50 protein-coding genes, 3 tRNA genes and 3 rRNA genes (2 of these 56 cut by a window edge) are annotated in these 57,671 nt (G+C 53.7%); 18 read left to right on the top strand and 38 right to left on the bottom strand.

Annotation, left to right across the window (positions count from 1 at the left end):
* The 3 genes from C8R31_RS09215 to rsmA all read left to right on the top strand — a co-directional run.
* On the top strand, positions 1-9 hold the final stretch of the coding sequence (locus C8R31_RS09215; RefSeq protein WP_107693770.1) for a peptidylprolyl isomerase. The gene continues 1,314 nt to the left of window position 1, outside the view; the window shows 9 of its 1,323 coding nt (coding positions 1,315-1,323); the start codon falls outside the window, past its left edge; it ends in the stop codon at positions 7-9.
* 22 nt (positions 10-31) lie between these two features.
* Positions 32-1,042, top strand: a complete 1,011-nt coding sequence (gene pdxA, locus C8R31_RS09210; protein WP_107693890.1) for a 4-hydroxythreonine-4-phosphate dehydrogenase PdxA — start codon at positions 32-34, stop codon at positions 1,040-1,042.
* 61 nt (positions 1,043-1,103) lie between these two features.
* The gene (gene rsmA / locus C8R31_RS09205; RefSeq protein WP_107693889.1) at positions 1,104-1,889 is read left to right on the top strand and encodes a 16S rRNA (adenine(1518)-N(6)/adenine(1519)-N(6))-dimethyltransferase RsmA; all 786 of its coding nucleotides are present in this window, start codon (positions 1,104-1,106) and stop codon (positions 1,887-1,889) included.
* Positions 1,890-1,930: 41 nt separating this feature from the next.
* On the opposite strand, the gene C8R31_RS09200 is transcribed toward rsmA, so the two are convergent.
* On the bottom strand, positions 1,931-2,200 hold the full coding sequence (locus C8R31_RS09200) for a hypothetical protein (protein WP_107693769.1): 270 nt from the start codon (positions 2,198-2,200) through the stop codon (positions 1,931-1,933).
* A gap of 182 nt (positions 2,201-2,382) precedes the next feature.
* Between C8R31_RS09200 and C8R31_RS09195 the strand changes: the two genes are divergently transcribed.
* Complete coding sequence (locus C8R31_RS09195; RefSeq protein ID WP_107693768.1) at positions 2,383-3,033, top strand: lytic transglycosylase domain-containing protein; 651 nt, start codon at positions 2,383-2,385, stop codon at positions 3,031-3,033.
* 241 nt (positions 3,034-3,274) lie between these two features.
* Complete coding sequence (locus C8R31_RS09190; RefSeq protein WP_107693767.1) at positions 3,275-3,532, top strand: hypothetical protein; 258 nt, start codon at positions 3,275-3,277, stop codon at positions 3,530-3,532.
* 384 nt (positions 3,533-3,916) lie between these two features.
* On the opposite strand, the gene C8R31_RS09185 is transcribed toward C8R31_RS09190, so the two are convergent.
* The 6 genes from C8R31_RS09185 to leuS all read right to left on the bottom strand — a co-directional run bounded on the left by C8R31_RS09185 (position 3,917) and on the right by leuS (position 12,551).
* Positions 3,917-4,771 carry a hypothetical protein gene (locus C8R31_RS09185; RefSeq protein WP_107693766.1) on the bottom strand — a complete coding sequence of 285 codons (855 nt, stop codon included), beginning with the start codon at positions 4,769-4,771 and terminating at the stop codon, positions 3,917-3,919.
* A 192-nt stretch (positions 4,772-4,963) separates the two neighbouring features.
* On the bottom strand, positions 4,964-6,802 hold the full coding sequence (lpdA, locus tag C8R31_RS09180) for a dihydrolipoyl dehydrogenase (RefSeq protein WP_107693765.1): 1,839 nt from the start codon (positions 6,800-6,802) through the stop codon (positions 4,964-4,966).
* A gap of 57 nt (positions 6,803-6,859) precedes the next feature.
* Positions 6,860-8,125: a glutamate-5-semialdehyde dehydrogenase gene (locus tag C8R31_RS09175; RefSeq protein WP_107693764.1), complete on the bottom strand. Its 1,266-nt coding sequence runs from the start codon at positions 8,123-8,125 to the stop codon at positions 6,860-6,862.
* A 260-nt stretch (positions 8,126-8,385) separates the two neighbouring features.
* A complete protein-coding gene (gene holA, locus C8R31_RS09170) occupies positions 8,386-9,402 on the bottom strand; it encodes a DNA polymerase III subunit delta (RefSeq protein ID WP_107693763.1) in 1,017 nt (338 codons plus the stop codon).
* A 35-nt stretch (positions 9,403-9,437) separates the two neighbouring features.
* Entirely contained in the window at positions 9,438-9,926 is a 489-nt protein-coding gene (lptE, locus tag C8R31_RS09165; protein ID WP_107693762.1) for an LPS assembly lipoprotein LptE, read from the bottom strand.
* A 27-nt stretch (positions 9,927-9,953) separates the two neighbouring features.
* On the bottom strand, positions 9,954-12,551 hold the full coding sequence (gene leuS / locus C8R31_RS09160; protein ID WP_107693761.1) for a leucine--tRNA ligase: 2,598 nt from the start codon (positions 12,549-12,551) through the stop codon (positions 9,954-9,956).
* Between the two features lie 107 nt (positions 12,552-12,658).
* Here leuS and C8R31_RS16040 point away from each other — a divergent pair, with 107 nt between their 5' ends.
* Complete coding sequence (locus tag C8R31_RS16040) at positions 12,659-12,805, top strand: hypothetical protein (protein ID WP_181320516.1); 147 nt, start codon at positions 12,659-12,661, stop codon at positions 12,803-12,805.
* A gap of 11 nt (positions 12,806-12,816) precedes the next feature.
* Here C8R31_RS16040 and C8R31_RS09155 read toward each other — a convergent pair whose 3' ends face one another.
* Entirely contained in the window at positions 12,817-14,184 is a 1,368-nt protein-coding gene (locus C8R31_RS09155) for a DegQ family serine endoprotease (protein ID WP_107693760.1), read from the bottom strand.
* 60 nt (positions 14,185-14,244) lie between these two features.
* Positions 14,245-15,138, bottom strand: coding sequence for a tRNA 2-thiocytidine(32) synthetase TtcA (ttcA, locus tag C8R31_RS09150; RefSeq protein ID WP_107693759.1), 894 nt, complete (start codon positions 15,136-15,138; stop codon positions 14,245-14,247).
* Positions 15,139-15,636: 498 nt separating this feature from the next.
* Here ttcA and C8R31_RS09145 point away from each other — a divergent pair, with 498 nt between their 5' ends.
* The 10 genes from C8R31_RS09145 (at position 15,637) to C8R31_RS09100 (ending at position 24,289) form a co-directional block, all read left to right on the top strand.
* Positions 15,637-16,416: a PEP-CTERM sorting domain-containing protein gene (locus C8R31_RS09145; protein WP_107693758.1), complete on the top strand. Its 780-nt coding sequence runs from the start codon at positions 15,637-15,639 to the stop codon at positions 16,414-16,416.
* Positions 16,417-16,531: 115 nt separating this feature from the next.
* The gene (locus C8R31_RS09140) at positions 16,532-16,828 is read left to right on the top strand and encodes a hypothetical protein (RefSeq protein ID WP_107693757.1); all 297 of its coding nucleotides are present in this window, start codon (positions 16,532-16,534) and stop codon (positions 16,826-16,828) included.
* 267 nt (positions 16,829-17,095) lie between these two features.
* A complete protein-coding gene (locus tag C8R31_RS09135; protein ID WP_107693756.1) occupies positions 17,096-17,317 on the top strand; it encodes a YezD family protein in 222 nt (73 codons plus the stop codon).
* Between the two features lie 157 nt (positions 17,318-17,474).
* The gene (locus tag C8R31_RS09130) at positions 17,475-19,121 is read left to right on the top strand and encodes an alginate export family protein (RefSeq protein ID WP_107693755.1); all 1,647 of its coding nucleotides are present in this window, start codon (positions 17,475-17,477) and stop codon (positions 19,119-19,121) included.
* A 45-nt stretch (positions 19,122-19,166) separates the two neighbouring features.
* Positions 19,167-20,162: a sulfate ABC transporter substrate-binding protein gene (locus tag C8R31_RS09125; RefSeq protein ID WP_107693754.1), complete on the top strand. Its 996-nt coding sequence runs from the start codon at positions 19,167-19,169 to the stop codon at positions 20,160-20,162.
* 43 nt (positions 20,163-20,205) lie between these two features.
* Positions 20,206-20,565: a DUF2325 domain-containing protein gene (locus tag C8R31_RS09120; RefSeq protein ID WP_107693753.1), complete on the top strand. Its 360-nt coding sequence runs from the start codon at positions 20,206-20,208 to the stop codon at positions 20,563-20,565.
* Between the two features lie 36 nt (positions 20,566-20,601).
* On the top strand, positions 20,602-21,459 hold the full coding sequence (locus tag C8R31_RS09115) for an EAL domain-containing protein (protein ID WP_107693752.1): 858 nt from the start codon (positions 20,602-20,604) through the stop codon (positions 21,457-21,459).
* Positions 21,456-22,289: a sulfate ABC transporter permease subunit CysT gene (gene cysT / locus C8R31_RS09110; RefSeq protein ID WP_107693751.1), complete on the top strand. Its 834-nt coding sequence runs from the start codon at positions 21,456-21,458 to the stop codon at positions 22,287-22,289. The genes C8R31_RS09115 and cysT overlap by 4 nt, the downstream gene beginning before the upstream one ends.
* Before the next feature lie 10 nt (positions 22,290-22,299).
* A complete protein-coding gene (gene cysW, locus C8R31_RS09105; RefSeq protein WP_219907488.1) occupies positions 22,300-23,199 on the top strand; it encodes a sulfate ABC transporter permease subunit CysW in 900 nt (299 codons plus the stop codon).
* Positions 23,180-24,289 (top strand): sulfate/molybdate ABC transporter ATP-binding protein, encoded by a 1,110-nt coding sequence (locus tag C8R31_RS09100; RefSeq protein WP_107693750.1) that lies wholly within the window; start codon positions 23,180-23,182, stop codon positions 24,287-24,289. The genes cysW and C8R31_RS09100 overlap by 20 nt, the downstream gene beginning before the upstream one ends.
* 326 nt (positions 24,290-24,615) lie before the next feature.
* Here the strand turns inward: C8R31_RS09100 and rrf are convergent.
* The 7 genes from rrf to C8R31_RS09060 form a co-directional block, all read right to left on the bottom strand.
* A 5S ribosomal RNA gene (gene rrf / locus C8R31_RS09090) occupies positions 24,616-24,728 on the bottom strand.
* A gap of 122 nt (positions 24,729-24,850) precedes the next feature.
* Positions 24,851-27,740, bottom strand: a 23S ribosomal RNA gene (locus C8R31_RS09085).
* Positions 27,741-28,115: 375 nt separating this feature from the next.
* Positions 28,116-28,191, bottom strand: a tRNA-Ala gene (locus C8R31_RS09080).
* Between the two features lie 6 nt (positions 28,192-28,197).
* A tRNA-Ile gene (locus C8R31_RS09075) sits at positions 28,198-28,274 on the bottom strand.
* Between the two features lie 120 nt (positions 28,275-28,394).
* Positions 28,395-29,930, bottom strand: a 16S ribosomal RNA gene (locus C8R31_RS09070).
* The 16S, 23S and 5S rRNA genes sit together here with 2 tRNA genes alongside, the layout of an rRNA operon.
* Positions 29,931-30,521: 591 nt before the next feature.
* The gene (tyrS, locus tag C8R31_RS09065; protein ID WP_107693748.1) at positions 30,522-31,742 is read right to left on the bottom strand and encodes a tyrosine--tRNA ligase; all 1,221 of its coding nucleotides are present in this window, start codon (positions 31,740-31,742) and stop codon (positions 30,522-30,524) included.
* 18 nt (positions 31,743-31,760) lie between these two features.
* Positions 31,761-32,372 (bottom strand): superoxide dismutase, encoded by a 612-nt coding sequence (locus tag C8R31_RS09060; protein WP_107693747.1) that lies wholly within the window; start codon positions 32,370-32,372, stop codon positions 31,761-31,763.
* Positions 32,373-32,735: 363 nt separating this feature from the next.
* Between C8R31_RS09060 and C8R31_RS09055 the strand changes: the two genes are divergently transcribed.
* On the top strand, positions 32,736-34,076 hold the full coding sequence (locus tag C8R31_RS09055; RefSeq protein WP_107693746.1) for a DUF2130 domain-containing protein: 1,341 nt from the start codon (positions 32,736-32,738) through the stop codon (positions 34,074-34,076).
* On the opposite strand, the gene C8R31_RS09050 is transcribed toward C8R31_RS09055, so the two are convergent.
* The 19 genes from C8R31_RS09050 to C8R31_RS08960 form a co-directional block, all read right to left on the bottom strand.
* Positions 34,073-34,498, bottom strand: a complete 426-nt coding sequence (locus tag C8R31_RS09050; RefSeq protein WP_107693745.1) for a group III truncated hemoglobin — start codon at positions 34,496-34,498, stop codon at positions 34,073-34,075. The genes C8R31_RS09055 and C8R31_RS09050 overlap by 4 nt on opposite strands.
* Before the next feature lie 303 nt (positions 34,499-34,801).
* Positions 34,802-35,755: an RNA polymerase sigma factor RpoS gene (rpoS, locus tag C8R31_RS09045; RefSeq protein WP_107693887.1), complete on the bottom strand. Its 954-nt coding sequence runs from the start codon at positions 35,753-35,755 to the stop codon at positions 34,802-34,804.
* 13 nt (positions 35,756-35,768) lie between these two features.
* Positions 35,769-36,644 carry a peptidoglycan DD-metalloendopeptidase family protein gene (locus C8R31_RS09040; RefSeq protein WP_107693744.1) on the bottom strand — a complete coding sequence of 292 codons (876 nt, stop codon included), beginning with the start codon at positions 36,642-36,644 and terminating at the stop codon, positions 35,769-35,771.
* Positions 36,645-36,843: 199 nt separating this feature from the next.
* On the bottom strand, positions 36,844-37,506 hold the full coding sequence (locus tag C8R31_RS09035; RefSeq protein WP_107693743.1) for a protein-L-isoaspartate(D-aspartate) O-methyltransferase: 663 nt from the start codon (positions 37,504-37,506) through the stop codon (positions 36,844-36,846).
* 58 nt (positions 37,507-37,564) lie between these two features.
* Positions 37,565-38,305 (bottom strand): 5'/3'-nucleotidase SurE, encoded by a 741-nt coding sequence (surE, locus tag C8R31_RS09030; RefSeq protein ID WP_107693742.1) that lies wholly within the window; start codon positions 38,303-38,305, stop codon positions 37,565-37,567.
* A 107-nt stretch (positions 38,306-38,412) separates the two neighbouring features.
* Positions 38,413-38,489 (bottom strand) — tRNA-Pro (locus C8R31_RS09025).
* A 163-nt stretch (positions 38,490-38,652) separates the two neighbouring features.
* Complete coding sequence (locus C8R31_RS09020; protein ID WP_107693741.1) at positions 38,653-39,027, bottom strand: MerR family transcriptional regulator; 375 nt, start codon at positions 39,025-39,027, stop codon at positions 38,653-38,655.
* Positions 39,008-39,313: an integration host factor subunit alpha gene (locus C8R31_RS09015; protein ID WP_107693740.1), complete on the bottom strand. Its 306-nt coding sequence runs from the start codon at positions 39,311-39,313 to the stop codon at positions 39,008-39,010. The genes C8R31_RS09020 and C8R31_RS09015 overlap by 20 nt, the downstream gene beginning before the upstream one ends.
* 39 nt (positions 39,314-39,352) lie before the next feature.
* Complete coding sequence (gene pheT, locus C8R31_RS09010; protein WP_107693739.1) at positions 39,353-41,734, bottom strand: phenylalanine--tRNA ligase subunit beta; 2,382 nt, start codon at positions 41,732-41,734, stop codon at positions 39,353-39,355.
* A gap of 66 nt (positions 41,735-41,800) precedes the next feature.
* Positions 41,801-42,823 (bottom strand): phenylalanine--tRNA ligase subunit alpha, encoded by a 1,023-nt coding sequence (pheS, locus tag C8R31_RS09005; protein ID WP_107693738.1) that lies wholly within the window; start codon positions 42,821-42,823, stop codon positions 41,801-41,803.
* Between the two features lie 98 nt (positions 42,824-42,921).
* Complete coding sequence (gene rplT, locus C8R31_RS09000; RefSeq protein WP_107693737.1) at positions 42,922-43,281, bottom strand: 50S ribosomal protein L20; 360 nt, start codon at positions 43,279-43,281, stop codon at positions 42,922-42,924.
* A gap of 12 nt (positions 43,282-43,293) precedes the next feature.
* The gene (gene rpmI / locus C8R31_RS08995; protein WP_090880347.1) at positions 43,294-43,491 is read right to left on the bottom strand and encodes a 50S ribosomal protein L35; all 198 of its coding nucleotides are present in this window, start codon (positions 43,489-43,491) and stop codon (positions 43,294-43,296) included.
* Positions 43,492-43,640: 149 nt separating this feature from the next.
* Complete coding sequence (gene infC / locus C8R31_RS08990; RefSeq protein WP_107693736.1) at positions 43,641-44,246, bottom strand: translation initiation factor IF-3; 606 nt, start codon at positions 44,244-44,246, stop codon at positions 43,641-43,643.
* A 25-nt stretch (positions 44,247-44,271) separates the two neighbouring features.
* On the bottom strand, positions 44,272-46,188 hold the full coding sequence (thrS, locus tag C8R31_RS08985; protein ID WP_107693886.1) for a threonine--tRNA ligase: 1,917 nt from the start codon (positions 46,186-46,188) through the stop codon (positions 44,272-44,274).
* Positions 46,189-46,582: 394 nt separating this feature from the next.
* A complete protein-coding gene (locus C8R31_RS08980; RefSeq protein ID WP_107693735.1) occupies positions 46,583-47,584 on the bottom strand; it encodes a PstS family phosphate ABC transporter substrate-binding protein in 1,002 nt (333 codons plus the stop codon).
* A gap of 219 nt (positions 47,585-47,803) precedes the next feature.
* Positions 47,804-49,183 carry a phosphoglucosamine mutase gene (glmM, locus tag C8R31_RS08975; RefSeq protein WP_107693885.1) on the bottom strand — a complete coding sequence of 460 codons (1,380 nt, stop codon included), beginning with the start codon at positions 49,181-49,183 and terminating at the stop codon, positions 47,804-47,806.
* A gap of 258 nt (positions 49,184-49,441) precedes the next feature.
* Positions 49,442-50,260: a dihydropteroate synthase gene (gene folP, locus C8R31_RS08970; protein ID WP_107693734.1), complete on the bottom strand. Its 819-nt coding sequence runs from the start codon at positions 50,258-50,260 to the stop codon at positions 49,442-49,444.
* 95 nt (positions 50,261-50,355) lie between these two features.
* Positions 50,356-52,251 (bottom strand): ATP-dependent zinc metalloprotease FtsH, encoded by a 1,896-nt coding sequence (gene ftsH / locus C8R31_RS08965; protein ID WP_107693733.1) that lies wholly within the window; start codon positions 52,249-52,251, stop codon positions 50,356-50,358.
* Positions 52,252-52,362: 111 nt separating this feature from the next.
* Positions 52,363-53,004, bottom strand: coding sequence for an RlmE family RNA methyltransferase (locus tag C8R31_RS08960; protein ID WP_107693732.1), 642 nt, complete (start codon positions 53,002-53,004; stop codon positions 52,363-52,365).
* Between the two features lie 29 nt (positions 53,005-53,033).
* Between C8R31_RS08960 and yhbY the strand changes: the two genes are divergently transcribed.
* Complete coding sequence (gene yhbY / locus C8R31_RS08955; protein WP_107693731.1) at positions 53,034-53,402, top strand: ribosome assembly RNA-binding protein YhbY; 369 nt, start codon at positions 53,034-53,036, stop codon at positions 53,400-53,402.
* Positions 53,403-53,432: 30 nt separating this feature from the next.
* Here yhbY and greA read toward each other — a convergent pair whose 3' ends face one another.
* From greA to carA, 3 genes are all read right to left on the bottom strand, one after another.
* Positions 53,433-53,909: a transcription elongation factor GreA gene (gene greA, locus C8R31_RS08950; RefSeq protein WP_107693730.1), complete on the bottom strand. Its 477-nt coding sequence runs from the start codon at positions 53,907-53,909 to the stop codon at positions 53,433-53,435.
* 64 nt (positions 53,910-53,973) lie between these two features.
* Positions 53,974-57,249, bottom strand: a complete 3,276-nt coding sequence (carB, locus tag C8R31_RS08945; RefSeq protein ID WP_258192646.1) for a carbamoyl-phosphate synthase large subunit — start codon at positions 57,247-57,249, stop codon at positions 53,974-53,976.
* Between the two features lie 358 nt (positions 57,250-57,607).
* Positions 57,608-57,671 carry the 3' portion of a glutamine-hydrolyzing carbamoyl-phosphate synthase small subunit gene (gene carA, locus C8R31_RS08940; protein WP_107693729.1) on the bottom strand. It continues 1,118 nt past the right edge of the window, so 64 of the gene's 1,182 nt are visible here — the last part of the coding sequence; its start codon lies beyond the right edge, outside the window — the gene reads right to left on this strand; the stop codon is at positions 57,608-57,610.

Here is a 57,671-nt window from a genome sequence, read left to right as displayed (position 1 = left end):
GAAGGTTAGGATTGAGCAAGCCGTGAATATCATGCCCGCGGGCGCGCCCGCCACAGGCAGAAGGCTGGCTCTTACGACGGGAGAGCCAGCGGGAATCGGTCCGGATCTATGCGTGCAAATCGCACAACTGGATTTGCCTTTCAATCTGGTTGTGCTCGCCGACCGCGAACTGTTGCGCGCACGTGCGCTTTTACTAAAGCTTCCGCTGAAAATCACCGACTACGTCCCCACTGCCGGACTCGCGCATAAGCCCGAGGATAAGCCAGGCACTTTGCGGGTGCTGCACGTCCCCCTGACGGAATCTTCGAACCCTGGTCAGCTTGATCCGGTCAACTCCCGTTATGTGCTGAACTTGCTGGATCGCGCCATTGAGGGATGCAGCAATGGGGAATTTTGCGCGATGGTGACCGCACCCGTACATAAGGGCATCATCAATAACGCGGGGATCCCCTTCACCGGGCATACCGAATACCTTGCCCAACGGACAAATAGTCAGGCAGTCATGATGCTTGTTGGCGGCGGCATGCGGGTAACGCTCGCAACCACCCACCTGCCGCTAAAGGATGTGCCGGCCGCGATCACCCAAGCCGCGCTGGAGAGGAAACTTCGGACGATTCACGACGACTTGATCCATCGTTTTGGCATTGGCCGGCCTTGTATCGCAGTGGCCGGGTTAAATCCTCATGCCGGTGAATCCGGACATCTTGGCAGGGAAGAGATAGAAATCATCATTCCCTCGCTCGACAAGCTGCGCGCCCAGGGAATGGACTTGAGCGGCCCGCTTCCGGCCGATACCCTTTTCAATCCGGCAAAGCTGAAGGACTTTGACTGCATCTTTGCCATGTACCATGACCAAGGCCTGCCGGTATTGAAGCACGCCAGTTTTGGCACGGCAGTCAACGTGACCTTGGGCTTGCCCATCATTCGTACTTCTGTCGATCACGGAACCGCCCTGGATCTGGCCGGAACCAGAAGTGCCGATCCAGGCAGCCTTATCGCGGCGATCGAAATGGCGGCGACCCTCGCCGGAAATCGGAAATAGCCTGCTGCATGGACCGCCCGCCGATTCCGCCGCATCCCGCTTTCATATCGCCTGCAACAAAGTGACGCGCCACATTCCCCGCAAGCGCTTTGGCCAAAATTTCCTGGTTGATGAGCGCGTGATTGCGGATATTGTCAGTGCCATTCGTCCGGGAAACGACGATCTTCTGGTGGAAATAGGGCCCGGCATGGGCGCACTCACGCGGCCCCTGTTGCGATCGGTCAGTCATCTGCATGTGGTGGAGATTGACCGGGATATCATCGAACGCCTGCGCCGCGAATTCTCCGGGGAAAAACTCACCATATACTCAGGTGATGCGCTGAAGTTCGACTTCTCCACGATTGGTAAACATCTGCGGGTAATTGGCAATCTGCCCTACAATATCTCCACACCTATCCTGTTTCATCTGAGCCGATACGCGAACGGCATCAGCGATATGCACTTCATGCTGCAAAAGGAGGTGGTGGAGCGCATGGTCGCCGTACCCTCGTCCCCCGCTTACGGGCGGCTCTCGGTTATGCTGCAATGCCGCTTTGAAATGGAGCAACTCTTCATCGTTCCCCCGGAATCCTTCCGCCCGGTACCGAAGGTCGAGTCGGCGGTCGTCCGCATGCTCCCCCTCCGGCAACCGCCGATTGACAGCAGCAATGACAGTTTATTCACCGATATCGTCTCCGCCGCTTTCTCGCAGCGTCGCAAGACCCTACGCAATACGCTGCATGGATATCTGAAATCGGAAGACTATGCTGTGCTGGAAATCGATCCGGGACTGCGGGCGGAGAACCTGGCCGTCGCGCAGTTTGTAGCAATCGCTGACCACTTGAGCAAAAGGCTGGTTCTGTCGTAAACACATGCCCGGCAGAAGAATGCTACCAGATGAGCGAGTATTTACTTTTTCTGGAGCACGGTCACTTTATCGATCCGATCGTTCTCGTCGTAGCTGACATCGAACGCCATTTCTTCCCCTTGAAAAACAAGTTCGGTCGGCGTGCCGACCACCTCCCACAAACCCAGGGTAAAAACGTCAGCAACACCGTGAAAAACCGCCCTACCGGCTCTTGTCGCGGTACTGTAACCTTGCTTGAATGTGAAAATCTCGCGTCTCCTGCCGTCTTTCGTTTCGCTTACGGAAGGTGTGCCAAACTCTGCAAGGAGCATGTCTCTGGGAGTCCCCACCGAGAACAAGCTAATGTTTTTCTTGGGGGGCTGCTGAGCTAACGATGCCACGATGCAATCGAACTAATAATCACTTTAAATTCTGTCAAGTGCATGAGTATAATCGGGGCTCACGCTGAATAAAATCAAGCAAAGCCCCGAGGATCGCCCCCGCCAGACAGATCATGAGACCTATTGCCCCTCGCAGACTCCCACTCCTATTGGCAGCTTTTATTGCATTTGGTCTAGCGACTCCGGCGGGTGCGGAAATTTACTCGTTTACCGACGAAAATGGCGTCATGCATTTCAGCAACGTGCCGACGGATGAGCGTTACGTTCCGCTTACTGGGCCCAATGCCGGCGTCAAGAGAGCTATTACAGGTTCGAGCAACACCGCAGTCGAACCGCGTACCAAGGCTAAATATGGTGGCATCATAGAAGAGATCGCTCGAGCTTACGGATTGGAAAGCGCGCTGATACATGCGGTGGTGTCTGTTGAATCAGCCTACAGGGTCACAGCTGTTTCGAAGAAAGGCGCGGGTGGCCTCATGCAACTCATGCCTGAAACTGCGCAGCGGTACGGTGTCACCGACCGGTTCGACCCTGTGCAGAATCTTCACGGGGGGGCCAGATATCTGAGCGACTTGCTGAAGATGTTTAACGGCGACATGAGGCTAACGCTGGCGGCTTACAACGCCGGCGAAAATAACGTTCTCAAATACGGAAACCAGATTCCGCCGTTCCAGGAAACCCGAGCTTACGTGCCGAAGGTGATGGAGCTCTATCGCAAGTATCAGGCGAGCCCGAAGGCTATTCAACCGCGGCGTGGAGTATGAAAAGCTTCTTAGAAGAGAGTGAATCAGTGGACGTTTAGCTAACCCGGCTTTCGCGACACACAATTAGGACCGGTCAATAGCGGCAGAAACTAACACTAGCACTCTTGGCTCAGCCTGTCCCCATCATTGCCGCCTGCTTAATTCAGAACAGTCTGACCTTCTAGTCGCTTGTCCACATCGTAGTTGAGACCATTTTTCAAAATTCTGGATATGAGGAAATCATAATCCGGAAAAGGAAGCTATGAAAGAAAAGCTACTGTATTTTGTGAAACGTGGAAAGAACGCTGGAATTGTATTAACTCCTCATCTATACGAAGACGGGTTCTTTCGTGCATACAAAACCAACTCACGAAATGATCCAAACGGGAAAGAAGGAACACGGGTGACAAACGAATCCGACCTGATTTCGTTGGTTCGCTCGGGTTACCATGTCCGAATGAGCAATCCAATGAAAGGGCATGCTCCATCGACTGTAAAACCGGAGATTATTACCGAATAACGAGACTTAACAACTTCTAGCTATAGCCTCTGCCCACAGCGAAAAATTCAAGTCTAGCATCGAGCAATATTTTCCCTTCGCGCATTATTGTTCCAGCATATAAATAAGGTTATCCACTTTCCGCGATTTTGGAAATAAGGATTCGTTTCCGCTAACGTCCGGTGCAATTAGATGTCATCTATATTCGCTCCTATTTCGAGCCCCAGCGAGGCTGATCCTATTAATGTCCCGCTATTTTGGTATCAGCCGATGAATAGGATCAGCGCGGTTAGTTAGTTAAGGCGCCTCCTTAGGATGCCTGGTTGGGATGCTAGCCGAAATAGATCGCGCACGCATCGGGCTATCTTTCGATATTATTTCCGTACATGCCACTGGATTGTGGAGCTAAAAAGGAATCTCATCAACTGCCACATCCAAGGGAAATTCATAATCAAAGTTTCCCTCGGTCGTTACGAGTCGTACAAGAGTTCGCCCGGTCAGTCGATAAGAATCTTTGAATTCTTCACCTTCCGTCGCAAAAGCCAAGACTCGCTTTGCGGAAAACTTTAGCTGTGCCCAAGATTTCTTGTTAAGACGACGGACAGGAGGCGCAAGAAAATGACGAACCGGGAAATCAGGTACATCAGAATCTGTCATCGGGCAGTCTTTTCCATCTTGATACAACGTCCAACCCTTTTTAGAGTAAAAGTAGATGGCATCTATTTCAGCCGATGTATTTGTCGTTTCGTTATGTAAGTCAACCTTGAATTCCACAGTGCCCCACGCAACAAATTTCGACTTCTCGAGAAGTCCAGACGTTTCCTTAAAGCTAACCTTAATTCGACTCGACCGAATCGTGTCGATTTGAGCCTTGGCCCATGCCATTTCTTCCGTTAGGAGTGTCCGTAGTAAGCCAATAGACGAGCCGTAGACAATATGTCTGTGATGCTTTAGGTCAAATGGTATGTCTTCCGTACTTTGAGTGAGAAGCACACAGAGCTTACCCTTGGCATGAGCATAACCGACCTCGTAGAAAACATTTGGGTTTTGACCTGTCATATCTGCCACAACAAGATCGGCCAATTCAATCTGACGATAAATTCTTTCCAGGATTCCCTCCTGAAACATCTGCTCATCGACTCTCTCAGCTAAAATCCCAAGCGTGGTTGCTGGTTCCTTTATTCCCAACTTATATATATCGTTAAACGCCGTGTCAAAAGGCATTAGAACAAATGCAAATATCTGGTCATTAGAGTCCATTGTTATTTTTACCGTTACCTGACATTACGTGGAAAGCGAGCGTGTTAGATAGATTATCCTCGAGCTTCGGCTGGTCAATGAAGGTACGCCAAGCTAAGGATTTCCATGCTGAAGACGAGTTGAGGTATGCAAAAAACCAGATCAGTGCCTATCGTTCACATGGGGCTTCGTCAAAATCGGCCAGTTTGCCGGTCATTTTTTTGGCATATACAGATCCGTGATCGACCCTTCCGCGATTTCGGCGGCAAAAAAGATGGTTTCGGATAATGTCGGGTGCGCGTGAATGGAGAGGCCGATGTCTTCCATGTCCGCCCCCATTTCAAGCCCCAGCACGGTTTCGGCAATCAACTCACCAGCATTCACACCGACCACGCCTGCGCCGAGGATGCGCCGCGTTTTTTTGTCCAGCAGCAGCTTGGTCATGCCTTCCTCACGCGCCATGGCTAGTGCCCGACCGCTTGCGGCCCAAGGAAACACCGCCTTTTCGAATTCGATTCCCTGTTTTGCCGCATCGGTTTCGGTCAGGCCCATCCAGGCAATCTCGGGATCTGTATACGCCACGGAGGGAATAGTGCGCGCGTCAAACGCCACTTTATGCCCGGCGATCACTTCGGCGGCAGTCTTGCCTTCGTGCGAGGCCTTGTGCGCGAGCATGGGCTCGCTTGCAATATCGCCGATGGCGAAGATATGCGGCACGTTGGTGTGCAATTGCTTATCCACGGGGATGTATCCGCGCTCATTCACGTTAACACCCGCTTGTTCCGCTCCAATATCGCGACCGTTGGGGCGGCGTCCGACCGCCATCAGGATCCGGTCGTAAATTTGCGGCTCCGGTGCTTTGCCGTTTGGCCCGCCTTCAAAGGTGACTTTCAGCCCATCTGCAAGGGCCTCGATCGCCGTGACTTTGGTTTTGAGGTAGATGGCTTCGTAGCGTTTTTGTATGCGGCGGTGCAGCGGCCTGACAAGGTCAGGATCAGCGCCGGGGATCAACTGATCCATTAATTCCACTACTGTAATCCTGCTGCCGAGGGCATCGTATACTGTCGCCATTTCCAGTCCAATGATACCTCCACCAATGATAAGCATACGCTTGGGGATATCCTCCAGCTTCAGAGCTCCGGTAGAATCCATCATGCGGGGATCGTCGTAGGGGAAGCCGGGTATGCGCGCCACGCTTGAGCCTGCGGCAATAACGCAATGCTCGAACGATACAGTCTTCAAGCCACCGGGAGTCTCAACCTCGATCATATTCGGCGACGTAAACCTACCCGTCCCTTGCACAAGTTCCACCTTGCGCTGTTTTGCCAACTGCGTCAGCCCCTTGGTCAGCTTGCCGATAACGGACTCCTTCCAGGCGCGAAGCTTGTCTATTTCGATGCGCGGCTCACCGAAAACGATGCCCTGAAGCGCTGTTTCCTCCGCATCGCTAATAACCTTCGCCACGTGCAACAGGGCCTTGGAAGGAATGCAGCCCACGTTAAGGCAGACACCACCGAGCTTGGAATAGCGCTCGATCAATGCCACTTTCTTACCCAGATCCGCGGCGCGGAACGCCGCGGTGTAACCTCCCGGCCCGCCACCCAACACGACCAAATCCGCGTGGATGTCACCTCGCCTAACCGAAGGGGCGGGATGGGGCGCAGCTGATTCAGGGGTCGCCACGATTGCTGAAGCTTCCGTTTGCGGTTTTTCGGGTGCAAACTCGGCGCCAACCGCGGCTTGTTCTTTTGGCTCAGGCGCTACGGGTGTCTGAGCCGCCTGAGCAGACTGAGCCGCCCCCTCGGAGGCGGCTACCGGTTCGAGCATAAGGAGAAGCGACCCTTCCGAGACGGTATCGCCCACCTTGACGTGGATATCCTTCACTACCCCTGGTTGCGGAGAGGGAATCTCCATGGTCGCCTTGTCGGTTTCAAGCGTGACGAGAGACGTTTCCTTTTCCACGCTATCGCCCGGCTTTACCAATAGCTCGATGACAACCACATCCTTGAAATCACCGATATCAGGAACTTTTATTTCGATAAGCTGAGCCATGACAACCTTAAGTTAAAAAACAGAACCCGTTTCAATGCTGATGGCCCCGGTTACGCTTTATTGCCTGACGTGTCCGTCGCCTAGCACGATAAATTTCTGGCTGGTCAATCCTTCCAATCCCACCGGTCCGCGGGCGTGAAGCTTGTCTGTCGAGATGCCGATTTCAGCGCCCAGTCCATACTCGAACCCGTCGGCGAACCGGGTTGACGCGTTCACCATTACCGAACTAGAATCGACTTCACGCAGGAAACGGCGAGCACGGCTGTAGTCCTCAGTAATGATGGAGTCGGTGTGTTGCGATCCGTATATGGTGATGTGCTCGATCGCCTGATCAAGCCCGCTTACCACCCGCACGCTCAGAATCGGTGCAAGATACTCGGCGCCCCAATCTTCTTCCGTGGCTTCCTTCATTTGCGGAACGATGGCTCGCGACGCGGTATCCCCGCGCAGCTCCACGCCCTTGTCGAAATAGATTTTGCACAACGGAGGCAGCACTTTCTCGGCGATAGCCTGGTGCACGAGCAGTGTCTCCATGGTGTTGCACGTTCCATAGCGCTGGGTTTTAGCGTTGTCGGCAATGCGCAGCGCCTTGTCCAGGTCCGCCTGATCGTCAATGTAGACGTGGCAAACGCCATCCAGATGCTTGATGACCGGAATGCGCGCTTCACTGGCGATGCGCTCGATCAACCCCTTGCCGCCGCGCGGCACGATGACATCCACAAATTCTTTCATCGTGATGAGTTCACCTACGGCTTGGCGATCAGTGGTTTCTACCACCTGGATCGCCGTTTCCGGCAGCCCTGCCACTTTCAGCCCCTCCTTCACGCACGCCGCAATCGCACGGTTGCTGTTGATGGCCTCGGATCCGCCGCGCAGTATCGCGGCATTCCCCGCCTTGAGGCATAACCCGGCGGCATCAGCCGTAACGTTGGGCCGTGCTTCGTAGATGATTCCAATGACACCAAGCGGCACGCGCATCCTGCCCACCTGTATACCGGACGGACGGTACTTCAAATCATTGATTTCACCGACCGGATCAGCCAGTGCCGCGATCTGCAGCAACCCTTCCGCCATAGCTGCGATGCCCTTCGGCGTAAGCGTCAGCCGATCGATCATGGCCGAGTCCAAGCCGCGTTTACGGGCGCTTTCAACATCCATCGCATTCGCGGCCAGCAGCATTTGCTCATCACGCTTGATGGCCGCGGCCATTTGCGTGAGCGACCGGTTTTTTGCGGCAGTCTCCGCCCTTGCAACCAGACGCGATGCCGCGCGGGCTTCACGCCCGATTGATTGCATGTAAGTCTTGACGTCGATCATATCCATGTCACGGTTCCATTAAGACAGCGAATTATCAATCTGCGACTTAAGCGCGATTACGAGCTAGCGTTATCATACAAGCGCGGACAGCAGGGCAAAGCGAGTACCGACCTTCTATCGGGCGAGGCATAGGCACAGGCACAGCCACCAACCCATACCGCCGCAGCCCCAACCCATCCATTGCTGCCCCAACCGCTCTGAATAACGCGCCGGTCACGAAATCCACATTTTTGGATAACTTGCAGGAAGACGGCCGAGCAAGCGCATCATTGCTTGCGGCCCGCTATCGCTAAACGCAATCCCAGTTGCAGCAATTCATCCCAGGCATCGCCCTTCGCCGCACCCTTGCTGATCCTGTCTATCTTCGACATATGCAGCAGAGCCTGCAATAACTGTTTGAGCGTAAGGCGTCTTGCCGTGCTTTCCACTAATTTCTGCTGATCTACCCTGGCCCTGATCTGGTTCATCAAGTGGCTAACCGGACTCCCCGCATCAAGCCCCTTGCGAACCGCTATCACCGCGCGGATTTGCCCGGAAAGCGTAAACACGATGAGGGGCAACGCCGTACCCTCGCCCCGCAACCCTTCAAGTACGCGAGTATATCGTGCGGCTTCGCCTTCCATCATCGCGGCCGACAGTTTGTACACATCATAACGCGCCACATCCAGCACCGCATCTTTTACCTGCTCGAAGGACAATGGGCCCGCAGGATACAGCAAGGCCAGTTTCTTCAGTTCCTGATAGGCGGCAAGAAGATTGCCCTCTACCTTGTCGGCGAGAAACAGCAGTGTGTCGTTATCGGCACTTTGCTTTTGCATGCCCAGGCGCTGGCCGATCCAGACGGGTAAGCTGGCGCGTTCGACTGCATAGACTGGAATCGTGACCCCCGCGCCCTCAAGCGCCTTGAACCATTTTGTCGCCGTGCCTTGCCTGTCAAGTCTCGGCAGCGTGACGAGTGTGAGCGTATCCGGCGGCAGTGCCTTGCAATAATCCTCTATTGCAGCGCTGCCCTGGACTCCGGGCTTGCCTGATGGAATTCGGATGTCCATGACACGCCGTTCACCGAATAGCGACAAGCTGCTGCTGCACCGTTGCAGTTCAGACCAGTCGAAATGATGGTCTACGGTGAAAATCTCCCGTTCACTGTAGCCTTCACGCCGTGCCTTGGTCCGAATTGCATCAGCGGCCTCGATGCAAAGCAGTAGTTCGTCGCCAAACACGGTGTAGAGCGACGCCAGCGGTTTCTGCAGATGTCGAGGAAGATGCTCGGGGGTAACACGCATGATGTGCTTAAGATGTAAGCCTGGGCAACCGGTTCTCAGCCTTCGGCCGTACCAACCGCCTCAAGCCGCCGCAGGATCTGCGCTGCGGCATCGCTCTGCATTTCCCTGACGAGCATTGCCTCCTCCCCCTCTTTCGCCACCACTTGGGCGTCGGTAAAAGGAATAATGCGTCGCAGGGCAATCTCGTTGGCGGGGATGAGCTCCACCCCTTTAGCGTCTACTAGACGAAAGGAAACCCGATAGCGTAATTCGAATTCCCGTACCCGGCCGCCGCCGGAGACCGACATAATCTGTTTCTCGTTCACTGCGCTGATAACTTCCAAGGTGGCTTCAGCATTTTGGGGGTTATCCACGAGACGGGTACTGGTGCCAGCCTTGACGAAACGCCGCAGATCGGTACCAATAGGATTGCCTACAGGGAACGAGATAAAAAGGGTCTCAAATGGGAGTGTAGCCTGACCGCGTAGCTGAAAACCACAGGCGGCAAGGAAGAAACAGAACACGACGAGTACAATTTTTTTCATAAGAGCGTCCTCATGGGTCTAATATCTTTAGACAACGATATTTACCAATCTGCCCGGCACGATTACAACCTTTTTCACCGGCTGGTTCCCGATGAACTTTAGCGCCTGATCGTTTTCCAGTGCGAGTCGCTCGATAACCTGGGGCTGCGTATCTCTCGCTACGCATATCCTGCCGCGCAGTTTCCCGTTTACCTGAACGATCAATTCGATTTCATCCCGCACGAGGGCAGTGCTGTCGGCTTGCGGCCAAGCCTGGTCGAGAAGCTCTGTTCCCGGTTTAAGTTCGCGCCATAGCGCACGGCAAATGTGAGGAACGACCGGCGACAGAAGCAATACGATGCTTTCCATTGCTTCCTGCATTACGCTGCGCGCAGCGGGGCTGGAGTCCTGCAATTTGCCGAGGGCGTTCATGAGTTCCATGACCGCGGCAATGGCGGTATTGAACGTATGTCGCCTGCCGAAATCATCGCCCACCTTGGCAATAGTCTGGTGCAGTTGAAAACGCAGCGCCTTAAGCTCGGGGCCCAGTTCCGCCGGCCGCACTGGAGCAGCCACTGTGCCCGCCTGCACGTGTTCGTAAACCTGCTTCCATAACCGTTTGAGGAAGCGGAACGCGCCCTCTACTCCGGCATCCGCCCACTCAAGCGTCTGTTCCGGAGGACTGGCAAACATCATGAACAATCTTGCGGTATCGGCCCCATATTTTTCGACGAGCAATTGCGGATCGACCCCATTATTTTTGGATTTGGACATTGTCCCAATCCCGCCCAATTCAACCGGCTGGCCGTCCGCCCGCAGCACCGCGCCGATAGTCCTGCTCTGCTCGTCGGTTTGAATGTCCACATCTGCGGGATTGAAATAAACGATGCGCCCGGTTTCGGTTTTCCGGAACATGATCTCGTTCAGCACCATGCCCTGGGTCAGGAGATTTGCGAACGGCTCGTCAAACTTCACCAGCCCGAAATCACGCATGACCTTGCTCCAGAAGCGGGAGTAAAGAAGGTGCAGAATCGCATGTTCGATTCCGCCGACGTACTGATCCACCGGCAGCCAGTAGTCTACGCGCTCATCGGTCATGCGCGCGTTCTGATCCGCGCACGCGTAGCGGATGTAGTACCATGACGAATCCACGAAGGTATCCATCGTGTCTGTTTCCCGTCGCGCCGGCTGGCCGCAACTGGGACAGAGACACTCGTAAAACGATGGCGTTTTTGCCAGAGGATTGCCCGAACCGTCCGGCACAAGATCGTCCGGCAGCACTACCGGAAGCTGGTCATCCGGCACGGGCACGACTCCGCATGCGCTGCAATAAATCAGCGGAATGGGGCAGCCCCAATAACGTTGACGCGAAATGCCCCAGTCGCGCAGGCGGTAGTGGACCCGTTTCTCCCCCAATCCTTTCTCTTCCAGCGCCGCCGCGATTGCATCCACCGCCGCCTGAAATTCAAGCCGCGAAAATTCGCCCGAGTTAAACGTCAAGCCGTGCTCAACGTATGCCTGCGTGAGCGGAACGCTTAAATCGGAATCGGCTGGCCTGATGACGGGTTTAACCGGCAGCCCGTATTTTTTCGCGAACTCGAAATCGCGTTCATCATGCGCGGGGACGGCCATTACCGCACCCTCACCGTATCCCATCAGCACATAGTTGGCCACCCATACCGGAAGTTTTTCCCCGGTCAGGGGATGGATGACAAACAATCCCGTATCCATGCCTCTTTTTTCCTGAGTTGCAAGTTCCGCTTCCATCGTGGCTCCGAGATGGCACGCACTGATGAATTCACCCAGATCAGGATTGGTCTCTGCCGCTTGCAGCGCAACTGGATGTTCAGCCGCCACCGCAACGTATGTAACGCCAAGAAGCGTATCCGCACGAGTGGTGAAAACTTTCAACGCTTGCGGCATGCCGGACCCTGCATCCGCCGGGAACGTTACGTCAACGCCGGGGCTCTTGCCGATCCAGTTTGCCTGCATTGTTTTTACCCGCTCGGGCCACCCGGTTAACGTGTTCAACGACTCCAGCAACTCGTCGGCATACGCGGTGATTCTCAAGTAATACATCGGAATCTCGCGCTTCTCGACCAACGCTCCTGTGCGCCACCCGCGTCCGTCTAATACTTGCTCATTGGCCAAAACCGTCTGGTCGATAGGGTCCCAATTAACGATGCCGGTGGTTCGATACGCCAAACCTTTTTCCAGCATCCGCAAAAACAGCCACTGATTCCATCGGTAGTAGTCCGGACTGCAAGTTGCCAGTTCCCGGCTCCAGTCGATGGCAAGCCCCAGGCTCTGCAATTGTTTGCGCATGTACGCGATGTTGTCGTAGGTCCACCGGGCGGGTGGCACACCGTTTTGCATAGCCGCGTTCTCCGCAGGCAACCCGAACGCATCCCAGCCCATTGGCTGAAAGACGTTGTAACCCAGCATACGGCGGTAGCGCGAGAGCACATCGCCTATTGTGTAATTGCGTACGTGACCCATGTGCAGCTTGCCGGAGGGGTACGGAAACATGGACAGGCAATAATACTTTTGCTTGGCGAGAGTTTCATCGGCCTTGAACGCGGCGGTTTTTTCCCAGTACTGCTGCGCTTCCGATTCGATTTCCTCTGGATGATATTTTTCCTGCATAACTTCTCAGCTTTCCCGCCATAAAACCGAGAATTATACCGCGAACCAAAACACCGGACGGCATCCGTTTGTTTCGTTATCGATTTTGCCTGCGCCGGAAAAACCCCATGGATGAGATGACAGGCAAGGAGCTCGACCCGGATAGCGTTTGCAGCGTTCGAATTCCGAATGCCAATTGCGACGACTGGCAGAAAATTCGGCTTGGAACCGCGTTTACGGTAACTCGGGCTGAGCCGCCTACTGTTTACTGGTAATTGCTTATTGCTTATCGGATGACGATGGCCAGCTTGAAGTCGCCTCGCAGCAGATTGAGGATGATCCGGCCATCGCTTGACTGGAGGACCGAGAGGAATTCCTGTACCGAGCGTACTTTTTTGCGATTGACCCCGAAAATGATGTCGCCGGGCCTGATACCATGGAGCCAGGCCGGGCTATTCGCATCCACCTGGGTGACGATCACGCCTTCAATTTTTCCGCGCGCCCCGGTCTTGAAGTTTGCCACGGTTGCACCTGCAAGCTGGGGTACCGTCTCCGCCTCCGTGCCCGGAACCTCAAGCGGCGTCGCGATCTTGATCTTGGTAGTCAGGGTCTTGCCATTCCGCAGGATAGTCAGATTCACTGTTTCCCCGATCGGCATCATCCCGATCTTATTGCGCAGATCGATCGAACGTCTAACCGGGCGCCCATTCACTGCCGTTATCACGTCGCCGGGCTTAAGGCCAGCTTGTTCGGCTGGCGATTTGGACTCAACGGTACTGATAATCGCGCCTTCGGTAGAAGCGAGCCCCAGAGAGCGGGCCAGGTCGTGTGTAATATCTTCGCTACTCGCCCCCAGCCGCCCCCTTCGCACTTCACCAAAACGTACGATCTGATCCAGCACTGCCTTGACCATGGCGCTGGGCACCGCGAACCCAATACCAACGTTGGCGCCTGAAGGACCGATAATAGCCGTGTTAATACCGACCATCTCTCCCTTGAGATTGATCAGCGCGCCCCCAGAATTCCCCGGATTGATGGACGCATCGGTCTGTATGAAATCTTCATAACCCTCAAGATCCAGCCCGCTCCTGCCAAGCGCACTGACGATGCCGGAGGTAACGGTCTGCCCTAGCCCGAACGGATTGCCGATCGCGACCACGAAATCGCCCACATTAAGCAGATCCGAATCGCCGAGGCGCAATGCCTGCAAATTTTTTGCCTCGATTTTAAGCAATGCGATATCGGTGCCTGGGTCGCTTCCCACCAGCTTTGCCACGAACTGACGCATGTCCTTGAGCGTGACCGTGACCTGCTGGGCATCCTTGATAACATGATAGTTGGTTACGACATAACCGCTGGCGGCGTCGACAATCACCCCCGATCCCGCACTCTGCTCCTGTCGGGCGGCTTGATCGGGGATATTGAAAAATCGGCGGAAAAACGGATCGCGGAATAGAGGGTTATCCTCGATGGCCGAACGCGACTGCACCGAAATATTCACTACCGCCGGTGTCACCTCCTGCAGTAGCGGAGCCAGGGTCGGCACACCGTTTTTGCTGTTCGCAAAGGGTAAACCCGCGTGCGCGGGAAAGACCATGGCCAGCAAAATAACAAAGCTGACCTGTAACAAAACAACTCGGGACGCTTTTCTCATGTATTCACTCGGTAAAGCCTGCTTGGGGCACCCAATCAGCTGAAGCAGAAAGTCTGAGGGTCAGGCATTGAGACCCTTGCCCAAATTCAGTATTTCCTCCATCCCAGGCTCGAACGGTTCGGGGTCGAAAGCTCTATCGCCGTCCGGGAAAGGCTTGTTACCCGCCTTGAGCTCATTGAAATTGTAAAGTCTGGGATCGGCAAGATGAGACGGCTGGATATTCTGCAACGCGGTAAACATTGTCTCGAGCCGGCCCGGAAACTTTTTGTCCCATTGTTGAAGCATTTCCTTAACCGCCTGGCGTTGCAAATTTTTTTGCGACCCGCATAGGTTGCACGGAATGATGGGGAAATTTTCCATCTCGGCATAAGCCGCCAGATCCTTCTCCTTGCAGTAAGCCAGGGGGCGGATCACGATATTTTTCCCGTCATCGCTCACCAGCTTTGGCGGCATGGTTTTTAGCTTGCCGCCGTAAAACAGGTTGAGAAACAAGGTTTCAAGGATGTCATCGCGGTGATGCCCCAGCGCGATTTTGGTGGCGCCCAGTTCTCCCGCAACGCGGTACAGGATGCCACGGCGTAGACGCGAGCAGAGACTGCAGGTCGTCTTGCCCTCCGCGATTACACGTTTTACAACGCTATATGTATCTTGTTCGACAATGCGAAACGGCATGCCAATCGCCGAGAGGTATCGCGGCAGCACCTCTTCAGGGAAACCGGGCTGCTTCTGATCCAGATTTACTGCAACCAGTTCGAACTGCGTTTGCGCATGCGCTTGCAGGTTGCTCAGAATGTCGAGCAATGCGTAGCTATCCTTGCCCCCGGAAAGACACACCATCACCCGGTCGCCATCCTCGATCATGTTGAAATCGGCAATAGCCGAACCGACGAGCCGTCTTAAGCGCTTGTGCAGCTTGTTGACGTTATGCTGCTCTTTCCTGGACACGATTTCCATATTTGGCCTTATTGTCTGAGCCGTTGTTTACCTAGTTATCATAGATGCAAGACGTCCGTCAGGTCCAGCACCCCCACGCCGGTTCAGCTTGGGCTAAATTTTAAGGAAAATTTCCCCGATAGCAACCGTTTGTTCCAAGAACACTCCCGCATGTAGATGATCCGTTTACGGCATCCCGCTCCGCACAGCCTGTTAAGAAAACCGCATTAGCCGCCGAGCCATAAGTCTTTTCGCCTTAGATCTCGCGGCGGCGTCACGTTCGCAGAAATGGTAATGACTAAAAGTCAATTCATTACCATTATTTATTCTTTTTACATTTCCTGATTCCTGTCTATCCTTTCGGAAAAATCCTTCCGGCGTTTTTTGCGGCGAGTTCGTTAATTCATGAAATCAATTCATTTCCTAATGCAAATATGTCGTTTTCATTAGCGAGAATTTGCCCCCAGGATGCGAGTGCAGTTCGGTTACTTCGTTCAATTGAAATCAAGGAGTGTTTTAATGAAATTACATAAAATCAAATATCTCGCGGCCGCGGTGGCTCTCATCACCTCAAGTACTGCACTCGCCGCATTCGATGGCTCTGCAGGAAACAGTTCGGTATTGTTTAACGCTTATGAATCCGTAAGTGGTTATTCTTTTGCACTGGATACCGGGTTGCGCAAGGATGACTTCACCCCGTCTTTTACCGGCCTCTCGGTTAATCTCGCCAACGATGCAAATTGGAACTCTTTCCTGACGCATGTCGGCAGCGCACATTTGGCCGATATCAAATGGAACATCATTGCCGCGGATACCAATGCAGGATCAGTGGATCACGATCCTGTCAGCTATCTGACCACCGGACCCGCTGTTGGCGTTCCCGATGGTACGCGCAATGCCCAGCTTAATTCCTGGGGCGGCAATTTTAATTCCTTTGTCACCGCAAGCGGCAATTTTGGTGCCACGGGATTCGCAAGGGGAAATTCGACGGTTCATCTCAAAGAAGGTCCTGCTGATTATGCTTCGTACGAAGTCGCGCATGGATCCAGTTGGAATACGAAATCGAATTTCGATACGACCGCCGGATTGGGCGGCACGCTGAGTTTTTATGAGCTTACCAAAAATGGCGCGCCGGTCACCAACGTGGTGAATTCCCATCAACTGGGCACGGTAACGTTAAGCGAAGCCGGGGCGCTGGCGATTTCACCCATCCCCGAAGCTGACAGCTGGGCCATGCTGTTAGCTGGCCTGGCTCTGGTGGGATCAATTGCCCGGCGCCGTTCCCTCCGAGCGTCCTAAAACTCACTCTTTTCTCATTTAAAGAACCCGGCAGGTTTTGGCCGGGTCAGGGATGGCTTCGCCTGATAAATGAATAACATTAAGCAATCAATTTACTCTTAAAGGATACGCCATAATGAAAAACAAACTAAAATTCGCGGCCGCCTCTTTCGCGCTGGCTGTTGCCGGCCAGGCAAACGCGGTCGGCCCCACCGTTACGCCGGACCTAACTCTTTATGTAGGCGGGGGGGCGGAACAAAACAATGTCTTTGAAACCATCGCGAAGTCATTGTTCACGCCTGGCACCATAGACTATTACACCGACCAGGCAGATAACTCCAAGGGTAAGGCGTTCCGCGCCGTATACGGCAAGTTCTGCCATGCATGCTTCGCCGCTGCATCGGATGCGCACCGGGCTAGCCTGCGCAATTAAGGCTTTCTGCAGCTCAGGGAGTTTCAATTTTTCTGAATCAGAGCGCATCGTGCACGTTACCCGTAATCCCAGGTTCGCATCCAGGAACAACATGCAAACCGCTCCACATTATTTCGATCTCACTTTCTATATCAGAAAAAGCGATAAACAAATCGAATCTTATTAGTTCCCGTCATAAATGGGGACTGGTAACGTTCACCCTGGCCTCGCTTATAACGACAACTGGTAACTTTGCACTTGGGTTTATTGCTCTCTTTTGAGGGAAAAATGATTGCTATTACAAACATTGTTGAACTGGAAGATAAACATGAAGCGTTGGACTATGTTGGTAAACGCATTCCCGTGGAGATAAGGCAGCAAATACTGCGCGCGATTGCCAGCATTGAATACGGCTCGGTAGAAGTAATTCTGCATGACGGTAAAGTAATGCAGATAGAGAGCCGTGAAAAGATTCGTGTCAGCCATAAAGAGCCTGCTGTCAGGAAATGACTTATGAACTCATGTACCTCCAGTCACTGGCGTTTGCTTAAGTGGTGATCTAATGACGACAAAAACCCACCATGCAATTGGAGGTTAAATACGACAGGACAATATTGCGTCTGACCAGGAAGCGGAGGGGGCGATTAAGAATGATTCAGGAGCTACGATGAAAGTTTTTTGGCAAGTCACCCTTGCGTCCACACTCAGCATGTTAGCCGTCAGCTCGCTCCATGCAAATGACAGCGGCGATGAAAAAGAGAAGTCTCAGGTGACACCCTACGGCGCGCAGCAAATTTCTAACACCCGAGTGGCATCTTCCGGGAATCGATCGGTCGGGAGTTCGAGCGAAAACTTTAAATGGGCGATCCCGTCCGCTGAAAAACCTGCTTCAATGAATACCTCTGCTTCTAAAGAGGACGCAGGCAAAAAGTCTACAAGCTACTTCAGGCCGTCAAGCAGCTATAGCACACAGCCCGAATCTGATCCGCCCAGATATGTCCGGAATCTGAGCAAGACCGGCATTGAGGCTTTCAAGGACATCACATGGCTGGACGTGGGCCTGGATCACCGGACCCGCTATGAATTCCGCAGCAACGACATTAGGCGGACCGATCTCGTTCTCGATCAGCCTTTCCTGCTCCGTTCCAGGGCGTATTTAGGCATCAAGGAGATCTTGGACCCACTAAGAGGTGCAGTCGAGTTCCAGGACTCACGGCGTTATAACGGCACATTTCCTCACGACGATCGCGACTTTAACGATCATGAATTGATTCAGGCCTACGGCGAACTTTATTTTAAAGGCGCGCTAGGCGCGGATGACAGGAAGCAACAACGCCCACTTCGATTCCGGGCGGGCCGCATGGCATACGAGGCACTTGACCGGCGTTTTATTGGTCGCAACGAATGGCGCAACACCACAAATACCTTTGAAGGGTTCCGCCTGAACCTTGGTCAGGAAGTCAATGACTGGGAAGTCGATCTGTGGGCCTACCAACCCGTCAAACGCCTGCTGAGCGACTTTGACCAGCGTATCGAAAACCATTGGTTTTACGGCTCGATCGGCCACTGGCGCAAGTGGTCGGATGTCATTACGCTCCAGCCGTATTACATGAGTCTCATGCAGGATGGTAGCAAAGCGCCAGGTCAGATAGATCGCGAGATTCATTCGCCCGGCCTGCGTGGCTACGGGAAGATAGGGAACACCAACCTGGACTATGACTTTAACCTGACTTATCAGTTTGGAAGAAACGGTACGGAGCAACATGACGCGCATGGTTATACCCTTGAAACAGGGTATACCTTCAAGCACGACTGGAAACCACGGCTCAGCGCCTTTTATGGCTATGCGACCGGAGACCGTAATCCCAACGACAACGTGAACAATCGCTTTGAACGGTTCTTTGGTTTCGCGCGGCCATGGTCAGCAGACGACTACATCGTGTTCGAGAATATCAAGGCTCCAAAAATCAAGCTCGAGTTTCAGCCGGTCAAGGACTTGCGTATCGATGGCGGCTACGGCTGGTATTGGCTTGCGAGCAGCACGGACCGCTTTAATAACCTGCTCGACGGCAACACCAGCGCGAGGCGTAACCCCGGGTTTAATCGCGATGTGACGGGCAGAAGCGGCGACTTCATTGGCCACAATTTCGACATACGGGCGCGTTATAAGCTGACTGAGCGCATCGATACCACCATCGGGTACTCGCATTTTGTCAGCGGCAACTTCACGCGCCACAGGCAAGTGGCTGCGCTGGGGCGTAGCCCCCGAGGCTCGGATTTCCTCTACGTCGAAGTCGTCATCAGCGCCTTTTAAGTGAATCATTAGTTTGTTCCCAATTAATCTATCAAGGATAAAAAAATGAGATTGAAGACAGGCCTTTCGGGGGCCCTGCTGGTACTGAGTTTTATCACGCTCAACGCATTCGCGGAGAAACAGCTCTTAAACGTTTCCTATGATCCCACCCGGGAGCTTTATCATGAATTCAACGCCGCATTCGTGAAACACTGGGATGCCAAAACCGGGGAAAAGGTATCCATCAAGCAGTCCCACGGTGGCTCGGGCAAGCAGGCGCGATCTGTAATTGATGGCTTGGAGGCCGACGTCGTCACGCTTGCATTGGCAAATGACATTAACGCAATTGCTGAGAAAGCAAAGCTGCTCCCGGAAGGGTGGCAGAAACGCTTGCCGCAGAACAGTACGCCTTATACGTCCACGATCGTTTTCTTGGTGCGAAAAGGGAATCCGAAGGGCATAAAGGACTGGAACGATCTTGCCAGGCCCGGTGTCGCGGTCATTACGCCAAATCCTAAGACCTCTGGCGGCGCCCAATGGAATTACCTTGCAGCCTGGGAATTTGGCAAGCGGCACTTCGGCGAAGCCAAGGCGAAGGAATTTGTAGCGGATATCTATAAGAACGTGCCGGTACTTGACTCCGGTGCTCGCGGCTCCACAACCACCTTCGTTGAACGCGGTGTGGGCGATGTGTTTATCTCCTGGGAAAATGAGGCTTTTCTAGCGATCAAGGAATTGGGCCCCGGCAAATTCGAGATTGTGGTGCCGTCATTGAGCATTCTCGCCGAACCCCCGGTTGCAGTGGTAGACAAGGTGGTTGATAAGAAGGGTACCCGAGCGGTTGCTGAAGCCTATCTACAGTATCTGTATTCTGATGAAGGGCAGGAAATAGCGGCAAAAAATTTCTACCGTCCCAGCAATTCCGCCATTGCCGCAAAATATGCCAGCCAGTTCCCCGCAATCAAGCTGTTCAGGATCGACGACGCATTTGGCGGTTGGAAAAACGCTCACAAGATCCATTTCTCGGATGGCGGTACCTTTGATCAGATTTATCAGAAGTAGCACGAGCTATACGGAATACCGACTCATATGATCCGGAGGTAAGATGACTGCATTGGTAGTAGGTGGAGATTATATCGAGACACTGAGGCGAGAACTGCTCGCGCACGGATTGAAGCGTGTCGAACACTGGGATGGGCGCCGTCCCAGGTTTACCAAACGTGCAATTCCCCGCAGCGCGAGACTCGTGGTGATACTGTACGATTATGTGAGCCACAGCGTATCGAATGCGCTGAAACAACAGGCCACCAAGAATGGTATCCCGTTGGTGTATTGCCGCAGTTCCAGCCATGAATTGCGCCGGAAGCTGGAGGGACTGACGCTCAGCACCGTTCCCTGTCGCTGCCGCGACAAGATCAATGATGTGAGGAACTTCGTTAGGCATTGGTTCCGCGGGAATCATTGAGATCATCTTTACACTGGCAAGGGAAATATCCTAGATATGAAAGCAAGAAGCGCGGAGGGCGAATTGGTGCGCGTCCAGGCAACCACCGATTATCGGCTGCAGCGTTTGGAAGATGAGTGGGTAGTGGCCCACTTCGCTGAGAATCGGCTGTCAAGCGTGTTCCAGCCGGTGGTTTCAAGTGCATTACAGGTTATTGGGCATGCAGCTTTTATTCGATGCGAGCCCGACAATAAAAATATCGTTTCACCTTGGGATATTTTTTCGCTGGCAACAGAGGACTCAGCGCTCGTCAGGCTGGATCGGTTGTGCCGGACCGTGCATGCGCTGAATTACTTTGGCGCTGCTTCGGGGCCGGGGAATCTTTTTGTCAGCGTGCAGCCCCGTCTGCTTGAGAGTGTCAAGGATGATCATGGTAACGCGTTTGCAAAGGTGCTTGATCTCATCGGAATACCGGCTTCTCGCGTTGTCATCGAGATCCCCGGGGAAGTGAATCGCAACTGGAAGCTGCTGGCGCATGTAATCGGCAACTACCGTTCGCGCGGTTATCGGATTGCAGCCAATCATAGCGGCACAAGTGACAACTGGATGGCAGAATTGGGAAGCTTGTATCCGGATATTGTGAGGCTCGAGGCTTGGACGTTAGCAGGCCGTTACGGGACGAAAGCACTGCTCGACTCGATACATCATTTCGGTGCGTCAGTGCTAGTACATGAAATTGAAACAGTACAGCATAAGGATACCGCCCTTCAGGAAGGAGCGGATCTATTGCAGGGACGCGCCCTCGGGATGCCAGTGCGGGGGATTGAGGCGGCTATACCAGGTCTCCGGCGGACACAATACCTTGAATCGCCGGGAGATCATCGTCGGCCGTCGTTTAGAGGGACCCTGGATTGAGTAAATTTAAACAACACAGCGTTCTGCCGGGCTTCAATCTGGCGCTTGGGTTCACGCTGCTTTATCTTAGCCTTATCGTGTTAATTCCGTTATCAGCAGCATTTATCCGCACGTCAGCGCTCACATGGCCTGAGTTTTGGAATGTGGTGACGACTCCACGGGTAGTGGCGTCCTACAGGCTGACATTTGGCGCTTCTTTTGCCGCCGCGGCGGTAAATGCTGTATTTGGGCTGTTGGTGGCTTGGGTTCTGGTGCGCTATCGCTTCCCGGGCAAAAAACTGGTCGATGCGCTGGTGGATCTGCCATTCGCCTTGCCGACGGCCGTCGCGGGAATCGCCTTGACCGCGCTCTATGCAGGCAACGGTTGGATCGGGCAGTTTTTTGAACCCCTCGCGGTAAAGATTGCGTTTACTCCGCTTGGTATTTTTGTGGCGCTGACGTTTATCGGACTGCCCTTTGTGGTGCGTACTGTACAACCGGTGCTGGAAGACATCGAGTCTGAATTGGAGGAAGCGGCTGCCACACTCGGGGCAAACCGGGCGCAAACGTTTTCGAGGATCATTTTTCCCACGCTTTTCCCAGCGTTGACAACCGGCTTCGCGCTTGCCTTCGCTCGCGCCATCGGGGAATACGGGTCGGTGATTTTCATTGCAGGCAATATGCCTCTTGTCTCCGAGATTACGCCGCTCCTGATCATCACCAAGCTGGAGCAATATGACTATGCCGGCGCCACCGCGCTCGCGGTTGTGATGCTGGTGATATCGTTTGTCATGTTGCTCATCATCAACCTGCTTCAATGGTGGAGCCGTCGGCGGAGCGTATTGACGTGAGCACACTCTGATGAACGCCACTACGATCCCTGTACAACACGCTCCCCGGCCCACGGTGAGACCCGCCCAGGCAATTGAAGAGCCTGCGTGGGTCCGCTGGAGTTTGATCGGCATCGCGCTGGCCTTTCTCACGCTTTTCCTTTTCGTACCCCTGATCTCAGTGTTTTACGAGGCGCTTAAGAAGGGGCTGGACGTATACTTCGCCGCCATCACGGAGCCGGATGCGCTATCTGCCATTCAGCTTACCCTCACCGCTGCGGCAATCGCAGTACCGCTCAACCTGATATTCGGCGTCGCCGCTGCATGGGCTGTAGCAAAGTTCGAATTCCGCGGTAAGAATTTGCTGATCACCTTCATTGATTTGCCTTTTTCGGTCTCGCCCGTAGTTTCAGGATTGATCTACGTGCTCATCTTCGGGTTGCAGGGGTGGCTGGGGCCGTGGCTGGCCGAACACGACATCAAGATTATTTTTGCGGTTCCGGGCATCGTGCTCGCTACCATATTCGTGACCGTTCCCTTCATTGCACGTGAACTGATCCCCCTCATGCAGGCCCAGGGTACCGAGGAGGAGGAGGCCGCCGTGGTCCTTGGCGCTAATGGGTGGCAAATTTTCTTCCGCGTGACGCTACCAAACATAAAGTGGGGTCTGCTCTATGGCACGATCCTGTGCAACGCCCGCGCAATGGGAGAATTTGGCGCGGTATCGGTCGTCTCCGGCCATATCCGGGGGAGTACCAACACGCTGCCGCTTCATGTCGAGATACTCTACAACGAATACAATTTTGCGGCGGCGTTCGCCGTGGCATCGCTGCTGGCGCTGCTCGCGCTGGTTACGCTGGCACTAAAAAGCCTAGTCGAATCCAAAAAACATAATGACAAGGAAAATGGGAATGAGCATAGAGGTGCGTAATCTTTCCAAGAACTTCGGGAGTTTTTCTGCGCTTCGCGACGTTAGCCTCGAGGTCCGTTCAGGGGAGCTACTGGCGCTGCTCGGACCTTCCGGCTCTGGAAAAACTACCCTATTGCGCGTAATCGCCGGACTGGAAACTGCGGATGCCGGCCAGGTCTTGTTTCAGGGAGAGGACGCTACCGACCAGCATGTGCGCGAGCGGCAAGTCGGCTTTGTATTCCAGCACTATGCCCTATTCAGGAATATGACCATAATGGAAAACGTAGCGTTCGGTCTACGCGTGCGTCCCAAGAAATTCCGCCCCAAGGACGTAGAAATTCGCGAACGCGTGCATCAGTTGCTGAAGCTGGTGCAACTGGACTGGCTGGCAGATCGCTATCCTCATCAGCTTTCGGGCGGGCAGCGTCAACGGATTGCTCTCGCGCGGGCCCTGGCCGTTGAGCCGAAGGTATTATTGCTGGATGAACCTTTTGGCGCACTGGATGCTAGGGTACGGAAAGAGCTGCGTGCCTGGTTAAGAAGGCTGCATGACGACATGCATATCACCAGCGTGTTCGTCACGCATGACCAGGAAGAGGCGCTCGAAGTGGCCGACAGGGTAGTGGTTATGAATGAAGGGCGTATTGAGCAGATCGGGACACCGGATGAAGTGTATGAACATCCCGCGAGTCCTTTCGTTTACGAATTCCTCGGCAAGGTAAATTTGTTTCATGGCCGACTTCACCGCGGACGTGCCTGGATTGGAGGAGTAGAAATCGATGCGCCTGAGCATACGGAAGCGGAAGAGCTCGAGGCAATAGCGTACGTGAGGCCGCACGATATTGAAATCGAGCGGGTTTCCGCCCTCAGCCCGGGAGACGGCGAGGCAGATACGGGATTGAGGCTGGCCGCGGAGGTAAGCCATGTTCTTGCGATCGGCCCCGTCGTGCGTCTTGAATTGATGCGCGACGCCGGCACGGATATCGAACAGAAGGAGTTGATAGAGGTTGAAATCACAAAGGAACGTTTCAGGGAACTGAAATTGGTGCGCGGGGATCAGGTTTTAATAAAACCCTCCCGCGTCGATCTTTTTCCGCGCCAGATACACTAGGGAACCTCCGGACCAGATCCGCCAGACGCGGCAGACGACTGCCTTAGCGGGATGGGAGGCGCGAGAGGCGGGACGTAAATGGCTGATCGCTTCGCCAAGAACAGACAAAGCACACTCCCCAATGCGCCGCGCAGAGGACTTCTTCAGAGGTACTTTAAGATCCGCTCTGCGCCCTTGGCAAGGGACGTGCAGAGCGATCGACAAACCAGCCTCAGCTTGGGGCTGGGTGCCTTCATCGAACCCGGGGAGGCCCGGTCAGCGTAGCGGGAGCGATAGGCAATAAAAAAGCCCCGACTCTAACGAGCGGGGCTTTTTTATTGTAAGGTGCCTGGCAGTGACCTACTTTCGCATACGAATGCATACTATCATCGGCGCGACTTCGTTTCACGGCCCTGTTCGGGATGGGAAGGGGTGGGTCCAAAGCGCTATGACCGCCAAGCGTAACTCTTATCGTACCACAACCGAAACGGACCATTAGCCCGACGCTCGGTTATAAGCAACGATCTGGAAGAAGTAAATTGGGTTGATTGTATCTGGCAAACACCACTTTCTTAAGGTTATAGGATCAAGCCGCACGGTCAATTAGTATCGGTTAGCTTAACGCATTACTGCGCTTCCACACCCGACCTATCAACGTCGTGGTCTTCGACGAACCTTTAGGGGGGTTAAACCCCCGGGAAGTCTCATCTTGAGGCGAGTTTCCCGCTTAGATGCTTTCAGCGGTTATCTCTTCCGCACTTAGCTACCCGGCGATACGACTGGCGTCATAACCGGTACACCAGAGGTGCGTCCACTCCGGTCCTCTCGTACTAGGAGCAGGTCCCCTCAAACTTCCAACGCCCACGGCAGATAGGGACCAAACTGTCTCACGACGTTTTAAACCCAGCTCACGTACCACTTTAAATGGCGAACAGCCATACCCTTGGGACCGGCTACAGCCCCAGGATGTGATGAGCCGACATCGAGGTGCCAAACTCCCCCGTCGATATGAACTCTTGGGAGGAATCAGCCTGTTATCCCCGGCGTACCTTTTATCCGTTGAGCGATGGCCCTTCCATACAGAACCACCGGATCACTATGACCTGCTTTCGCATCTGCTCGACTTGTCAGTCTCGCAGTCAAGCACGCTTTTGCCATTGCACTATCAGCACGATTTCCGACCGTACCTAGCGTACCTTCGTACTCCTCCGTTACACTTTGGGAGGAGACCGCCCCAGTCAAACTGCCTACCATACACGGTCCCCGATCCAGATAATGGACCTAGGTTAGAACCTCAACAACATCAGGGTGGTATTTCAACGTCGGCTCCATGAGCTCTAGCGAGCCCACTTCAACGCCTCCCACCTATCCTACACAGACATTGTCAAAGTCCAATGTAAAGCTACAGTAAAGGTGCACGGGGTCTTTCCGTCTAGCCGCGGGGAGATTGCATCTTCACAAACATTTCAACTTCGCTGAGTCCCAGGAGGAGACAGTGTGGCCATCGTTACGCCATTCGTGCAGGTCGGAACTTACCCGACAAGGAATTTCGCTACCTTAGGACCGTTATAGTTACGGCCGCCGTTTACCGGGGCTTCGATCAAGAGCTTGCACCCCATCACTTAACCTTCCGGCACCGGGCAGGCGTCACACTCTATACGTCCACTTTCGTGTTTGCAGAGTGCTGTGTTTTTATTAAACAGTCGCAGCCACCATTTCTTTGCAACCCCCATCCGCTTCGCACGCGAGGTGCTACACGTACCGGGGGCACACCTTATCCCGAAGTTACGGTGTCAATTTGCCGAGTTCCTTCTCCTGAGTTCTCTCAAGCGCCTTGGAATTTTCATCCCGCCCACCTGTGTCGGTTTGCGGTACGGTCTTCATTCAACTGAAGCTTAGTGGCTTTTCCTGGAAGCAGGGTATCACTCACTTGGCGCCCCGAAGGGCGTTTCGTTATCACGCCTCAACTAAGCCGCCCGGATTTGCCTAGGCGGCACGTCTACACGCTTCAACCGGGACATCCAACACCCGGCCGAGCTAACCTTCTCCGTCCCCACATCGCATTGAACAAAGGTACTGGAATATTAACCAGTTTCCCATCAGCTACGCATTTCTGCCTCACCTTAGGGGCCGACTCACCCTGCGCCGATGAACGTTGCGCAGGAAACCTTGGGCTTACGGCGAGGGAGCCTTTCACTCCCTTTATCGCTACTCATGTCAGCATTCGCACTTCCGATACCTCCAGCAGCCTTCTCAAGCTACCTTCGCAGGCCTACGGAACGCTCTCCTACCATCTACACTTGCGTGTAAATCCCTAGCTTCGGTGCACAGTTTGAGCCCCGTTACATCTTCCGCGCAGGACGACTCGATCAGTGAGCTATTACGCTTTCTTTAAAGGATGGCTGCTTCTAAGCCAACCTCCTGACTGTTTTAGCCTTCCCACTTCGTTTACCACTTAACTGTGTCTTTGGGACCTTAGCTGAGGGTCTGGGTTGTTTCCCTTTCGACACCGGACGTTAGCACCCGATGTCTGTCTCCCACGCTCGCACTCTTCGGTATTCGGAGTTTGCCATGGTTTGGTAGGCCTAAATGGCCCCCTAGCCATAACAGTGCTCTACCCCCGAAGGTGATACGTGAGGCACTACCTAAATAGTTTTCGGAGAGAACCAGCTATTTCCAGATTTGTTTAGCCTTTCACCCCTACCCACAGCTCATCCCCTAATTTTTCAACATTAGTGGGTTCGGACCTCCACGAGGTGTTACCCCCGCTTCATCCTGGCCATGAGTAGATCATCTGGTTTCGGGTCTACACCCAGCAACTAAACGCCCTATTAAGACTCGCTTTCGCTGCGCTTCCCCTATTCGGTTAAGCTTGCTACTGAATGTAAGTCGCTGACCCATTATACAAAAGGTACGCAGTCACGGAACAAGTCCGCTCCCACTGTTTGTATGCATGCGGTTTCAGGGTCTATTTCACTCCCCTCCCGGGGTTCTTTTCGCCTTTCCCTCACGGTACTGGTTCACTATCGGTCGATTACGAGTATTTAGCCTTGGAGGATGGTCCCCCCATGTTCAGACAGGATTTCACGTGTCCCGCCCTACTTGTTCCAATCCTAGTTCCACACTCAAACTTTCGCCTACGGGGCTATCACCCACTATGGCCCGACTTTCCAGACGGCTCGGCTGGTTCGAGTGCTAAAAATTGGAGGCTGCTCCCATTTCGCTCGCCACTACTCTGGGAATCTCGGTTGATTTCTTTTCCTCTGGCTACTTAGATGTTTCAGTTCACCAGGTTCGCCACGCTTGGCCTATGTATTCAGCCAAGGTTGACCCTTGCGGGCCGGGTTTCCCCATTCGGACATCTCCGGATCAAAGCTTGTTTGCCAGCTCCCCGGAGCTTTTCGCAGGCTACCACGCCCTTCATCGCCTGTAATCGCCAAGGCATCCACCACATGCACTTATTCGCTTGATCCTATAACCTTAAGGGCTCGGAGTCAGAAACGGAACTATCAACACTGCCGTTTCCTCATCCAAACACCGTTAATGTTACAGGTGTTTGCTTGCATCGCATCCGACTAAAAATGCGATGCATCGATACAATCTAACCCGGTATTCCATTTTCTGAAGACGCAAGCTGATCAAAAGATCGTTACATCCCGTCGAGAACGGAATACTTTACTTCTTCCAAATTTTTAAAGATCGTCGGTGACAGACGGAATATGCTGAGAGTTTGACGCCCCCAATATTTTCCGCTTATTTCCGAAATACAGCCGCTGGCTAAAAACCAGAAGTAAACGCTTTCCGTTTACTTCTATTTTCTAAATTCTTACATCACTGCGTTCCAAATTGGTGGAGGTGAACGGGATCGAACCGATGACCCCCTGCTTGCAAAGCAGGTGCTCTCCCATCTGAGCTACACCCCCGTTAGCTGGTGGGTCTGGGTGGACTTGAACCACCGACCCCACGCTTATCAAGCGTGTGCTCTAACCAACTGAGCTACAGACCCGGAACAGAGCCTAGACGCGATGAATGGGCTTCTTTGCTTCGCCAGCCTCTATTCCCCAGCCCCTAGCCTTGCTTTATAAACAACCGATAGGTTGTGGGCGCTTGACGGGAATATCTCTAGAAAGGAGGTGATCCAGCCGCAGGTTCCCCTACGGCTACCTTGTTACGACTTCACCCCAGTCATGAATCTCACCGTGGCAGGCGCCCTCCTTGCGGTTAGACTACCTGCTTCTGGTGAAACCCACTCCCATGGTGTGACGGGCGGTGTGTACAAGACCCGGGAACGTATTCACCGCGACATGCTGATCCGCGATTACTAGCGATTCCGACTTCACGGAGTCGAGTTGCAGACTCCGATCCGGACTACGACGCGCTTTCTGAGATTAGCTCCCCCTCGCGGGTTGGCAACCCTCTGTACGCGCCATTGTATTACGTGTGAAGCCCTACCCATAAGGGCCATGAGGACTTGACGTCATCCCCACCTTCCTCCGGTTTGTCACCGGCAGTTTCATTAAAGTGCCCAACTGAATGATGGCAATTAATGACAAGGGTTGCGCTCGTTGCGGGACTTAACCCAACATCTCACGACACGAGCTGACGACAGCCATGCAGCACCTGTGTTACCGCTCCCTTTCGGGCACGCCCACCTCTCAGCGGGCTTCGGTACATGTCAAGGGTAGGTAAGGTTTTTCGCGTTGCATCGAATTAATCCACATAATCCACCGCTTGTGCGGGTCCCCGTCAATTCCTTTGAGTTTTAATCTTGCGACCGTACTCCCCAGGCGGTCAACTTCACGCGTTAGCTGCGTTACCAAGTCCGTTAAGACCCGACAACTAGTTGACATCGTTTAGGGCGTGGACTACCAGGGTATCTAATCCTGTTTGCTCCCCACGCTTTCGTGCCTGAGCGTCAGTGTTAACCCAGGGGGCTGCCTTCGCCATCGGTGTTCCTCCACATCTCTACGCATTTCACTGCTACACGTGGAATTCCACCCCCCTCTGCCACACTCTAGCCTTGTAGTTTCAAACGCAGTTCCCAGGTTAAGCCCGGGGATTTCACATCTGACTTACAAAACCGCCTGCGCACGCTTTACGCCCAGTAATTCCGATTAACGCTCGCACCCTACGTATTACCGCGGCTGCTGGCACGTAGTTAGCCGGTGCTTCTTCTTCCGGTACCGTCAGTTGTCACGGATATTAGCCGTGACCGTTTCGTTCCGGCTGAAAGAGCTTTACAACCCGAAGGCCTTCTTCACTCACGCGGCATGGCTGGATCAGGGTTTCCCCCATTGTCCAAAATTCCCCACTGCTGCCTCCCGTAGGAGTCTGGGCCGTGTCTCAGTCCCAGTGTGGCTGGTCGTCCTCTCAGACCAGCTACTGATCGACGCCTTGGTAAGCCTTTACCTCACCAACTAGCTAATCAGACATCGGCCGCTCCAAAAGCGCAAGGTCTTGCGATCCCCTGCTTTTCTCCAGAGAGATTATGCGGTATTAGCACACCTTTCGGTGCGTTATCCCCCACTTAAGGACACGTTCCGATGCATTACTCACCCGTTCGCCACTCGCCACCAGGGTTGCCCCCGTGCTGCCGTTCGACTTGCATGTGTAAAGCATGCCGCCAGCGTTCAATCTGAGCCAGGATCAAACTCTTCAGTTTAATACTGGTAAAACTCTCGCATGACGTATTCAGTTCTGGCGCTTATCTCGAGTGATCGAGAAAAAAACCAGAACCTTGTTACATTGTGCGAGCACATCGACTTTTGATTACCGGATATTTTCGACTCCGAAGAGTTGAATTTACCCGGCTGTCCCGGTCAAGTGCCCACACCTATCGGCTGTAAATTTTTAAAGAGCAGTGCTGGCAAACAACTTAAGCCAACAACGGGAAAGGCGGAATTATACAGATACTAGAAGGGCGGTCAAGAGTTTTTGTAATTCTTTCTTCCTGTCAGGTGACCGTCGCCTTCGGGAACTTCACTCTACCTACTGCTTCGACCCCAACGAAACTTACTCGACTTCGTCGGCGATCGCCAACTTCTATTCTATGTTTCTATTTTGACCGTAACACGACTTAAAAGTTTCGCCGCGACCGCCAACTTCGATTGCTCTCTTGACTGTGATTTAACTTAATACTTTAATCGCCAGCCAACGTCCTTCCATAAGTTGCATTCTACAGTACCTTTGGGTAACGCGCAGTTCTTTCGCGCCACTTATCGTACACGTTCCGGAAAAATTAGCTTCAACGTGTTCATATCTCGCTTAGGAGACGTTCGGAGACGGTCACCTTCGCGAATTTTCGCTTGCCCACCTGTACGATGACGGTTTGACCACTACTTAATTTGATAGTTTTATCGCAGACCTTTTCCCCATTCAATTTTACGCCGCCTTGTTCGATCAAGCGTAGCGCTTCTGTCGTGCTGGCTGTAAGCCCGGCCTGCTTGAGCAACTGGGCAATCGGTAATCCGCCCTTTTCGGCGTATAACAGTTTTTCGAGCATGTGATCGGGTAATGCCCCACGCTTGAACCGCGCCTCGAAATCCGCCAGCGCGGCTTCAGCATCGCGTTCGCTGTGAAACCGCGCCACAATCTCTTGCGCAAATATCACCTTGATATCACGAGGGTTTCGGCCCTGCTTCACCTCCCCTTGCCATTGTTGGACAACCCTGATGGGCTCAAATGAAAGCAACTCGATATAACGCCACATCAGATCGTCCGATGTCGACATTAGCTTGCCGAACATCTCAACGGGACTTTCGGTAATTCCGATATAGTTACCGGCTGACTTCGACATTTTATTGATGCCGTCGAGCCCCTCAAGCAAAGGCATGGTGATCACACATTGCGGCGGTTGGTTGAAATGCTTCTGCAACTCCCTTCCCATGAGCAAATTGAATTTCTGGTCGGTACCCCCAAGCTCGATATCGGCTTTCAGGGCCACGGAGTCGTAGCCCTGAATCAACGGGTACAGGAATTCGTGAATAGCGATGGGCTTGTTGCCTCGATAACGCTTGCCAAAATCGTCCCGCTCCAGCATGCGTGCAACCGTATGCGTGGCCGCCAGCTTGATCAGGTCGGCAGCCCCGAGTTTGTCCATCCAGGTGGAATTGAATACCACCTCGGTCTGCTCAGGCTTGAGGATGCGAAAGACCTGGTTCTGGTACGATTTCGCATTCTCGATCACCTGCTCGCGTGAAAGGGCTGGGCGAGTCGCATTTTTACCGCTCGGATCACCGATCATGCCGGTAAAATCGCCAATCAGGAACAGGGCATGGTGCCCCAAATCCTGAAAGTGGCGCATCTTATTTAGCAGAACCGTGTGACCGAGGTGCAGGTCGGGCGCGGTAGGATCAAATCCTGCCTTGATTCTGAGGGGGCGGCTTAAAGCCAGCTGTCGCTCCAGCTCGTCTTCCAGCAAAAGCTCACTGCAACCGCGCCTTATGATCTCCAGCTGTTCTGTAATGGGCTTCACTGAGGCGAGTCGCGCATGCTACCGGTCATTGTCTGCCGCAAAACCCCAGTTAATCAGTTTGTCCAGCACGGCATTCACATAATCCGGGCGGCGGTTCTGATAATCGAGGTAGTAGGCGTGTTCCCAGACGTCAATGGTCAACAGCGGCTTCAGCCCTTTCGTTAACGGGAGATCCGCGTTGCTGGTCTTAATTACCTGGAGCTTGTCCCCATCTTTCACCAGCCATGCCCAGCCGCTACCGAACTGAGTTGTCGCGGCGGTGGCCAGCTCTTTTTTGCACGCGTCAACGCTGTCAAAGGACGCCTCGATCTTTTGCTTCAGCGCCGCGGGGGGCTCGCCGCCGCCACTGGGGGAGAGACTGCTCCAATAGAATGTGTGATTCCAGACCTGCGCCGCATTGTTGAAAACCCCAACCTTGTCCGCCTTACCGGCCGTCGCGGCGATCACCTCCTCGAGAGACAAATCCGCGAGATCGGTACCGGCTACTAGCTTGTTGAGGTTGTCGACATATGTTTTGTGATGCTTGCCATAATGAAATCCCAACGTATTTGCCGAAATAACAGGATCCAGCGCGTCATCTCCATAAGGCAGAGGTGGCAGAATATGACTTCCAGGCTTTTGATTGCTCATCGTTTCGCTCCTTTGTGGTGACAATAAATCTGACCCGTTCAATTATTCATTCATGTGCAGGAAGAAATAGAACGATCGGATAGGGATGAGGGTATAACCATGCTTTGCTGGCACTCGCCCTGTTTCAGCTCCCGGAATCGGAAACGACATGAGCTAGTGACTGCTAATACAATAAATGCTGATTTGATTTAAAACCCAATCAGAGATCATGGAACAAGTATATCCGAAAACACCGGCTTCGATATATGGCACCGACAGCGGCATTCCAAGCACGCTTGCGTTACCAACAGTCGGTCTGGTTTGAACTGTGCTCCATGATCCAACTCCATCCATAATCTGGAATACTCATCGCAGGATCAGACCATGACGGAACCCATCATTACGTGTCCCCACTGTAAAGCCACGATCCGGCTTACCGAATCCTTGGCGGCGCCGTTGATCGCCGCTACCCGCAAACAGTTCGAACAGCAGCTTTTGCAGAAAGACGAGGAGGTCGGCCGACGGGAACAGGGAATCCGGGAAAAGGAAAGAGAAATTGCGGAGACCAGGCGCACATTGGAAGATCGGATAACCAACCAGGTCGCGGCACAACTGACAACTGAACGGAGCCGCATTATTGCCGAGGAATCCCGAAAAGCTAAGCTTCTCAATGCAAGCGAACTGGACAATAAAATACGCGAAATTTCGGACCTTCACGAGGTTCTTAAAAGCCGCGACGAAAAACTTGCCGTAGCTCAAAAAATTCAAGCAGATCTCACCAGAAAACAGCGAGAACTCGATGATGCCAGGCGTGAATTGGAACTCACGGTTGAGCGGCGCGTCCATAATGCGCTAACTGAGGTACGTGCCCGGGCTAAACAGGAGGCAGAAGATGGGCTCAAGCTCAAGGTGATGGAAAAGGACCAAACCATCGCATCCATGCAGCAAAAAATCGAAGAACTGATGCGCAGGGCCGAGCAGGGTTCGCAACAGTTGCAGGGGGAGGTTCAGGAACTGGCGCTTGAGCATTTACTCCGCTCCAGGTTCCCGCTTGATGAGATTCAGCCAGTGCCTAAAGGCGAATTCGGTGGAGATGTGCTGCACCGGGTTGTCGGCGGTGGAGGAAAAACGGGCGGCACGATTTTATGGGAGACAAAGCGCACCAGAAACTGGAGCGATATGTGGCTAGTCAAGTTGCGGGAGGATCAACGTGCCGCGAAAGCGGAAATCGCCGTCATCGTGTCTCAGACTTTACCAAAGGGGGTGGCGACCTTCGAAATGCTTGACGGGGTGTGGGTAACTCATCCCAGCGCTGCCCTGCCGGTCGCACTCATACTCCGCCATTCATTGCTGGAGCTCGCGCTCGCCCGGCAATCGTCCGAAGGCCTGCAAACGAAAACAGAGATGATCTACCAGTACCTTACAGGTCCGCGTTTTCGTCAGCGGGTAGAGGCAATCGTCGAAGCGTTTACCACCATGCAGGACGATCTTGATAAAGAACGCAAGGTGATAATGAAACAATGGGCCAAACGGGAAGAACAGATCATGCGCGTCATGAGCGCGACAGTCGGGATGTACGGCGACCTGCAAGGAATCGCGGGTAGATCCTTGCAGGAGATAGAAGGGCTCGAACTAAAAAGCCTGGACCTGACCGAAGACGAAGAAAATGGTGGGGACCCTGTCTTGGGAACGCTTCCCTTCTCACACACAAACGAAAAAAACTAGGTTTCGCAGAGTTCGACCATTTGCCTATCAGGATAGCGCTCCAACTGATATCTTTGCCACAACCGTGTTCCGATATGAAATGCGAGCATATCCGCGTTAAATTGCAACACTGGGTTACCCATCTCGCTGGTAGTCTGCCTAAAAAGGCGCAGCCATGTTTCAAACAATTCAGCCGTGAGCGCCGGCAGGGCAACGTGCTTTGGCATGGGCATACCGCGGAAGCGGTTCGTTCCACGCAGTTTCATTGACCAAAAATTGATCATCTGCACGAAATGCGCGTCCCAATCGGTGACGTGCGCCTCAAAGATCGGGCCTAGTGACGGATCGCGCCTGGCCCTGCCATAAAAAGCGTGAACAAGACGGGAAATCTCCTCTTCCGTGCATAAATCGGGGTCGGGGGCGGTAAACTCGAGTTGTGACATAGCGATGGAAGTCAAATAATATGTTTGACCGCAACATTGCGGCTTGGACTTAAGGTTGATGAACTGGGAAGATTCGGATATTCATACTGCACATCATCCGAACTTTGCACAGTATTTTATGTGATAAGATTGGTTATGTAAAGAGGTAGCGCGGCAAGCGGGATATCAAGGCAACGGCGAATCGCGCATCGTCAATACCGCTGAATTAGCCCAGCTGATGAGCCCGGGTGTGCGGCGATTTGATCGGATAGCACGAGCTGGACGTTGAAATACCGCGTGGAAAGTGGCTGTCGCAACTATTGCTTAAAACACCCCGTCCCTGGACACTCCTTCACATCTTAATATCGCCCGCAGCGTCTGCAAAGCTTCCAGCTGAATCTGGCGCACGCGCTCACGAGTTAGATCAAGGCTTGTGGCCAACTGTTCCAACGTTTGAATTTCGTATCCATTGAGGCCGTAGCGCTTTTCGATGATATAGCGTTGTTTCTCATTCAACCGGTTCAACCACTCGTGCACGCGATCTTTAATCTCGGACTGTTCCATCATGAGGTCCGGGCCGGGACTGCGGTCATCGGCAATGGCATCGCCAATGGAAAGTAACGGATCAACATCAAGCGGCGCGTCGAGGGACATCATACTCATGTTTAAAGAGAACATCCTCCGCACGTCCTTAACCGGCCGCCCCAGCAGATGAGCAACATCCTCCGGCTTGGGGTCCTTTCCGGTATGGGCTTCGAGGTGGCGTGCCGCCTGTAGAACAATATTCAGGTCCTTGATGACATGCACCGGCAGGCGGATGGTTCGCGACTGGTTCATGATGCAGCGTTCAATATTCTGGCGTATCCACCATGTCGCGTAGGTCGAAAATCGGAAGCCGCGCTCGGGGTCGAACTTTTCCAATGCGTGCATCATCCCCATATTCCCTTCCTCGATCAGGTCCAACAGGGCGACGCCGTGATTGGTATAGTGCTTGGCGATATTTACCACCAGCCGCAGATTGCATTCAATCATCTTCTGCCGGGCATTAAAATCATCCTGCTTTACCCGCCGGGTTAACTCTGCCTCTTCCTTCGGTGTCAAAAGGGCATTATTGCCAATCTCGTTGAAATAGAGTTGAGTCACGTCGGTTAGTAGGAAATCGCCAGCGTGCTCGGTTGCAGCGCTGGAAGGAGCTTCTGAAACGTCGAGCGCTTCATCAGCATCCAATGGTTCCGTCTTGTCGAAAGACTCTTCTTCGTCGGTAGAGAGGGAATTCATCATCATCCTTGGCTCATCCGGATATGCCAGGCAGATGCTTCAGCGGGTCCACCGGTTTTCCATTCTTCCGGATTTCGAAATGAAGCTTGACCAGATCGGTATCGGTGCTTCCCATCTCACCAATTTTCTGTCCTTTCACCACAGTTTGACCCTCCTTCACCAATAACTTGTTGTTGTGGGCATAGGCGCTGAGATACGTATTGTTATGCTTAATGATGATCAGCTTTCCGTAGCCACGTAATCCTGCCCCGCTATACACCACCTTCCCGCCAGCGGAGGCAGTCACCGGTTCGCCCGCTTTACCGGCGATATCGATGCCCTTGGTCGCTTCTGAAAATCCTTCCAGCAACTTGCCCTTCGTCGGCCAGATCCATTCAATTCGGTCTGGATCGGCAATAACCTCAGTCGGGGGTATTACGGTGCCCGTTTGTTTCTCAATCATTGGATCGACTTTTGCCAGCACAGTACGCGGCATGTCGGTCAAGCCTTTCAACTGCGCTATGGCCTGCTCTGAGTACGGTAGTTTGAATGCCCTGGGTTCGGTTTTCAGTTTATTGGTATTGGCCAGCGGCTTTGCTTCGGATGGGAGGCCGGAGTCCCGGGTTGCCGTGGGAGCAGAGGGCGGAGGAGAATCAGACAGCGAGAACAGCGATGGCCCGGCTTGCGCGTGGGGCGCAGACATGGAAAGTTGCTGGCCAATATGGATCGCACCGGATTCTGGAATGTTGTTCCACTCTGCCAATTCCTTGCGGTTGATGCCATGGTTGAGGGCGATGCTGTAGAGCGTATCGCCTTTCTGCACAATGTACGCAGTTGGTCGCTGAGCGCCCGCTTCGACGCTCGGCCCAGACTGGTCCCCCGCCGGTTGTGCGCCCACGGTCGCATCCATGACAGGCGCCGGATGCGGAGTGGATTCGCAGCCAGCTCCCAGCAGGCATAACACAAGGAGTGAACAACATCCGCTAAAACTATATCCGGCACGCGGCACAACATCCCGGGCGGGATCGGTGCTCAAAGGCGCCGTTCCAGCGTTTAGATGTGCCACACTAATTCTGTTATTCGTCATCTCTCGCCTTTATCCCGCACTGCTAGCGCTTCAAAATGCCTGGCAGCATCGGGACGAATCTGACTTCGTCCAGTATTATCTCAGTGTACCCATTCGAGTTGCGTTCGATAACGCACAGATATTGTTCCTGGCTTCCTTTCGGTAAAATCATCCTTCCACCAATCGACAATTGGTCCAGCAATAACGCGGGGATATGCGGCGTTGCGGCGGTGAGGATGATTGCATCAAACGGGGCCGATTCGGGTAATCCGAGCAACCCGTCGGCATGCTTGAGGCGTACATTGCCAAGTCTAAGCTCGCGTAACCGGGCACGTGCGCGTGTGAGTAATGGTCCGATTCGCTCGATGGAATAGACCTCGGCGGCAAATTGCGCCAGTATGGCTGTCTGGTAACCACAACCGGAGCCGAGCTCAAGCACCTTCCCCGGATTGGACCCTGCGCGCAGCAATTCGCTCATGCGCGCCACGGTGAAGGGGCTTGATATAGTCTGGCCGAAATTAATCGGCAGAGCGACATCATCGTAGGCGCGTGTCGCAAGCACTTCCTCGACAAAGATGTGACGAGGAATCGCACTCATTGCGGCAAGAACTACTTCGTCGACGATACCCTGGTTGCGCAGACGCTCGATCATACGGGCGCGGGTGCGCTGAGACGTCATGCCGATTCCGGAATGGAAGGTGTTCAACCGCGCAGCACCTTGAATAGCCGTGCACCTACGCACGAAACCAAAAAACGCTGTGGTGCTATTTCAACCACTCTTTTACCGCATCCAATTGCCCGTAGCGGGTCAAGTCGATTTGCAGCGGCGTCACTGAGACGCGGTTGCGCTTAATAGCCAGGAAGTCTGTGCCTTCACCTGCATCTTGCGCGGGCCCTGCTGCGCCCACCCAGTAGACCGTGTCACCCCGCGGCGTCTGCGACTTAATTACCGGCTCCGCCTTGTGCCGACGGCCAAGCCGGGTCACCTCGATACCCTGCAACTCCTCATAAGGAACATCAGGCACGTTTATATTTAGCAGTACCGGGCCATGTAATGCGTTGTATTGAAAGCGTTGTACTATTTCGGTGGCGATGCGCGCGGCCGCGGGATAATTTCCGGCGGAAAAACCGGCAAGCGACACCGCAAGCGCTGGAATTCCCAGGAGAAAACCTTCCGTGGCAGCTGCCACCGTGCCGGAATAAATGGTGTCGTCGCCCATATTCGCACCATCATTGATGCCGGACACGACCATATCCGGCAGCGTGTCGAGCATACCGGTAACGGCCAGGTGCACGCAATCGGTGGGGGTGCCGTTGACGTAGAAGAACCCGTTGTGGGATTTGCGCAGACTGAGCGGCCGATCGAGCGTAAGCGAGTTGCTTGCCCCACTCCTGTCACGTTCCGGCGCCACCACGACGATATCGGCGATAACGGAAAGCGCTCCCGCGAGACAGGCCAGGCCTGGCGCAAAATACCCGTCATCATTGCTGAGCAGTATGCGCATCCGGATAGTGCCCCAGGTGATTTTTTAGCTTATTGGGGGAATATGATAATGAGACATAGACATTATAGGGCCGCGAGGCGGAAAAGAACGCATCCGTGCGGCCTTATTGGTCGGGGCGAGAGGATTTGAACCTCCGACCACTTGCACCCCATGCAAGTACGCTACCAGGCTGCGCTACGCCCCGAGGTTCGAATTATAGCAAACAAGCCAGAAGCATAGGAATGCTATTAATGCTTCTTAAGCGCGACCGTCCATGACGCCACCAAGTGGAATCTCCCCGCTACCTTATGGCCGAACGGGCAGGAGGTCTTGCACCGCCGTGAATCTGAATTAACTTCACGTGATCTTCAGGAGCGAAGCAACGAGACTATGCTTTTAATTTCGCTCCGCAATAAAGCCAGATCGACGCTCGAGGAGAATGGCACAGCCGAGGCCGAAGCCGAGGTAACGATGTCTGTCTTCCCCTGGCCCAACCGGCCGCGAGCGCCTTGGATGGTGAAACCTTGTTCGTGGAGCAACTCGCGGATACGGCGAATCAGCAGCACTTCGTGGTGCTGATAATAGCGCCGGTTGCCTCGGCGCTTGATAGGCCTCAATTGCGTGAATTCCTGCTCCCAATAACGTAACACGTGCGGTTTAACCCCGCATAATTCGCTCACTTCGCCAATGGTGAAATAGCGTTTCGCGGGAATTGGCGTGTTGCTAGGCCTTGTGTTTTCCATGCTGGCTTTTCTCAACCATTGCCTTCAGTTTTTGGCTCGCATGAAATGTCACGACCCGTCGTGCGGTAATGGGAATTTCCTCGCCAGTTTTGGGATTGCGTCCAGGACGCTGGGGTTTGTCGCGCAGGTGAAAATTGCCGAAACCTGAAAGCTTAACGCCATCACCATTCTGAAGCGCGATGCGAACCTCCTCGTAGAAGGACTCCACCATGTCCTTGGCTTCACGCTTGTTGAATCCTACTTTTTCAAACAGCAAATCCGCCAATTCGGCCTTTGTTAAGGTCATTGTCTCTCCACCCTGTTCATTGCTTTCACACCTGCATTTTCAATGGTTGCGTAACACTGCGCCAAACTCGCCTTCGAGAACGCTTAACAGCCTTGAAACGGTCCGATCTGCTTCCGCATCAGTTAATGTTTTTTCAGTATCTTGCAATAACATGCGGAATGCAAGACTTTTTTTGCCGGCTTCCATGCCCTTGCCACGATAGACATCAAATAGATGAATTTCAGAAATCAAAGGCAATTTGTCGGCACGGACCCGATCCAGAATCGTCTGGACCCCGACGTTCTCCGGCACCACCACGGCAATATCGCGGCGAATGGGCGGGTACTTGGAAATCTCTGAAGCCTGCGGCAAGGCTCGTTCCATCAATATAGCCATCTCCAGCTCAAACAGCATCACAGGTTTGGACAAGCCAAGTTTCTGGCACCAACGAGGGTGGAGTTCCCCCAGATGGCCCGCGATTTTACCATCTACGCGGATCTCAGCGGACTTCCCCGGATGCAATGCCGGGTGAGACGCGGCAGCGACTTGGAGCCCCCTCGGCCAAAATAGCGCCTCAATATCAGCTTTCACATCGTAGAAGTCAACTTCTCGCGCGGGCGCCCCCCACTGTTCTGCCAACGCGTCGCCGTAGCAGAGCCCGCCGAGCTTTTCCTGTTGTACGATGGTGTCTCCCTGGGCCTCGAAACAGCACCCGATTTCGAACAGGCGCACCCTCGCTTGCTTGCGGTTCAGATTGAATTCCAGGTTCGATATGAGACTGCCGCACAGGGTGCTGCGCATTACCGCCATCTGGCTCGACAATGGGTTCTTCAACGCCACCGGCTCTTTGTTGGCGGCCAGCTCATGCTCCCATGCAGGGTCCACGAATGCATAATTAATAACCTCCTGATAATCCCTGGCGATGAGGAGTTGACGCACCTGTGGCAGCGTTTTTCGGGTTTCGGGTTCAGGCAGCATGCTTAACAGGGCGCGGGGCGCGGCGGCCGGGATGCTATCGTAACCGTATATCCGCGCCAATTCCTCGATCAGATCCGCCTCTATGCCAAGATCGAAGCGATAAGGAGGAGGCGTTACGTTAAAAACACCTTCTGCGCCTACGAAACTAAATTGCAGACGCTGCAATAGCCCCGCAATCGTTCTTTCTTCGAGATCTATTCCCAAGACTCTTTGCGCCCGAGTCAATCGAAGGGAAATAGGATCGCGCAGCGGCAACCTACCTTTTAATTCCGTGATCGCCCCGCTTTTGCCGCCGCAAATATCCAGTATCAGGCGGGTGGCGCGCTCCAGCACGTCTCGGGTCTTTGAGAAATCAACCCCACGCTCAAAACGGTACGCCGAATCCGAGCTGAAACCAAGGGAGAAGGACTTGCCAGCTATTACACCGGGACTGAAAAAAGCGCTCTCGAGAAATAAATCTTTCGTCCCTGCTCCAACTCCGCTTTCATCTCCACCCATAATGCCCGCCAGCGCCAACGGCTTGACTTCATCCGCGATCACCAGCATGTCTGGCTGCAGCACAAGATTTTCGCCATTGAGCAGCTTGAGCACCTCCCCCGACGTGGCATAACGAACATGAATGGAACCGGACAGCGCGCCTGCAATCCTGTCAAGATCAAACGCATGCAGCGGCTGGCCGGTTTCGAGCATCAGGTAGTTGGTAATGTCCACCACCGCGTTGACTGCACGTAATCCGCTGCGTTCCAGGCGACGGATCAGCCACCCCGGCGTGGGCACATCCAGGCTGACACCACGCACTACTCTTCCGCAATAAAGGGGACAGGCATCTGGCACATCCACGTGTATTGCCAGGGCCTCGTCGGTCTGATTCGCGACCGGCACGATCTCCAGAGGCTTGAGTCTTGCTGAGGTAACCGCCGCCACTTCACGGGCGATGCCGAGCAAGCCCAGGCAATCGCCGCGGTTGGGCGTCAGCTTGAGCGTAAGAATGCTATCCTCAAGCTCGTAGTAATCGCGAAAATCCAGCCCGATCGGCGCGTCAGGAGGAAGCACCATAAGGCCGGGCGCCATTTCTTCCAAGCCAAGCTCCCGTGCTGAACAGAGCATTCCGGCTGATTCGACCCCTCGTATGCGGGTCTGCCTGATCGCCATGCCCGGTAGCTGCGCCCCCGCCAACGCGCACGGCACTTTTATTCCAACTCGGACATTTGCCGCTCCACAGACGATTTGCAGCGTTTTTCCCGCCACGGCAGGACCTGCGTTCACTTCGCAAACATGAAGAAGATCCGCGTCGGGATGTTTGCGTACAGAAAGCACTTCCGCAACGACGACCTTATCGAAGGGGGGGGCAACCGGATCGATGGTTTCCACTTCGATGCCCGCCATGGTCAGCACATGAGCGAGACCACGGGTGGAGAGCGGCGGGTCAACGAAACTACGTAGCCAATTTTCGGAAAATTTCATCAGTCAGTATGGTATGCAGAGAAAAGCGGGATGTCGTCACTCCCAGGAGGACGACCAGCAGCGAACTTAGTTGAACTGTTTGAGGAACCTTAAATCATTCTCGAAAAATAATCGTAGATCGTTTACGCCGTACCGGAGCATTGCCAGTCGCTCCACCCCCAGACCGAATGCGAAACCGATATATTTTTCGCTGTCGATATTGACGTGCTTGAAAACATTTGGGTGCACCATGCCACAACCCAGCACTTCAAGCCAACCTGTATGTCCGCACACACGACAGCCATTGCTGCACATTACGCAGCCGATGTCCATTTCAGCGGAGGGTTCGGTAAAAGGAAAGAAAGACGCGCGGAAGCGCACTCGCAAATCTTCGCGCTCAAAAAAGTGTTTCATGAAATCGGCAAGAACACCCTTCAGCACGGAGAAATTCACATCTTCGTCAACCCAAAGTCCTTCCACCTGATGAAACATGGGAGTATGTGTCAAATCAGAGTCGCGTCGATAGACCCTCCCGGGCGCGATGACTTTCAGGGGGGGCTGTTTGCTTTGCATATAACGGATTTGAACCGGCGAGGTATGCGTGCGCAGCAAATTTCCACAACCTACATCGATGTAGAATGTGTCATGCATTGCCCTCGCGGGGTGATTCTCTGGAATATTGAGGGCAGTAAAATTATAGAAATCTGATTCAATCTCAGGGCCGGCGGCCATGGTAAACCCAAATGAGTGAAACAGCGATTGGATGCGCTCCAACGTCCGCGTGACCGGATGCAGTCCGCCCATCCCCAGGCCACGGCCCGGCAGAGTCACATCCAGCGCTTCACCTACCAACTGCTCCGCAAGCTTCTTCTCCCGAATCGCATCACGGCGCTGGTGAAGCGCCGCTTCCAGCTGTTCTTTTATCTGGTTGATGCGGTTACCTATCTCAGGCCGCTCAGCGGGTGGCAGCTTCCCCAGGCCCTTAAGCAATTCGGTTAGTCTGCCTTGCCGGCCGAGATAGCGCGCCTTTGCCTGCTCCAGTTCAACAGGGTCGTCTATGCTATAGAACAGCGTGACGGCTTCTTGCAGAAGGTCGTCCAGATCAATCATAAAAACCTTGGGTCGGAGAGTTCGAAGGGCTGCACAAGAAAAAAGGAGGCCAGGCGTCTCTGCCTTCAGCCTCCTCGCAGCTTTCTCGCAATTATGTTCTAGACAGCCAGACTGGCTTTTGCCTGCTCAACCAGTTTTACAAAGGCTGGCTTGTCAAATATCGCGATATCGGCCAGAACCTTGCGGTCTACCTCAATCGCCGCTTTTCTCAAGCCGTTCATAAATACGCTATAGGGCAACCCACATTCCCGTGCGGCGGCATTGATTCGAGCAATCCACAAAGCACGAAACTGGCGTTTCTTTTGACGACGATCCCGGTAGGCATATTGCCCCGCTTTCATCACCGCTTCCTTGGCTATGCGGTAAACGTTTTTGCGGCGTCCGCGATAGCCCTTCGCCAGATCCAATACCTTCTTGTGGCGCGCATGAGCGGTTACACCACGTTTTACTCTTGGCATAGTAATCGCTCCTTAGGCGTAGGGCATCATGGCGCGCACCGACGCCACGTCGCTGCAATGAACGCCGACAGTTCCCCGCAATTGACGCTTGCTCTTTGTCGTTTTCTTGGTAAGAATATGACGCTTGAATGCTTGCGAACGCTTAACGCTTCCGCCTGCGCGCACGGTAAACCGCTTAGCCGCGCCACTTTTCGTTTTCATCTTTGGCATTTATTACTCCTGTTTAACATGACGCCTAGGTGTTTCCCGAACGGAACCTTTAAACCCGGAATCACTTGTTTTTTGAATTTAAAACTTCGAACTCGTGGAGCCTGCCAATGACGTACATTACGCCATCAAGAATTCTTTAGCCGCGGACCCTACGATGGCGCCGGATTCCCGTTATTAGCAGGTGCCACATCAGTATCCGCCTCTGGCTTCTCTGATTTGGGCTTTGCTAACTTCACTTCTTTTTTACGCGGAGACAGCACCATTACCATCTGGCGTCCCTCCATCCTCGGAAACTGCTCCACCACGGCATAGGGTTCGAGATCCCCTCGCAAGCGCTCCAGCAATCGCACGCCGAATTCCTGATGAGCCATCTCACGCCCGCGGAAACGCAATGTGATTTTGGCCTTATCTCCTTCCTCCAGGAAAATGATCAGGTTGCGCAGCTTGATGTTGTAATCGCCATCGTCCGTATTGGGACGGAACTTGACTTCCTTGATCTGAATTTGCTTTTGTTTTAGCTTCGCCTCATGCTTTTTCTTGCTTTCCTGATAGCGAAACTTGCCATAGTCCATCAGGCGGCAGACCGGCGGTTGAGCTGTCGGCGCAATTTCAACTAGATCCACCTCCGCTTCTTCTGCCAAGGTGTTGGCGACCGCTAAGGAGACTATGCCTATCTGTTCTCCATTTGCACCAATCAAGCGCACTTCAGGCGCGTTGATCTCATGGTTGATGCGGGCTGCTTTTTCTTGAACTATAGTAACTCCTAAACTCGGTTAATAATCAATTTGTACCAGCTCTCAGGGAAATCTCTGTTTTAAGCTTTTCGGTCAATGCCTCCAAGGTCATCTGACCAAGGTCCGCGCCGGCCCGCGTACGCACAGCAACCGTTTGCGCGGCCACTTCCTTGTCACCCACGATAAGCTGGTAGGGTAGTTTCTGTAGACTATGCTCTCGTATTTTATAGGTTATCTTCTCATTTCTCAAGTCCGCGCACGCGCGAATTCCGCTATGCCTCAGCTCTTCCGCAACTTTGCGAGCGTAATCGGCCTGGCTCTCAGAGATATTCAGCACTGCCACCTGGTCGGGTGCAAGCCACAGGGGCAGGGCACCGGCGTAGTGTTCGATGATAATGCCAATGAAGCGTTCCAACGACCCGAGAATCGCACGATGAAGCATGACGGGAACTCGCCGTGAGTTGTCTTCTGCCACAAATTCGGCACCAAGGCGCTCTGGCATGGAAAAATCCAATTGCAGAGTGCCGCATTGCCACACGCGGCCAATGCTGTCCTTGAGCGAAAACTCGATTTTTGGTCCGTAAAAAGCGCCCTCCCCCGGCTGGATCTCCCAGGGAAGGTTTTTGTGCTCCAGTGCTGACTGCAGCGCAGCCTCAGCCTTGTCCCATTGCTCTTCGGAGCCGACACGCTTCTTGGGACGGGTTGAAAGCTTCACCAGAACCTCATTAAAACCAAAGTCGATGTAGACCTTCTGTAACAACTCAATAAATTTTACTGCCTCATCCTGGACCTGTGATTCGGCGCAAAAAATATGAGCGTCATCCTGAGTGAACGCTCGCACTCGCATAATTCCATGCAGAGCACCGGATGGCTCATTGCGGTGACACGATCCGAACTCAGCTAGCCGCAGGGGCAGATCCCGATAGCTCTTCAACCCATGCTTGAATATTTGCACGTGACCTGGACAGTTCATCGGCTTAACCGCAAATTCGCGCTCTTCCGATTGGGTGATAAACATGTTTTCGCGAAAATTTTCCCAATGCCCTGACCGTTCCCAAAGGCCTTTGTCCAGGACGGATGGCGTACGAATTTCCAGATAACCATGATTTCGGAATATCTGACGCATATACTGTTCAACCTGCTGCCAGATTACCCAGCCCTTGGGATGCCAGAACACCATGCCCGGCGCCTCTTCCTGCATATGAAACAGCTCCAACTGCTTGCCGAGCTTTCGGTGATCCCGTTTCTCCGCTTCTTCCAGTCGACGCAGGTAAGCATCCTGATCTTCTCTTCTCGTCCAGGCCGTGCCGTAAATTCGCTGCAGCATCTCGTTGTGCGAGTCGCCGCGCCAGTAGGCGCCCGCCAGCTTCATCAACTTAAACACCTTGAGCCTGGAGGTGGTAGGGACATGCGGTCCCCGACATAAATCCGTGAAATTGCCCTGAGAATAAAGAGAAACATCCTCCTCACCGGGTATAGCCTCAATGATCTGGGCCTTATAGTGCTCACCCTGATTTTTAAAAAAATTGATGGCGTCGGACCGATCGCAAACCTTGCGTTCCACTTTGAGATTGCGTGAGCTGATCTCCCCCATGCGTTTCTCGATTGCAGCCAAGTCTTCTGGCGTAAACGGCCGCGTATACGAAAAATCGTAGTAAAAGCCATCTTCAATTACAGGGCCAATCGTGACCTGCGCTTCCGGAAACAGCTCTTTCACCGCATGTGCAAGCAGATGCGCAGTGGAATGTCGGATTATTTCCAGCCCTTCCACATCTTTTTCGGTAATGATACTAATGTCGCTGTCGGTTTCGACGGGGCTTGAGACGTCCACCAGCTTACCGTTAACTTTTCCCGCCAGCGCGGCACGGGCCAATCCGGCGCCAATAGACGCAGCAATTTCGCCCACCGTTACTGGGTGCTCATACTTGCGCTCCGAACCATCCGGCAAACGAATGACAGTCACAGCTTCTTCCTCATACTTAAAATAAATCAAGCCTCGGCAATTTTTCTAATTTTACAGAGTCGCCGTCTTTATCGCCACCCGGAGCCCACCGGAACCCGGTCCCGACCTCTACGCCGACCCAAACTATAACAGTCAATCAAGTAATCTGCCAGAAGGCACCTTCAGGGATCTTTCGGCAACCTTTAGAAGCCTTTCTTGAAGGCGGCGATGGATCGCGAACACAGCTGTCGGGTGATTACCCGGTATGAACGCGGCGCTGAAGGAAGGGGGGAAGGAAAGGGGGGAGGGAAAGCGTGCGAAGCTTGGTCCAAGAGTAACTTGACCGCACACCCTGCACATGCCACCGCCCTGAACAAGGCGGCGGGGCATCTTTTTACTGGCGCTGCACGTCCGATTATAAGCCGGCCTCGCGCCTGAGCAATTCCTCGATTCTGAGGCCTACTTCGGACTTGCCGCCGAACACCGTTCCCAGCTTCTTTTTATTAAGATGCTCCAGGTTAGTCGTGTAGGCTTGATCCGGTAGTGGGAAGAATTTTACTTCTTTTACCAGCTTCGAGGCATTTTTCATGTAAAACTCAACAAACTGCCGAACTTCAGGTTTATCGGCCGACTTGATGTTCACGTAAATAAAAATAGGGCGTGACAAGGGCTGATAGGTTCCATCCTCCACCGTTTTCGCCGACGGCAGAACGGGCCCGTTTCCGCCATCGACGGCTATCGCTTTAACTTTTTTCTGATTTTCCACGTAGTAAGCGTAACCAAAAAAACCCAGAGCGCTCTTGTCGCTGGCGACCCCTTGTACCAATACGTTGTCGTCCTCGGATGCGGTAAAGTCTCCTCGACTTGATTTTGCCTTACCGACGATCGCCTCAGTAAAGTAATCAAAAGTGCCGGAGTCCGCCCCTGCCCCGTACAGCTTGAGTGGCTCGTCGGGCCATGCCGGGTTCACCTGGCTCCATTTGGTTATTTTTCCCTGCGCAGCCGGCTCCCATATTTTCTTTAACTCTGCGACAGTAATCGTTTTGGCCCAATCATTTTTCGGATTTACCACCACTGTGAGCGCATCAAATGCCACAGGCATCTCAACATATTGGACCCCGGCTGCTTTACAGGCATCCATTTCATTTTTAAGAATAGGCCGGGAGGCGTCGACAATATCGGTTTCACCACGGCAGAATTTTTTGAACCCGCCACCCGTGCCTGAAATGCCAACTGTCACTCTAACGGCACCCCTCTTTTCTTTTTGAAAATCTTCCGCCACCGCTTCGGTGATCGGAAAAACCGTGCTGGAGCCATCAATTTTTACAATCTCCGCACTCGCCAAGCTGATGAAGCTCATCAACGTCAGGAATACGGCGGATACTCCAGCCTTCTTATTGTTCGGCAATTTCAACATTTAAATCCCCGTTTGATTGATCAGATATTGTCTTTCGCGGGCTGCTATGCTACCTCACTAGTATTACCGTTTTGTGATATCACCCAGAACAGGGCCTAAGCCTGTTGCCGTCATGCTTGCTGTGACGGATATGATCCCCCGGACAATTCCCCACCGCTTATACGCTGAAGTCTGCATGTTGCCAGGAGGCCGAATGCGGGAGAACCTTCTGATTTTTGATTACAGGGCGCGCGACTCGTCACTTACTGCCGCATGGCTGACCACGTCGGCGATTTTCTCCGCCCAGAATTTCACTTTTTGCCCAGACTCGCCTTCCACCATCACCCTCACAAGAGGCTCGGTCCCCGACGCACGGAGAAGGACGCGCCCATTCCCAGCAAGGTCACCTTCAGCTTCGGCCTGTACCGCTTTGATCATGGCGTTAACCCGCGAATCGAACCCTTTCGGAACCTTGACATTGATGAGCTGTTGCGGATAAAGGGTCACGCTACGGGTAAGTTCGGCCAGGCTCTTGCCGGAGTCGCGCATGGCATACAAAACCTGCAACGCAGAAATGATGCCATCACCGGTCGTGTGCTTGTCGATGCAAATGATATGGCCTGAGCCTTCGCCGCCCAGTTGCCACTCTTTTTTTTGCAACAACTCTAATACATACCGATCGCCAACGTTCGCGCGAGCAAACGGAATATTTCGTTTTTCAAGACCCTTTTCAACCGCCAGGTTCGTCATGAGCGTACCTACCACCCCGCCCTTGAGACTCCCCTTTTGCTGGCGATGTCTGGCTATGATGTAGATCAGCCGGTCGCCGTCGTATAGAACCCCTTTTTTATCAGCCATGACCACTCGGTCACCATCGCCATCGAGCGCAATACCGATGTCGGCCTGGTGGTGCATGACCGCTTCCTGTAAGGAAGCGCCGTGCGTTGCCCCGCATTCGTGATTGATGTTAAGGCCGTCAGGCTGAGCCCCAATCGCAACAACGTCCGCACCCAGCTCATGCAGGACTGGCCCTACGATTTGATACGTAGCGCCATGAGCGGAATCAACCACTATCCTCCAGCCGCGAAGATCGAGGTGATTCGGGAAGGTGCTTTTGCAAAATTCGATGTATCGCCCTCGAGCGTCAACGACGCGTCGTGCTTTACCCAGTTGCGCTGACGGCATGCATCGGATAGGCGCATTTAGCCCCGCCTCGATCTCATGCTCGACAGAATCGGGTAGCTTGGTGCCTGATGCGGAGAAAAATTTGATGCCGTTGTCTTCAAATGGGTTATGAGACGCGGAAATAACAATTCCCGCCTGTAGTCGCAATGCACGGGTCAGATACGCCACCGCCGGGGTTGGAGTCGGCCCCGATAACAGCACGTCCACTCCGGCCGCGGAGAGCCCCGCCTGGAGCGCTGACTCAAGCATATAGCCCGATATGCGTGTGTCCTTCCCGATCAGTACTGCCGGGCGCTCCCCCTTGGATAGATGCCAATCGGCCGCCGCAAGTACGTTGCCGGCTGAATAGCCGAGATGCATCACAAATTCAGGGGTTATAGGCGCTTCGCCTACACGCCCGCGTATACCGTCGGTGCCGAAATACTTTTTTGTCACTTTCAAGAAAACCCGGAAAAGAAGTCAGAAGTTATGAAGAGTTTCAATGACTTTGCGACTGCTCGGCATCCTAATTGATCCATGGGACGTAAGTATTCTTACATCCCCGCAATTAAATTGGTAAATCCGATTCGGCTGCTTTAAACCGCCGAGCGCCGCAAGTAGAACTGGAAGTTCCATAACGTTACTTCACCGATCGAAGATGCATTTCGGAAAAAACTTCCGTTTCAAAAAACACCCCTTAACGGCAGTAACGCACTAGCCGTTCACGGTATTATAAACTGCCAACGCGTCCGTGGTGGCTTTAACATCATGCACTCTCACAATCCCCGCCCCTTTACTCACGGCGAGCAACGCTGCCGCAACACTTGCATGAAGCCGGTCATCTACCCCGGTGCCCGTCATCTTTCCCAGCATGGATTTACGTGACAATCCAGCCATCACTGGGACGCCCAGATCGCAGAAGCGATCGAGATGGCGCAGCATCTGGATGTTCTGGGTCTGTGTTTTGCCGAAACCAAAACCTGGATCTATTATCAACCGTTCATGCGGAACGCCAGCCTCCAGAGCGGCGTGAAGGCGTTGCAATAAAAAATCCCTTACCTCAATCACGACGTCATGATACTGGGGATTGATCTGCATACTGCACGGCTCGCCTTGCATGTGCATGAGACATGCCCCCACACCCCCGGCTGCTACGGCCTCAAGCGCACCTGGCGCCCGAAGCGCGTTGACATCGTTGATCATGGTCGCACCCGCGCTTATCGCGGCTCGCATCACTTCGGGCTTGGATGTATCGACGGAGACAGGATGCTTCATACCGACGAGGGCCTCCACTACCGGAATAACGCGGCGCATTTCCTCCTCCACGCTCACGGGCATGCTACCCGGACGGGTTGATTCACCGCCCACATCAAGCCAATCCGCCCCGTCTTCAACAAGTTGCGTGGCGTGCTGAAGCGCATGCTCGAACGAACTAAACAAACCGCCATCGGAAAACGAATCGGGCGTGACATTGACAATGCCCATCACGAGCGGGCGGCGGGGGACGCTAACGAATTGCTGCGCTGGCAACATGTGAATTTATACCCGGGATTGAGCTCGCTAATTAAAAAAGGCGGGGGAAACCCCCGCCTTTTTTATCTTTATCACCAAGTCGCAACACCGGATGGTCAGGCTTCCTGTGCTGGCGTGGGGGCAGCGGCTGGCGCCGCTGGCGGCGTATTATCCTTGGGAGGGGTCGATGTTGTTTTGGAAGGCTTCGGTGGCCGTGGCGCACGGCCTTCCATAATGTCACCGATCTGCTCGGAGTCTATGGTCTCCCATTCCAGCAGGGCTTTTGTCATGACTTCGATCTTATCCCGATTTTCCTCGATCAACCTGCGTGCCAGACTATATTGCCCATCAATGATACGGCGAATTTCGACATCCACCTTTTGCATGGTGGCTTCGCTTACATTCTTGTGTGTCGTCACTGAGCGACCCAAAAACACTTCGCCCTCGTTTTCACCATATACCATTGGGCCCAGCGAGTCGGACATACCCCACTGCGTGACCATCCGTCTTGCCATTTCCGTGGCGCGCTCGAAGTCGTTCGATGCGCCAGTGGTCATCTGCCCCATAAATATTTCCTCGGCGATTCGACCTCCGAAAAGAACGGCGATATTTTGCAAAATTTCCTCGCGATCCATGCTAAAGCGGTCTTCAGTTGGCAATTGCATCGTCACCCCAAGCGCGCGACCGCGCGGAATGATCGAGACCTTATGCACCGGGTCGGTCTTAGGCAACAGTTGGGCCACAACCGCGTGCCCGGATTCATGGTAAGCGGTGTTGCGTCGCTCGCGTTCGGGCATCAGGACCGACTTACGCTCCGCACCCATGAAAATCTTGTCCTTGGCACGTTCGAAGTCTTCCATGTCGACGAGGCGTTTATTGCTGCGCGCCGCGAACAACGCCGCCTCATTCACGAGGTTGGCAAGATCCGCACCTGACATGCCCGGTGTTCCCCTGGCAAGGATTTCGGCATGGACATCGGGCGCGATCGGCACCTTGCGCATATGGACATGCAGAATCTGCTCACGGCCCCGGATATCAGGTAGCGGGACGGTCACCTGACGGTCGAAACGACCGGGGCGCAGCAACGCGGGATCAAGCACGTCTGGCCGGTTCGTGGCCGCTATTACAATCACCCCAGCGGTTCCTTCGAAACCGTCCATTTCAACCAGCAACTGATTCAGCGTCTGTTCGCGTTCATCGTTGCCGCCACCTAGACCTGCGCCGCGTTGACGACCAACAGCGTCAATCTCGTCGATAAAAATTATGCAAGGGGCGTGTTTTTTGGCTTGCTCAAACATGTCACGCACGCGCGCGGCGCCGACGCCGACGAACATTTCCACAAAATCAGAACCGGAGATACTGAAGAACGGAACTTTGGCTTCGCCTGCGATAGCACGTGCGAGAAGCGTCTTCCCGGTACCGGGATTTCCCACCATTAATACTCCACGGGGGATGCGGCCACCCAATTTCTGGAATTTACTGGGATCACGGAGGAATTCGACCAACTCGGAAACCTCCTCTTTGGCTTCCTCGCAACCCGCCACATCAGCAAAGGTAACTTGATTGGTGGATTCGTCAAGCATGCGCGCCTTACTTTTTCCAAAGGAGAAAGCGCCACCGCTCCGTCCTCCTCCCTGCATTTGGCGCATGAAGAAAATCCAGACCCCGATCAGCAGCAGCATCGGAAACCAGGAGACGAAGATATTCATCAGCAATGACGGCTCTTCCTCCGGCTTGGCATCAATAATGACGCCTGCCTTGAGGAGATCGCTCACCATCCAAGGGTCGGAAGGCGTATATGTAACGAAGCGCCTGCCATCCGACTTGGTTCCCTTCAAGGTGCGGCCCTCGATGGTAACTTTGGCAATCCTGCCCTGCTTCACTTCGTCGATGAACTGTGAATATTCCATCGGCGCCTGTGCTGACTGCCGTGTACTGAACTGGTTGAACACAGTCATCAATACGAGGGCAATCACCAGCCAGATGGCCATGTTTTTAATGAGATTGTTCAAGTTAGCTCCTTGGCTTGCGCCGTCAAAATCCTTGAATGCTTCAATTCTAAACCCATTTGAAGATTTATAATAGCGATATGCCCGCTGCCCCCTTTGTGTTTTCCAACTCGGTCATTTTGTTTTCGGTGAGATTCCATCCCGCTTTCCCACTCCTAGTAAATAGAGTTCCGAACTGCGGTCGCGCGATGCTTCCGGTTTTCGTACTACCACCCGATCGAACGCCGCGCGCATGTTGCGTAAAAACTCCTCAAAACCAGATCCCTGAAACACTTTGACGAGAAAATTGCCGCCAGAGTTCAATCGCGTGATGCTGAATTGCAAGGCCAGCTCGGCTAAATAGATGCCTCGAGCCTGGTCAACCATTCCTATGCCGCTTATATTAGGGGACATATCAGAAATTACAAGGTCAACAGGACATTTTCCCAGACTTTCTTCCAATTGTGCCAAAACGGATGCTTCGGTGAAATCGCCTTGGATAAAGGTCACCCCGTTCAGCGGGGTCATTTCCGTTAGATCCACCGCAATCACTCTGCCGCGTTGCCCCAGCTTTTCCGTAGCAACTTGCGACCACCCCCCGGGGGCGGCCCCAAGGTCCACAACAGTCATGCCTGGCTCGAGCAAGCGATCCCGCTCCGCAATCTCGATCAGCTTATAGGCGGCACGTGAACGATAGCCCTCCTTTTTCGCCTGCTTGACAAAAAAATCGGTCACGTGCTCTCTCATCCAGGCTTTACTGGTTTTAGAGCGCTTCATCACGTAAAATGGGGTTTTTGGGAAATTTTATGTCAGAAGAACTTGCGCTTGCCCGCCGACCTGACCTGAAGGCCCGCGCTCACGCCCTGAAGCCGGTTGTCTGGATAGGCGCGGCAGGTTTATCGGAAAACGTAATTCATGAACTTGATCAGGGATTGAGAAGTCACGAACTGATCAAAGTAAAAGTATCGAACGATGAACGTCAAACGAGAACCGCCTGGCTGAATGAAATCTGCGATCGCCTTGGGGCGGCGCCAGTACAACACATCGGAAAGATTCTGGTAATCTACCGTCCCCAACCAGAAAAAACAATAGCGGCTGACCTCAGCCCTGTTCGCGAAGAGCGAAAATCGGGCGACACCAAGCGCCGTCGGCTCGCGCACAGCAAACGCCAGTGATCACACCGGCTTGGGATCCCGGTTGCGGAACTAAACATATTTCACATCCAGTATCTCATACTCGCGCACTCCGCCTGGCGCCAGAACCTCCGCCACATCGCCGGGATATTTGCCAATCAGTGCGCGAGACATGGGCGAACTGATCGAAATCTTTCCCTCCTTGATGTCCGCTTCGTCATCGCCAACAATCTGGTACGTGACGGTCGTCGCGCTGGCGAGGTCTTCGAGATCGATGGTCGCCCCGAAAACACAGGCACCGCCAGCGTCCAGTAATGCCGGATCAATAATCTGGGCGTTGGAAAGCTTGCTCTCCAACTCCGCGATACGCCCCTCTATAAAACCCTGACGCTCCTTGGCCGCGTCATATTCGGCATTTTCCGATAGATCACCGTGGGCACGGGCCTCGGCGATTGCTGCGATTACAGCCGGACGCTGCACGGTTTTCAGTTCGTGCAACTCAGCGCGCAGTTTTCCCGCGCCGATTACTGTTAATGGAATTGAGCCCATAGTCCTTTAGCGTTGTCCTTTTACGGTTCGTTTTCTAGTCGATGCGTTCTATCAGTTCGAAGGCTTATGACGCGTCTCTGCTAACCAAAACAGGATCGCCGTCGCCAACGCTACAACCTTCCCCCAGCGACTTTACCCTCAGCCATGAATGAAGTTTCTGCAAGCTGTAGGCTTCCAGCTCGCGCATATTCGCCATACCGATACAAGCAGCTCGCGCGCCCGCGAGCGTGGTGTAATACGTTGCCCTTGCCTGCAATACTGCATGACGTATCGAATACGAATCGTGAATCGCGCTCCGTTTATCTTCGACCGTATTTATGATCAAATCCATCTCGCCATTTTTGATCATGTCTACTATATGTGGACGACCTTCGGCCATCTTGTTTACCGGTGTAACGGTAAGCCCCGCCGCGTTCAGCACCGCGGCGGTCCCGCGCGTAGCATAGAGAGTAAATCCCAGTTGCGCAAGTTGGCGAGCGATCTCCACCGCCCGTGGTTTGTCAGCGTGGCGTACGCTTATAAAGACTTTGCCTGCGAGGGGCAGCTTTACGCCAGCGGCAAGTTGCGACTTGACGAATGCTTCTGCAAAAGTCTGCCCCACACCCATCACTTCGCCGGTGGATTTCATTTCCGGCCCAAGAATAGTGTCCACCCCGGGAAACTTGGTGAAAGGAAAGACGGCTTCCTTGACCGAATAATAGAAAGGAACAACTTCTTTGACAATACCTTGCTGGGCAAGCGTCATGCCTGTCATACAGCGGGCGGCTACTTTCGCCAGTTGCAACCCCGTCGCTTTGGACACGAAAGGCACGGTCCGCGACGCGCGCGGATTTACCTCCAGCACGTATACAGTATCGCCCTGGATAGCGAACTGCACATTCATCAATCCGACAACCTTAAGCGCGCGCGCCATTGCTGAAGTCTGGCGCCGCAACTCATCCTGCATATGCGACGACAAGCTGAATGGCGGCAGCGAGCACGCGGAATCGCCAGAATGTACGCCCGCCTGCTCAATGTGTTCCATGATGCCGCCTATCAGCACCATCTCGCCGTCGGAGACCGCATCCACATCCACTTCAACGGCGTCATTCAGAAAGTGATCGAGCAGAACCGGGGAGTCATGCGAAACCTTGACCGCCTCGCGCATATAACGTTCCAGATTTAGCTGCTCGTGGATAATCTCCATTGCTCTACCCCCCAATACGTAGCTGGGGCGTACCACCAACGGATACCCGATTTCATCGGCTGCCGCCAGGGCTGCACTTGCATCGCGCACGGTACGGTTTGGGGGTTGCTTCAATCCCAACCGGTGCAGCATTTTCTGAAAGCGCTCCCGATCCTCGGCGCAGTCGATCATGTCCGGGCTGGTGCCAATGATCGGCACCCCAGCTGCCTCCAGATCACGGGCGAGTTTCAGCGGCGTCTGGCCCCCGTATTGCACAATCACGCCTAAGGGCTTCTCTACTTCAACGATTTCGAGCACGTCCTCCAGCGTCAGCGGCTCGAAATAAAGCCGGTCGGAGGTGTCGTAATCGGTTGAAACAGTTTCCGGGTTGCAATTGACCATGATGGTTTCGAAGCCATCCTCGCGTAATGCCAGTGCTGCATGGACACAACAGTAGTCGAACTCTATACCTTGGCCGATGCGATTGGGTCCGCCGCCCAGCACCATTATTTTTTTTCTTTCACTCGGTAGCGCTTCGCACTCCTCCTCGTAGGTGGAGTACATATACGCTGTGCGAGTTGCAAACTCCGCCGCGCAAGTATCCACCCGCTTATATACTGGCCGCAGGTTGAATTGATGGCGTCGGGCGCGAACGGCCGCCTGCGTTGTGGTCATCAGCTTGGCCAGACGCCGGTCAGAGAAGCCGCTGCGCTTGAGCCTGCGTAGCTCGGGCGCGTCAAGCCCGTTCAGCACCTTTCCGGCGAGAGACTGCTCCTGCCTGACCAGATCTCCAATCTGGGCAAGAAACCACCGATCGATGCGGGTATGCTGATGTATCTCGTCGAGCATCATCCCGCAACGAAACGCGTCCGCAACATACCAAATCCGATCTGGGCCGGGATCACTCAACTCGGCGGCTATGGTATCAATATCGCAAGTTTTTTCGTCCAACCCGTCGACACCGATTTCCAGTCCGCGGAGCGCTTTTTGCAGGGATTCCTGGAAGGTGCGTCCGATGGCCATCACCTCACCCACCGATTTCATCTGAGTGGTAAGGCGATCATTTGCCTGTGGGAACTTCTCAAAAGCGAAACGTGGAACTTTCGTTACGACATAATCTATGGTTGGTTCAAAGGATGCCGGCATCGCCCCGCCAGTGATGTCGTTTTTGAGTTCATCCAGCGTAAAGCCTACTGCGAGCTTTGCCGCGACCTTGGCGATGGGAAACCCGGTCGCTTTCGACGCCAGCGCCGAGGAGCGGGATACACGTGGATTCATTTCTATTACAAGCATTCGTCCGTCGTGGGGATTGATGGCGAACTGCACATTTGAACCGCCCGTTTCCACCCCGATTTCGCGCAATACCGCGATTGACGCATCGCGCATGATCTGATATTCCTTGTCCGTCAGCGTTTGCGCCGGCGCGACGGTGATGGAATCGCCCGTATGGACTCCCATGGGGTCGAGATTCTCGATAACACAGACGATAATGCAATTGTCTTTCTTGTCGCGTATTACCTCCGTCTCGAATTCCTTCCAGCCAATGACGGATTCCTCGATCAGCAACTCCCTGGTAGGCGAGACTTCCAGTCCGCGCTCGCATATTTCCAGAAATTCCTCCCGGTTATACGCGATACCGCCTCCGCTCCCGCCCATGGTGAATGAAGGACGAATGATAGCGGGATAGCCAACCATCGCCTGTACCTGCAGCGCCTCTTCCAGGCTATGGGCGATGGCAGAACGGGCAGAACCCAGTCCGATACGCGTCATGGCCTGCTTGAACTTCTCGCGATCCTCAGCCTTGTCGATTGCCTCACGCGAAGCGCCGATCAACTCGACATTGTATTTGTTAAGCACGCCATTCTTTGCCAGGTCAAGAGCGCAGTTCAACGCTGTCTGGCCGCCCATCGTCGGCAGCAACGCATCGGGACGCTCAATGGCTATGATTTTCTCCAGCATGGGCCAGATAATGGGTTCGATATAGGTGACATCGGCCATTTCGGGATCGGTCATGATGGTGGCAGGATTCGAATTAACCAGGACGATTCGATAACCTTCTTCCCGCAATGCCTTACATGCCTGCGCGCCGGAATAGTCAAACTCGCACGCCTGGCCGATGACGATAGGGCCAGCGCCAATGATGAGAATGGATTTGATATCGTTACGTTTAGGCATAGCTGCAGGGAGTTATTAGGCGTAAAAACGCGGTGACATCTTGAGACACCAGCGAAAGTAAGTCCGCTTGCTTGTTTGCACGTTAGAGGCTGTAAGGAATTAAAAGCAGTGGCAATACAGGTTCAGCCAACGCCCGGCCATGGCCAATAACGCCTTCGCCAGTCTTACGGATCACTTCACATTCTGAAGACATCCAGTACAAATCCTTGAGGCTGGCAAAACGATACAAGGCGGTACAACTTGTGTTGCGGGCGACGCGTCGCCATCATCTAAGCACCGGCACACAGCAAGCTTCCCCGCGCCCGCTGCGCTTATAACTCCTCATCTAATTTTTCAGCGATTCGCTCCGACGTATGACTTACTTAGAAGAGGCGCCGCTTCCGTTCCCCATATCTTCTCCCGTCCTTTTCCGCTCCATCAAT

It is taken from the genome of Nitrosospira sp. Nsp2 (genome assembly GCF_003050965.1).
Lineage (GTDB): Bacteria > Pseudomonadota > Gammaproteobacteria > Burkholderiales > Nitrosomonadaceae > Nitrosospira.
Note: the sequence above shows the minus strand (reverse complement) of the source record. Positions and strands in the feature narration are given on the sequence as shown.

Coding starts and splice junctions, on each gene's coding strand:
- lptE (WP_107693762.1), bottom strand. CDS start 9,926: ATGAAAAAAATTGTACTCGTCGTGTTCTGTTTCTTCCTTGCCGCCTGT.
- C8R31_RS09175 (WP_107693764.1), bottom strand. CDS start 8,125: ATGGATATGATCGACGTCAAGACTTACATGCAATCAATCGGGCGTGAA.
- C8R31_RS09060 (WP_107693747.1), bottom strand. CDS start 32,372: ATGAGCAATCAAAAGCCTGGAAGTCATATTCTGCCACCTCTGCCTTAT.
- pheS (WP_107693738.1), bottom strand. CDS start 42,823: ATGATTGATCTGGACGACCTTCTGCAAGAAGCCGTCACGCTGTTCTAT.
- pdxA (WP_107693890.1), top strand. CDS start 32: ATGCCCGCGGGCGCGCCCGCCACAGGCAGAAGGCTGGCTCTTACGACG.
- C8R31_RS09125 (WP_107693754.1), top strand. CDS start 19,167: ATGAGATTGAAGACAGGCCTTTCGGGGGCCCTGCTGGTACTGAGTTTT.
- C8R31_RS09130 (WP_107693755.1), top strand. CDS start 17,475: ATGAAAGTTTTTTGGCAAGTCACCCTTGCGTCCACACTCAGCATGTTA.
- cysW (WP_219907488.1), top strand. CDS start 22,300: ATGAACGCCACTACGATCCCTGTACAACACGCTCCCCGGCCCACGGTG.
- rpmI (WP_090880347.1), bottom strand. CDS start 43,491: ATGCCAAAGATGAAAACGAAAAGTGGCGCGGCTAAGCGGTTTACCGTG.
- C8R31_RS09155 (WP_107693760.1), bottom strand. CDS start 14,184: ATGAGAAAAGCGTCCCGAGTTGTTTTGTTACAGGTCAGCTTTGTTATT.
- C8R31_RS09140 (WP_107693757.1), top strand. CDS start 16,532: ATGAAAAACAAACTAAAATTCGCGGCCGCCTCTTTCGCGCTGGCTGTT.
- C8R31_RS09050 (WP_107693745.1), bottom strand. CDS start 34,498: ATGTCACAACTCGAGTTTACCGCCCCCGACCCCGATTTATGCACGGAA.
- carB (WP_258192646.1), bottom strand. CDS start 57,249: ATGCCTAAACGTAACGATATCAAATCCATTCTCATCATTGGCGCTGGC.
- folP (WP_107693734.1), bottom strand. CDS start 50,260: ATGTTGCCAGCGCAGCAATTCGTTAGCGTCCCCCGCCGCCCGCTCGTG.
- ttcA (WP_107693759.1), bottom strand. CDS start 15,138: ATGGAAATCGTGTCCAGGAAAGAGCAGCATAACGTCAACAAGCTGCAC.
- lpdA (WP_107693765.1), bottom strand. CDS start 6,802: ATGGCTCAGCTTATCGAAATAAAAGTTCCTGATATCGGTGATTTCAAG.
- C8R31_RS09185 (WP_107693766.1), bottom strand. CDS start 4,771: ATGGACTCTAATGACCAGATATTTGCATTTGTTCTAATGCCTTTTGAC.
- C8R31_RS09190 (WP_107693767.1), top strand. CDS start 3,275: ATGAAAGAAAAGCTACTGTATTTTGTGAAACGTGGAAAGAACGCTGGA.
- leuS (WP_107693761.1), bottom strand. CDS start 12,551: ATGCAGGAAAAATATCATCCAGAGGAAATCGAATCGGAAGCGCAGCAG.
- rplT (WP_107693737.1), bottom strand. CDS start 43,281: ATGCCAAGAGTAAAACGTGGTGTAACCGCTCATGCGCGCCACAAGAAG.
- C8R31_RS09100 (WP_107693750.1), top strand. CDS start 23,180: ATGAGCATAGAGGTGCGTAATCTTTCCAAGAACTTCGGGAGTTTTTCT.
- C8R31_RS09145 (WP_107693758.1), top strand. CDS start 15,637: ATGAAATTACATAAAATCAAATATCTCGCGGCCGCGGTGGCTCTCATC.
- pheT (WP_107693739.1), bottom strand. CDS start 41,734: ATGAAATTTTCCGAAAATTGGCTACGTAGTTTCGTTGACCCGCCGCTC.
- C8R31_RS09020 (WP_107693741.1), bottom strand. CDS start 39,027: ATGGAAAACACAAGGCCTAGCAACACGCCAATTCCCGCGAAACGCTAT.
- C8R31_RS09200 (WP_107693769.1), bottom strand. CDS start 2,200: ATGCTCCTTGCAGAGTTTGGCACACCTTCCGTAAGCGAAACGAAAGAC.
- rpoS (WP_107693887.1), bottom strand. CDS start 35,755: ATGAATTCCCTCTCTACCGACGAAGAAGAGTCTTTCGACAAGACGGAA.
- yhbY (WP_107693731.1), top strand. CDS start 53,034: ATGTCAGAAGAACTTGCGCTTGCCCGCCGACCTGACCTGAAGGCCCGC.
- surE (WP_107693742.1), bottom strand. CDS start 38,305: ATGCGCATACTGCTCAGCAATGATGACGGGTATTTTGCGCCAGGCCTG.
- C8R31_RS08980 (WP_107693735.1), bottom strand. CDS start 47,584: ATGTTGAAATTGCCGAACAATAAGAAGGCTGGAGTATCCGCCGTATTC.
- C8R31_RS09040 (WP_107693744.1), bottom strand. CDS start 36,644: ATGGATGCGACCGTGGGCGCACAACCGGCGGGGGACCAGTCTGGGCCG.
- C8R31_RS09120 (WP_107693753.1), top strand. CDS start 20,206: ATGACTGCATTGGTAGTAGGTGGAGATTATATCGAGACACTGAGGCGA.
- C8R31_RS09115 (WP_107693752.1), top strand. CDS start 20,602: ATGAAAGCAAGAAGCGCGGAGGGCGAATTGGTGCGCGTCCAGGCAACC.
- C8R31_RS08960 (WP_107693732.1), bottom strand. CDS start 53,004: ATGAAGCGCTCTAAAACCAGTAAAGCCTGGATGAGAGAGCACGTGACC.
- C8R31_RS09195 (WP_107693768.1), top strand. CDS start 2,383: ATGAGACCTATTGCCCCTCGCAGACTCCCACTCCTATTGGCAGCTTTT.
- C8R31_RS09015 (WP_107693740.1), bottom strand. CDS start 39,313: ATGACCTTAACAAAGGCCGAATTGGCGGATTTGCTGTTTGAAAAAGTA.
- greA (WP_107693730.1), bottom strand. CDS start 53,909: ATGGGCTCAATTCCATTAACAGTAATCGGCGCGGGAAAACTGCGCGCT.
- C8R31_RS09055 (WP_107693746.1), top strand. CDS start 32,736: ATGACGGAACCCATCATTACGTGTCCCCACTGTAAAGCCACGATCCGG.
- C8R31_RS09135 (WP_107693756.1), top strand. CDS start 17,096: ATGATTGCTATTACAAACATTGTTGAACTGGAAGATAAACATGAAGCG.
- C8R31_RS16040 (WP_181320516.1), top strand. CDS start 12,659: ATGGATGAGATGACAGGCAAGGAGCTCGACCCGGATAGCGTTTGCAGC.
- holA (WP_107693763.1), bottom strand. CDS start 9,402: ATGCGTGTTACCCCCGAGCATCTTCCTCGACATCTGCAGAAACCGCTG.